General features: G+C 34.7%; 47 protein-coding genes and 1 other annotated feature. Of the genes, 4 read left to right on the forward strand and 43 right to left on the reverse strand.

Features of this window, described 5'->3' with window-relative positions; genetic code table 11:
- The first annotated feature begins 138 nt into the window (after positions 1 to 138).
- From nadE to C7954_RS09255, 3 genes are all read left to right on the forward strand, one after another.
- The gene (gene nadE / locus C7954_RS09245; protein ID WP_089655737.1) at positions 139 to 921 is read left to right on the forward strand and encodes an NAD(+) synthase; all 783 of its coding nucleotides are present in this window, start codon (positions 139 to 141) and stop codon (positions 919 to 921) included.
- A 110-nt stretch (positions 922 to 1031) separates the two neighbouring features.
- Positions 1032 to 2372: an ammonium transporter gene (locus tag C7954_RS09250; RefSeq protein ID WP_073159100.1), complete on the forward strand. Its 1341-nt coding sequence runs from the start codon at positions 1032 to 1034 to the stop codon at positions 2370 to 2372.
- 14 nt (positions 2373 to 2386) lie between these two features.
- Positions 2387 to 2725 (forward strand): P-II family nitrogen regulator, encoded by a 339-nt coding sequence (locus tag C7954_RS09255; protein WP_073159098.1) that lies wholly within the window; start codon positions 2387 to 2389, stop codon positions 2723 to 2725.
- Between the two features lie 80 nt (positions 2726 to 2805).
- Here the strand turns inward: C7954_RS09255 and C7954_RS09260 are convergent, their stop codons facing one another.
- The 29 genes from C7954_RS09260 to C7954_RS09400 form a co-directional block, all read right to left on the reverse strand.
- A complete protein-coding gene (locus C7954_RS09260; protein WP_110300808.1) occupies positions 2806 to 4704 on the reverse strand; it encodes an HD domain-containing phosphohydrolase in 1899 nt (632 codons plus the stop codon).
- 53 nt (positions 4705 to 4757) lie between these two features.
- Positions 4758 to 6695 carry a ribosomal protection-like ABC-F family protein gene (abc-f, locus tag C7954_RS09265; protein WP_073159094.1) on the reverse strand — a complete coding sequence of 646 codons (1938 nt, stop codon included), beginning with the start codon at positions 6693 to 6695 and terminating at the stop codon, positions 4758 to 4760.
- Positions 6696 to 6812: 117 nt separating this feature from the next.
- On the reverse strand, positions 6813 to 7100 hold the full coding sequence (yhbY, locus tag C7954_RS09270) for a ribosome assembly RNA-binding protein YhbY (protein ID WP_073159092.1): 288 nt from the start codon (positions 7098 to 7100) through the stop codon (positions 6813 to 6815).
- A gap of 77 nt (positions 7101 to 7177) precedes the next feature.
- Entirely contained in the window at positions 7178 to 8449 is a 1272-nt protein-coding gene (gene obgE / locus C7954_RS09275) for a GTPase ObgE (protein ID WP_089655739.1), read from the reverse strand.
- Positions 8450 to 8597: 148 nt separating this feature from the next.
- The gene (rpmA, locus tag C7954_RS09280; protein ID WP_073159088.1) at positions 8598 to 8876 is read right to left on the reverse strand and encodes a 50S ribosomal protein L27; all 279 of its coding nucleotides are present in this window, start codon (positions 8874 to 8876) and stop codon (positions 8598 to 8600) included.
- Between the two features lie 97 nt (positions 8877 to 8973).
- On the reverse strand, positions 8974 to 9285 hold the full coding sequence (gene rplU / locus C7954_RS09285) for a 50S ribosomal protein L21 (protein ID WP_073159086.1): 312 nt from the start codon (positions 9283 to 9285) through the stop codon (positions 8974 to 8976).
- Between the two features lie 14 nt (positions 9286 to 9299).
- Positions 9300 to 9378: a sequence feature (ribosomal protein L21 leader region), on the reverse strand.
- Between the two features lie 130 nt (positions 9379 to 9508).
- Positions 9509 to 11191 (reverse strand): Rne/Rng family ribonuclease, encoded by a 1683-nt coding sequence (locus C7954_RS09290; protein ID WP_073159084.1) that lies wholly within the window; start codon positions 11189 to 11191, stop codon positions 9509 to 9511.
- Between the two features lie 5 nt (positions 11192 to 11196).
- Entirely contained in the window at positions 11197 to 11898 is a 702-nt protein-coding gene (locus C7954_RS09295; protein ID WP_134059687.1) for a TIGR03936 family radical SAM-associated protein, read from the reverse strand.
- On the reverse strand, positions 11882 to 13759 hold the full coding sequence (locus tag C7954_RS09300) for a TIGR03960 family B12-binding radical SAM protein (protein WP_134059690.1): 1878 nt from the start codon (positions 13757 to 13759) through the stop codon (positions 11882 to 11884). Before C7954_RS09300 ends, C7954_RS09295 begins: the two co-directional genes overlap by 17 nt.
- Before the next feature lie 14 nt (positions 13760 to 13773).
- A complete protein-coding gene (rodA, locus tag C7954_RS09305; RefSeq protein ID WP_134059694.1) occupies positions 13774 to 14913 on the reverse strand; it encodes a rod shape-determining protein RodA in 1140 nt (379 codons plus the stop codon).
- A gap of 14 nt (positions 14914 to 14927) precedes the next feature.
- On the reverse strand, positions 14928 to 15191 hold the full coding sequence (gene minE, locus C7954_RS09310; RefSeq protein WP_134059697.1) for a cell division topological specificity factor MinE: 264 nt from the start codon (positions 15189 to 15191) through the stop codon (positions 14928 to 14930).
- A gap of 18 nt (positions 15192 to 15209) precedes the next feature.
- Positions 15210 to 16004 carry a septum site-determining protein MinD gene (minD, locus tag C7954_RS09315; RefSeq protein ID WP_134059700.1) on the reverse strand — a complete coding sequence of 265 codons (795 nt, stop codon included), beginning with the start codon at positions 16002 to 16004 and terminating at the stop codon, positions 15210 to 15212.
- A gap of 24 nt (positions 16005 to 16028) precedes the next feature.
- Positions 16029 to 16634: a septum site-determining protein MinC gene (gene minC, locus C7954_RS09320; RefSeq protein ID WP_134059703.1), complete on the reverse strand. Its 606-nt coding sequence runs from the start codon at positions 16632 to 16634 to the stop codon at positions 16029 to 16031.
- A gap of 47 nt (positions 16635 to 16681) precedes the next feature.
- Positions 16682 to 18559 carry a penicillin-binding protein 2 gene (mrdA, locus tag C7954_RS09325; RefSeq protein WP_134059706.1) on the reverse strand — a complete coding sequence of 626 codons (1878 nt, stop codon included), beginning with the start codon at positions 18557 to 18559 and terminating at the stop codon, positions 16682 to 16684.
- Positions 18546 to 19043: a rod shape-determining protein MreD gene (gene mreD, locus C7954_RS09330; RefSeq protein ID WP_134059708.1), complete on the reverse strand. Its 498-nt coding sequence runs from the start codon at positions 19041 to 19043 to the stop codon at positions 18546 to 18548. The genes mrdA and mreD overlap by 14 nt, the downstream gene beginning before the upstream one ends.
- A gap of 30 nt (positions 19044 to 19073) precedes the next feature.
- Complete coding sequence (gene mreC / locus C7954_RS09335; protein WP_134059711.1) at positions 19074 to 20024, reverse strand: rod shape-determining protein MreC; 951 nt, start codon at positions 20022 to 20024, stop codon at positions 19074 to 19076.
- Between the two features lie 12 nt (positions 20025 to 20036).
- Positions 20037 to 21077 (reverse strand): rod shape-determining protein, encoded by a 1041-nt coding sequence (locus C7954_RS09340; RefSeq protein ID WP_134059714.1) that lies wholly within the window; start codon positions 21075 to 21077, stop codon positions 20037 to 20039.
- A 78-nt stretch (positions 21078 to 21155) separates the two neighbouring features.
- Positions 21156 to 21851: a RadC family protein gene (radC, locus tag C7954_RS09345; protein WP_134059717.1), complete on the reverse strand. Its 696-nt coding sequence runs from the start codon at positions 21849 to 21851 to the stop codon at positions 21156 to 21158.
- A 19-nt stretch (positions 21852 to 21870) separates the two neighbouring features.
- Positions 21871 to 22476: a Maf family protein gene (locus tag C7954_RS09350; RefSeq protein ID WP_134059720.1), complete on the reverse strand. Its 606-nt coding sequence runs from the start codon at positions 22474 to 22476 to the stop codon at positions 21871 to 21873.
- Positions 22476 to 22997, reverse strand: a complete 522-nt coding sequence (locus tag C7954_RS09355; RefSeq protein WP_134059723.1) for a Gx transporter family protein — start codon at positions 22995 to 22997, stop codon at positions 22476 to 22478. The genes C7954_RS09350 and C7954_RS09355 overlap by 1 nt, the downstream gene beginning before the upstream one ends.
- A 1-nt stretch (position 22998) precedes the next feature.
- Complete coding sequence (locus C7954_RS09360; protein WP_134059728.1) at positions 22999 to 23406, reverse strand: NusG domain II-containing protein; 408 nt, start codon at positions 23404 to 23406, stop codon at positions 22999 to 23001.
- Between the two features lie 158 nt (positions 23407 to 23564).
- Positions 23565 to 24557, reverse strand: coding sequence for an RnfABCDGE type electron transport complex subunit B (locus C7954_RS09365; RefSeq protein WP_134059731.1), 993 nt, complete (start codon positions 24555 to 24557; stop codon positions 23565 to 23567).
- A 20-nt stretch (positions 24558 to 24577) separates the two neighbouring features.
- Complete coding sequence (gene rsxA / locus C7954_RS09370; RefSeq protein ID WP_134059734.1) at positions 24578 to 25168, reverse strand: electron transport complex subunit RsxA; 591 nt, start codon at positions 25166 to 25168, stop codon at positions 24578 to 24580.
- Positions 25168 to 25776 (reverse strand): electron transport complex subunit RsxE, encoded by a 609-nt coding sequence (gene rsxE / locus C7954_RS09375; RefSeq protein WP_134059737.1) that lies wholly within the window; start codon positions 25774 to 25776, stop codon positions 25168 to 25170. Before rsxE ends, rsxA begins: the two co-directional genes overlap by 1 nt.
- Positions 25776 to 26336 carry an RnfABCDGE type electron transport complex subunit G gene (locus C7954_RS09380; RefSeq protein WP_134059740.1) on the reverse strand — a complete coding sequence of 187 codons (561 nt, stop codon included), beginning with the start codon at positions 26334 to 26336 and terminating at the stop codon, positions 25776 to 25778. Before C7954_RS09380 ends, rsxE begins: the two co-directional genes overlap by 1 nt.
- Positions 26337 to 27245: an RnfABCDGE type electron transport complex subunit D gene (locus C7954_RS09385; protein WP_134059743.1), complete on the reverse strand. Its 909-nt coding sequence runs from the start codon at positions 27243 to 27245 to the stop codon at positions 26337 to 26339. It abuts the gene before it with no gap.
- A 15-nt stretch (positions 27246 to 27260) separates the two neighbouring features.
- A complete protein-coding gene (gene rsxC, locus C7954_RS09390; RefSeq protein WP_134059745.1) occupies positions 27261 to 28586 on the reverse strand; it encodes an electron transport complex subunit RsxC in 1326 nt (441 codons plus the stop codon).
- 144 nt (positions 28587 to 28730) lie between these two features.
- A complete protein-coding gene (locus tag C7954_RS09395; protein WP_134059748.1) occupies positions 28731 to 29318 on the reverse strand; it encodes an SPOR domain-containing protein in 588 nt (195 codons plus the stop codon).
- A complete protein-coding gene (locus tag C7954_RS09400) occupies positions 29311 to 30636 on the reverse strand; it encodes a bifunctional folylpolyglutamate synthase/dihydrofolate synthase (RefSeq protein ID WP_134059751.1) in 1326 nt (441 codons plus the stop codon). The genes C7954_RS09395 and C7954_RS09400 overlap by 8 nt, the downstream gene beginning before the upstream one ends.
- A 129-nt stretch (positions 30637 to 30765) precedes the next feature.
- Here C7954_RS09400 and C7954_RS09405 point away from each other — a divergent pair, with 129 nt between their 5' ends.
- The gene (locus C7954_RS09405) at positions 30766 to 31197 is read left to right on the forward strand and encodes a divergent PAP2 family protein (RefSeq protein WP_134059754.1); all 432 of its coding nucleotides are present in this window, start codon (positions 30766 to 30768) and stop codon (positions 31195 to 31197) included.
- A 169-nt stretch (positions 31198 to 31366) separates the two neighbouring features.
- On the opposite strand, the gene tkt is transcribed toward C7954_RS09405, so the two are convergent.
- The 14 genes from tkt to C7954_RS09475 form a co-directional block, all read right to left on the reverse strand.
- Entirely contained in the window at positions 31367 to 33334 is a 1968-nt protein-coding gene (gene tkt, locus C7954_RS09410) for a transketolase (protein ID WP_134059757.1), read from the reverse strand.
- Between the two features lie 100 nt (positions 33335 to 33434).
- Positions 33435 to 34322 carry a DMT family transporter gene (locus C7954_RS09415; protein WP_134059760.1) on the reverse strand — a complete coding sequence of 296 codons (888 nt, stop codon included), beginning with the start codon at positions 34320 to 34322 and terminating at the stop codon, positions 33435 to 33437.
- 59 nt (positions 34323 to 34381) lie between these two features.
- The gene (locus tag C7954_RS09420; protein ID WP_089723214.1) at positions 34382 to 36715 is read right to left on the reverse strand and encodes a glycoside hydrolase family 65 protein; all 2334 of its coding nucleotides are present in this window, start codon (positions 36713 to 36715) and stop codon (positions 34382 to 34384) included.
- A gap of 34 nt (positions 36716 to 36749) precedes the next feature.
- Positions 36750 to 37559 (reverse strand): Asp23/Gls24 family envelope stress response protein, encoded by an 810-nt coding sequence (locus C7954_RS09425; protein WP_089723215.1) that lies wholly within the window; start codon positions 37557 to 37559, stop codon positions 36750 to 36752.
- Between the two features lie 304 nt (positions 37560 to 37863).
- Positions 37864 to 39105, reverse strand: coding sequence for a beta-ketoacyl-ACP synthase II (gene fabF / locus C7954_RS09430; protein WP_089723216.1), 1242 nt, complete (start codon positions 39103 to 39105; stop codon positions 37864 to 37866).
- 31 nt (positions 39106 to 39136) lie between these two features.
- Positions 39137 to 40066, reverse strand: a complete 930-nt coding sequence (fabD, locus tag C7954_RS09435) for an ACP S-malonyltransferase (protein WP_089723217.1) — start codon at positions 40064 to 40066, stop codon at positions 39137 to 39139.
- Between the two features lie 150 nt (positions 40067 to 40216).
- A complete protein-coding gene (locus tag C7954_RS09440) occupies positions 40217 to 41206 on the reverse strand; it encodes a beta-ketoacyl-ACP synthase III (RefSeq protein WP_089723218.1) in 990 nt (329 codons plus the stop codon).
- 159 nt (positions 41207 to 41365) lie between these two features.
- Positions 41366 to 41971 (reverse strand): P-loop NTPase family protein, encoded by a 606-nt coding sequence (locus tag C7954_RS09445; protein WP_089723219.1) that lies wholly within the window; start codon positions 41969 to 41971, stop codon positions 41366 to 41368.
- A 111-nt stretch (positions 41972 to 42082) separates the two neighbouring features.
- Positions 42083 to 42520: an MOSC domain-containing protein gene (locus C7954_RS09450; protein WP_089723220.1), complete on the reverse strand. Its 438-nt coding sequence runs from the start codon at positions 42518 to 42520 to the stop codon at positions 42083 to 42085.
- A gap of 88 nt (positions 42521 to 42608) precedes the next feature.
- Positions 42609 to 43157: a MogA/MoaB family molybdenum cofactor biosynthesis protein gene (locus tag C7954_RS09455; protein ID WP_089723221.1), complete on the reverse strand. Its 549-nt coding sequence runs from the start codon at positions 43155 to 43157 to the stop codon at positions 42609 to 42611.
- Positions 43138 to 43620 (reverse strand): cyclic pyranopterin monophosphate synthase MoaC, encoded by a 483-nt coding sequence (gene moaC, locus C7954_RS09460; protein WP_089723222.1) that lies wholly within the window; start codon positions 43618 to 43620, stop codon positions 43138 to 43140. Before moaC ends, C7954_RS09455 begins: the two co-directional genes overlap by 20 nt.
- 2 nt (positions 43621 to 43622) lie before the next feature.
- A complete protein-coding gene (gene moaA, locus C7954_RS09465; protein WP_089723223.1) occupies positions 43623 to 44582 on the reverse strand; it encodes a GTP 3',8-cyclase MoaA in 960 nt (319 codons plus the stop codon).
- Positions 44583 to 44597: 15 nt separating this feature from the next.
- Positions 44598 to 46511, reverse strand: coding sequence for a molybdopterin biosynthesis protein (locus tag C7954_RS09470; protein WP_089723224.1), 1914 nt, complete (start codon positions 46509 to 46511; stop codon positions 44598 to 44600).
- 28 nt (positions 46512 to 46539) lie between these two features.
- Positions 46540 to 47793, reverse strand: coding sequence for a molybdopterin-binding protein (locus C7954_RS09475; protein ID WP_089723225.1), 1254 nt, complete (start codon positions 47791 to 47793; stop codon positions 46540 to 46542).
- Positions 47794 to 47913 lie beyond the last annotated feature (120 nt).

Raw genomic sequence — 47913 nt, forward strand, 5'->3', positions numbered from 1 at the left:
CAACTCAAAAAGTTATTATTTAGTTCTTAAATTAGATAATTTTAGAGTTAAACCAGAGGAAAATTATATTTCGTGGTTGCTATGAATAATTCAGGTTAAAATAATAATTTAGTTACTTTATAAGATGAGGTGTTAATAATGTTAGACAGAAATTATAAAAAAATTGAAAGTAATTTAATAAATTGGATCAGAGAAAAAGTTCATGATGCTGGATGTCAGGGAGCAGTAATTGGTTTATCAGGTGGGATTGATTCTTCTGTTACCTCTCTCCTCTGCCAAAAAGCTTTTCCAGAAAACACTTTGGGAATTATTATGCCCTGTTTTAGTAATCCAGAAGATAAAGTTGATGCTGTTAAACATGCAGAAAAGTTTAGTATTAAATATAAGGAAATTGATCTAAGTGCTCCTTATCAAAAATTACTCCAAACAATTAATAAATATGATTCGGAAGCTGTTTTAGAAGAAGTGATAAATAATAAAAATTTAGCTGCTGCTCAGGGCAGTCTTAAATTAGCTCTTGCTAATATGAAGCCCCGATTGAGAATGACACTGCTCTATTATTACGCAAATTTAAATAATTATTTGGTAGTTGGAACTGATAATCGCAGCGAATTAAAATTAGGTTATTTTACTAAATATGGAGATGGTGGTATAGACATTGCACCTCTAGGTAATTTAGTTAAACTCGAAGTAAGAGGTCTGGCCCGGAAAATGGGGATTGATCAAAAAATAATTACCAAAAAGCCTTCTGCTGGACTCTGGAATGGACAAAGTGATCAGGATGAGATTGGATTAAGTTATCGAGAAATAGATTACTACATTGTAGACGGTAAAGCTGATGTTAAAACTTCAGACAAAATAGAAAAGATTGCTGCAGCCAATCAACATAAATTAGAGCTACCTGCAATTCCTGATTTTTAATTGAATTACTGTATACTGTTATATAAACTGCAGAATCCTTGCTTTTTATGTGAGCTATCTATATAATTTACTCATAGTTAACATATACCTAACACAAGGAGGAAATTATTATGAGTAGTAGAGAAGTAAGTAGTGGTTTTTTTAAGAAAGTATTTATGACATTAATGCTGGTGATTTTATTCAGCAGTCTGGCTTTAGCACAAGAAGATCAGGCGGCAGCAAATGCGGTTGCAATTGACACAATTTGGACTTTAATCGCGGCTTTTTTAGTTTTCTTTATGCAGGCTGGATTTGCAATGGTTGAGGCTGGATTTACCAGAGCAAAAAATGCAGGTAACATTATCATGAAAAATATAATGGACTTTGCATCTGGTTCTTTAGTTTTCTGGGCTGTTGGTTTTGCTTTTATGTTTGGTTCCGGCAACAGTTTTATCGGAACTACAGGTTATTTTCTGCAGGATACATTCGCAAATCTTGGCCTTGAGATTCCAATTGCAGCTTTCTTTATCTTTCAGACAGTTTTTGCAGCAACAGCAGCAACAATTGTTTCTGGTGCAATGGCTGAAAGAACTAATTTTTCCGGTTACTTAGCTTACAGTGTTGTAATTACAGCCTTTATTTATCCCGTAGTTGGACACTGGATCTGGGGTGGTGGCTGGTTAGCAGAAATGGGAATTATAGACTTTGCTGGATCAACGGTTGTTCACTCTGTTGGTGGCTGGGCTGCTTTAGCCGGTGCCATTGTTTTAGGTCCTAGAATTGGTAAATATAATGAAGACGGCAGTGCTAACGCTCTACCGGGTCACAACCTTTTAATGGCAGCCCTTGGTGTCTTTATTCTCTGGTTTGGCTGGTTTGGATTTAACCCCGGTTCTACTGTTGCCGGTACTGATTTATCAATTGCCTCAATAGCAGTAACAACTAATCTAGCTGCAGCAGCCGGTGCTGTAATGGCCATGAGTGTCAGCTGGATTAAATATGGAAAGGCAGATGTAAGTATGACTTTAAATGGTGCTTTAGCAGGTTTAGTTAGTATAACAGCCGGTACAGCAAATGTTGGTAACCTTTCAGCTATAATTATCGGTGCTATTGCTGGTATGATAGTTATTTATTCTGTTGAATTCTTTGATAAATTACAAATTGACGATCCTGTTGGTGCAGTATCTGTCCATGGAGTTTGCGGTGCTTTTGGAACTCTAGCAGTTGGAATTTTTGCAGCAGAAGGTGGACTTCTTTTTGGTGGTGGAATTAGTCTTTTAATCACTCAGTTCATTGGTGTAATAACTGTCTTCTTCTGGGCATTTGGACTTGGTTTTGTACTCTTTAAAACAATTGATGTAGTGATTGGACTTAGAGTTTCTGAAGCAGATGAGATTGAAGGTCTTGATTACTCTGAACACGGTGCTCAATCTTATCCAGATTTTATGATCAATATTAACGCTCAAAATTAAAGGAGGAGAATGCAATGAAAAGAATTGAAGCAATTATTCGCCCTGACAAAACAGATAAATTAATTGACAGGTTAGAAGCCATAGGTATCAACGGTTTAAATATTACAGAAATTAAGGGCTATGGTTCTCAAAAGGGTCATTCTGAAACTTACAGAGGTGTGACTTATAGAATTAGACTCCGAAAAAAAATAAAGGTTGAAATAATTGTTGAATACACAGAAGTAGACAAAATTGTTGAAGCTATTAAAGAAGCTGTACAAACTGGTGAAGTTGGTGACGGAAAAATATTTATCTCTGATATTGAAAATGCAATCAGAATCAGAACTGGTGAGGAAGGAACAGCAGCTTTATAAAAGTTTGAAATCAGAAATAAAAATTATATTCAAAAAATCAAAAACCCCCTGCTTAAGAAATTATAACAGGGGGCTTTAAATTAATCAGAAAATATTTTAACAAAAACATCTGCTAATTCGGGATCAAATTGTGTCCCAACACAGGAATTGATTTCTTTTAATGCTTCTTCTTTTGTAACAGCTTTTTTATAGACTTGATCATGGGTCATTACATCATAAGCATCTATAATTGCAATTATTCTGGCTAATAAAGGAATTTTTTCTCCTTTTAAACCTCTGGGGTAACCACTGCCATCCCAATGTTCATGGTGTGATAAAACATCCTCAGATATATGAGAATAATCTTCAGTAGTATTTAATATTCTATGGCCGACAGCTGAATGAGTTTTAACTTCCTGCCACTCTTTATCTGAAAGTTTTCCTTTTTTGTTTAAAATTCTCTCTGGTATGACAGTTTTTCCAATATCATGTAACTCTGCAGCTAAGATCAGTTTTTCTATTTCAGCTTGACTTAAATTTAAAGCCTCTGCAAATTTTTCAGCTGTAGCGATCATTCTTTTTGCATGATCAGCTGTTTCCTGGCTTTTTTTATCTAAACTTTTCAATAATGTACTTACAATCCTGTTTTTAATATTTCTACTTTCAGTAAGTTTATTTTTATACATTCTCGATTCTGCTTCATTTAAAATATCAAAAAAATCTTGATAATTATATTTTTTTACAGCATATCCCAAGGCTGTAGAAAGAGGTAATTTATTACCATTTTCAAAATTTAAATATTCATCTGCAATTTTTCTATCAATTCTTTGGACTATTTTTTTAACTGCCTTTAGGTCAGTTTGAGGAAGTATGATTACAAATTCATCTCCACCCCAGCGGGCTATTAAATCTTCTCCACGGCAGCTGCTTTTTAATATTTTAGCAGTTTTAATAATTAACTTATCACCCTGATGATGGCCATAAGAATCATTTATTAGTTTGAGCGCATTTAAGTCAGCCATTATCACTGCTAACGGTAATTTCTCTTCTCTATTAATTTTTTGAATCTGCTTTTCAATATATGATCGATTATATAAATCAGTTAGACTATCATGATAACTTGCATATTTTATTTTGTTTTCACTTTCAACTTTATCAGTCACATCACTTTGAATAGAGATGATTCCACTTTCACCATTTGGCAGCTTAATTCTTTTTTCATGCATGCGAGAATAACTTGTTTCCCCATTCTTTTTTGAAGTTATAACTTCATGAGTTAAAGTTTTTCCACTGATAATTTTTTGGATATCCTTTTTTGCTTTTTCTATATTTTCTGCCAGGACTACTGTTTCAAAAATACTGTTACCGACAAGTTCATCTTTACTATAGCCGGTCATTGATTCAATAGCATCATTCACCTTAAGTATTTGACCCTTTTGATTAATTATCATTATTCCTGCCGGCAGACTATCTACCATCTTTGAATAGTATTGATTCAAATTATAATTTATTTGACTTTGATAAAGGCTTTTAAGATTATTTTCCACTAAATCTTTGACAAATTTGAGCTGTTTCTTTAATTGAGAACTAAAATCTCTTTTTTGATTATCATGAAGACAAATAGTACCATAAACTTCACCATTTGGCCATAAAATAGGATAACCTAAATAAGCAACCAGGCCATTTTCCATATAAATAGAATTTTTCCATTTTTTAATTTCAGCTGCGTTTTTAACCTCTAAACTTGATTTGCTTTCAATTACATCTTCACAATAAAGACCCTCAAGTTTAAACTTCTCTCCTTCAAAAAATAAATTATCTGGATTTGAGCTAGCTTTTTTTACTTCTAAATATGGTGCCTGATAATTATTAATGAGAATATCTTGGACACCATAAAATTGAACAAACATATCTAATAGTTCCTGCCACTGATCAACAGTTTTCTCAGGAATCTTAATATCTTCTGTTTTTACATCCATTTTTTTAAATAGATCATTCATAATTTTACCTCACATCTTTTAGTCCGTTACGTCAAATCTAACATAAGGCTCACTTAAACTATTTTTTCCCACTCCTGATATAAAGTTTCCAACCTACTATTTTGTTGTTCATATTTATCTTTTAACTCCTGCAGCAGTTCAAAATCATTAATATTTTCTTCAGCTGTCATTTGACTTTCTAAATCACTTAAATTCTTTTCTAAAGCTTCTATTTCAACTTCAATTTCTTCTAGCCGCTTTTGTCTTTTTTGCTCACGACTGCGTGCCTCTTTCTGAGCCTCATAATCAAGTTTTCCTTCACTTTTATCTTCCTGCTCATCTAAGTCCTGCTGCTCAGAAATTTCGTTTTTCTTTTTCTGCTTATAATAACTATAATCTCCAAAATACTTATTCAGTTCCTGATTTTCTAACTCATAGATATAATCAATAACTTTATCTAAAAAATAACGGTCATGTGATACAATTAAAACTGTACCTGAATAATCTTTTAAGGCCTCTTCCAGCACCTCACGGGAAGCCAAATCCAAATGATTTGTTGGCTCATCCAAAATTAAAAAGTTATAATTACCGCTCATCAGCTGCAGCAATCTTAAACGACTTTTTTCGCCCCCACTCAGCTGTTTAACTTTTTTAAAAACATCTTCTCCAGTAAAGAGAAAGGAAGCCAGCATATCTCTTGCTTTAGAATTTGTGACAGCAGTTTCACGCTGTAAAGCTGTAATTAAATCATCTTCAGGGTTAAAGCCTTCAAATTCCTGACGGTAATAAGCAGGATAAACATTTGTTCCAATCCTAACCTGTCCCCGATCTGCTGGTATTTCGCCCATTATAATTCTCAAAATTGTTGATTTACCTGTACCATTATCACCTATAATTGCTGCTTTATCAGTTCGATGCAGTTCAAAATTTAGATCCTGGAATAAATTTAAATCTTCAAATCTTTTACTTAAATTTTCTACAAATAGAACATCGTCTCCACCACGAATCTCAGTCTCAAGTTCTAGCTTCATCTTTCTTCCCTTTAGCTGAGGTTTTTCCAGACGATCAATTTTTTCTAAGCGCTTTTCCATGGCCTTTGCCCTTTTAAACATTTTTTCGCTGTCACGAGAGCGGCCCCAGATATAGAGCTGTTCTATTGCATCTTCCAGCTGTTTAATTTTTTTCTGCTGGTTTTTATATTCGCGCAGACGCTGTTCGTACCTTCTTTTTCTTTCTTTTTGATAATAGCTGTAATTACCGCTGTAATCTTCATTTTTACCATTTTTTATTTCTACAATTCTTTCGATAGTATTATCCAGAAAATATCTATCGTGAGAAATAATTAAAAGACTTCCCTGGTAAGAATTAAGATAATTTTCAAGCCATTCAACAGATTTTAAATCAAGATGATTTGTCGGTTCATCTAAAAGTAATAAGTCAGGCTCAATTAAAAGTAATTTGGCCAATCCGACTCTGGTTTTTTCACCACCACTTAGCTGATCTAAGGTTTTTTCATGAATCTCTTCTTCATCAAAACCCATACCAGCAGCTACCTGACGGATCTTACTCTGATATTCATAGCCTACTCCTTTTTCAAACTCTCTCTGTAGAGCACTATATTCCCTCATAGTTGCTTCTAAATTATCAGAATGGCTTGCAGACTTATCAACCCGCTCACCATGATGAGTAATTTTTTCCTCCAGCTTTTTCATTTTCTTGATCTGCTGTTTAACCTCTGCAAAAACTTTTTCTAGTTCCTGATAAATGCTGAGTTCAGATTTGAAATCCGGCAGCTGATCAAGGTAACCAACTTCAATATCATTTCTAACCGAAACCGTACCGTCAGAATAATGTTCCCGGCCAGTTATAATCTGAAAAATTGTTGTTTTACCAGAGCCGTTGGGGCCAATTAAAGCCACCGACTCACCCTCATTTACATTTAGAGAAAAGTCTTTCAAAACAGTCTCAATTCCATATTCTTTTTTTAAGTTATTAATATTTAAAATAGCCATTTATAACCACACTTTTCTTTTAGCTTAATCAGATACTAGTAAAATTCTGGTCAGCAATTTTTTATTGTTTTTAAAAACAACCGCCAGTGAAGCTCTCCCCCCGGATCTGATATTTAGTTAAAGTTTAAAATTAGAGTCTTCATCTCGTTGACGGAATAATACAGCAATTCCTCCGATTACCTGAACCACTTCTGAACCAGTTGCTGTAGCAAGTTCTTCAGCAGCAGAACGAGTTGTTCTACCTGTGCTTTCTAGAATTCTGACCTTTAAAAGTTCATGATCTTCTAAGGCTTCATCAAGCTGTTCGATTACAGATTCTGTTATTCCATCTTTACCAACATGGACTATTGGATTTAGAGAATTTGCTTCTCCTCTAAGATAACTTCTATTTTTTCCTGTTAACATTATAACACCTTCTTTCTTTACTAATATTCTTGTTATATTATAATTTAATTATCATTTTATAAATCAATTTTGTCTATTTATTCTACATAATCAAATTCTAAAGGACCAATTACTACGGTGTCCCCTTCTTTGACTCCCTCTTTTTCCATCATTTCATTTAAATCATAATGTTTTAAAACCCTCATTAACCTCTGGACTGCTGCATCATTGTTAAAATCAGTTTTTTCAAGATATGAATCAAGGAGTGTTCCTCTGACTTCATATTTATCTTTATTCAACTTTTCTATATATAGTTCATCTACAAAATCAGGTCTAATTACTACCTCTTCTTCTTTAGCTATCTCTCTTTCTGGTAGTTCCTGCAGCCGCTCTCCTAAATGATAAATTAATGGTTTGCATCCCTCGCCGGTTACTGCAGAAATAGGGAAAACAGTATAACCACGCTCATTTAGTTCTGATTTAACAGTTTCTATATTTTGTCGGCCTTCTTCTAAATCTATCTTATTTAAGGCAACTACCTGTTCTAAAGAAGCTAAATAATCATTATATTTATTGAGCTCATTATTAATTGTCTCAAAATCTTCTACGGGATCTCTCCCTTCAATTCCTGAAACATCAATTACATGAACCAGTAATCTTGTTCTATCTAGATGTTTTAAAAATTCATCTCCTAAACCAGTTCCCTGATGTGCACCTTCAATGATTCCTGGAATATCCGCCATCACAAAAGATTGATATTCACCATATTGAACAACACCTAAATTCGGATGTAAGGTTGTAAAATGATAAAAATCAATTTTGGGTTTGGCATGTGAAACCTGAGAAATTAGAGTTGATTTACCTACATTTGGATAACCAACTAAACCTACATCTGCCAGCACCTTTAATTCTAGTCTAATTTTTTTTAGTTCACCTTTAGCTCCATTTTCTGAAAAACGTGGGGCTTTACGGGTAGATTTTTTGAATCTAGCATTACCTTTTCCACCTTTTCCACCTTCAGCAATTACATATTGATCTCCTGCTTCTTTTAAATCTGCTAAAAACTGGTCTGTATCTGCATCATAAACCATAGTTCCTGGTGGAACATCCAGTACAGTGTCTTCACCATTTTTTCCGTGCATCTTTTTTCCCTGACCGTTCTGTCCGCGGTCAGCTTTATAAATATTATTATAGCGGTAATCAGCTAGGGTATTCATCCCCTCATTAACTTTAAGAATAATACTGCCACCATCTCCACCATCTCCACCATCAGGTCCTCCCTGATCGATGTATTTTTCACGGCGAAAACTGACAACTCCATTACCACCATCTCCTGCTTTTACCTTAAATTCCACTTCATCTATAAACATATTATTCACCTCCGTTTTAAACTTTCGTTACGTCAAATCTAATTTAAATAATTATATATATTCTTATCCACAGGAAAACATTTGAAATGATCTCTAATATGAAAAAACCCTCAGCACCTAAAGCACTGAGGGACATTATACAATAATATTAGTTAGCAATAGCTGCTACTTGATCTTCTGTATAAACACTGATCTGACGATTCTTTTTACCTTTTCTTTCAAATTTAACATAACCGTCAACCTTGGAGAATAAAGTATCATCATTACCACGGCCAACATTTAAACCTGGCTTAAACTTAGTACCTCTCTGACGTACTAAAATACTACCAGCTGTTACGAATTCGCCGTCGAATTCCTTAACACCAAGTCGTTTCGATTCACTGTCACGACCATTCCGGGAACTACCAACACCCTTCTTCTGGGACATTTAACTCCACCCCCTTAGAAAATAAATTTTTTAAAATATTTATAAGTTAAATACTAGACTAAAATCTAGTATTGCTGCTAATTTATAATTTATAAAATTAAGCATTAATGTCTTCGATTAAAACTTTAGTGTAAGGCTGTCTGTGACCAGTTTTCTTGCGATATCTAATCTTTGGCTTATATTTGAAAACAACAATCTTTTTATTCTTGCCCTGCTCAATTACCTTTCCCTTAACAGAAGCTCCTTCAATCATTGGAGAACCTGCTTTAAAACCATTTTCATCAGATAAAGCTAAAATCTGATCAAATTCAACACTATCGCCTTCCTCAGCAGAAAGCTTTTCAATTTTTAAGATTTGACCTTCTTCAACGCGGTACTGTTTACCGCCAGTTTTAATAATAGCATACATTATATGTTACACCTCCCTTACCTCAGACTCGCCGGATGAGGCACTCTTCTTAGAAGAGATTTTACGGCCTATACCGTGCGGTTTTGGCACCTTCAAAATGAAGGCTGGATAAATAACTCCAGATATAAATTCTAGCATAAATCAGCTCTATAGTCAAGGAAATGACTAAAATGATTGGCTTTATTTTATCAGCTATCTAAAAAAATCAAATTTTTGATAATCACTAAGCAAGATGGGCTCTAGCGTAAGTTCGATGCATATCATCAATAATTATCTCTACTTCATTTTCCACCATATTCCCAGCCCCGTTGACGATTATTATATAACCATCAATTCTTGCAATTCCTGCATTTTCATTGCTGGCATGCTGATCTTCAATTTTAACAGTAATTCGATCACCGGCATCTAAATCTAAAATCTCAGGCTGCAGATCTTCTTTTGATCCTTTTTCAATAACCATGTCTTCATATTTAAGCTCTGCATTACCGCTGATAAAAATATCGATTCCAAATTTATCTTCCAGTTCCTGCAGCTTTTCTCCTCCAGCCCCAATTAAAACTGCTGCCACTTCTGGATGCAGTTCTAAGGATACAGCTGGATATTTTTTTCGGCTGGTTATCTCATCAATCTTGCGGATTACTTTCATAGCCACTGTTGATTCAGATAAAACCTTACCAGTTCCTCCACAGACAGGACAATCCTTCTGCATCAAAGAGCCAAAACCTTCTCTAACCTTTTTTCTGGTCATCTCAAGCAGTCCCAGCTGGGTAAAACCTAAGATAGAAGTTTTAGTTCTATCTTTTGCCAGCTCATTTGCTAAAAGATCAGTTACAGACTGCTGATCTGATTGATTATTCATATCTATAAAGTCAATGATAATGATTCCACCAATATCTCTCAGTTTAATCTGACGGGCAATTTCGGCAACAGCTTCTTTGTTTGTTTTAACAATTGTATCCTGCAAATTTTTCTTACCGGTAAATTTACCTGTGTTAATGTCAATTGAAACCAGGGCTTCAGTTTGATCTATAACCAGATATCCTCCCGATTTAAGCCAGACTTTACGCTGCAGTAAACTCTCAATTTCTTTTTCAATATTATAAGCAGCCAGAATTGGTATATTGCGCTGATAAAGTGCAATTCTATTTTTTAAATCTGGTGCAAAAATTGAGGTTAAATCAATTAACCGCTGATAATCTTCTTTATCATCTACAACTACTCGATCTATATTTTCATCTAAATAATCTCTAATTAAATTTTTAAGCAAATCTTCTTCCTGATATAAAATATCTATATCATTTTTCTGGAAAAAATCATTACGAATTCTTTTCCAGGTTCCTGATAAAAAATTATAATCATTCTGTAGCTTGGTATAACTCTCATCTCTGGCATTTGTTCGAATGATTAAACCTTCTTTGCCATCTTTTAAATCCTGAGCTATTGATTTTAAACGACCCCGCTCACCATCATCATTGATTCTGCGAGAAATACCAATTTTGTTGTCAGATGGGATATAAACAAAAAATCTACCTGGTATAGAAATTTTACAGGTTACTTTTGCTCCTTTGCTGCCCATTGGCTCTTTGACAACCTGAACCATCAGCCACTGTCCCGGCTGTAATACATGCTTTACATTTAATTCCTTTTTACTCAACTTCTTTTTCTGCTCACTATTTAAAATTGGGTATAAATCATTTAAGTGAATAAAAGCATTGCGTGCTATTCCAATATCAACAAAAGCTGCCTGCATCCCCGGCAGCACATCCTGTACTCTGCCGCGGTAGACGTTACCAGCTATTTTATGATAGGTGTCTCTTTCAAAAAAAAGGTCTTCCAAAGAATTATTATTTAATAAAGCTGCTCTTCTTTCTCTATATTCCGAATTTATTATTATTTGTCTGCTCATCTATTTCAACTCCCGATGAATTTTTCTGCATAGGGAGGGTAAAAGTCTGCTTCATCTCTAACAAAAACTCCCTCTCTTATAACCTGTAGAGGTGAAAAACCCTTAACTTCTGAAAACTTTTCTCTTAAAGCTCTGTTTAGTTCTTCAGGTCTCACATTACCTCTACTCCCTGTTACAACTGCAAATTTCCATTTGTTTTTATCTATAATTTCTGCAGAAAATATTCTTTTCTTTAAATCAATTTTTCTGTCGGATTTTTTTCTCCGATGTCTGATAATCATAATCTCCGATTGTGCCATAAATTCCTCTAACATTTTCTTTTCTTCTTCTAAACTTTTGGCTGAGGTGTATTCAAAATTTATTGTATAAATAGCAGTATCTAAAAGAGATGAAAGTGATCGAATATCATCCGGTATTTTTACTGCCTTTTTAAATCTTAAATCAGCCGGCGAAACAGCATTCAAATCTTCGATCAGTTTTTCAGGATCTATTTCAGAATCCAGTTCAAGGTCAAAATATTCTCCCTGACTGATTAAACCAACTGCAAGAGGTGGTCCAATCGCTAGATTAATTCTAGGATTATATCCTTGAGAAAAAGCTGCCGGCAGTTCTGCCCTTCTAATTATTCTTCTTAAAGTTTTAATAACTTCTAAATGAGAAATATACATTAAGTCTTCTAATTTAGCAAATTTAATCCTGTAATTCATTTGTTCTACCACCTACTAACTCTAGATCAACTTCAAAATTACCACAGATTGCACAACCATGACAGTCGGCAAATCTACAGTCATCTATTAATACTTCATTATATGCATTTTTGTATTCTTTAATTAAGAAAGATTTGGGAATTCCAATATCTAATTTCTCCCAGGAAAAAATTTCATTTTCTCCTCTTTCTCTTAAATATTCTTCTGGCTGAATGTCGTTTTCTCTAAAAGCCTCTCCCCAAATTCTGGGCTCAAAACATTCATGCCAGCCTTCAAAGCGGCTGCCTTTTTCCCAGGCAGAAGCAATTACTTGAGAAAGTCTTCTGTCTCCTCTGGCAAGTACTCCTTCCAAACGCGAAAGTTCTGGGTCATTCCAGCTAAAGGAAAAACTTCTCCCTTTAATATTATCTCTTAAATAATCGTGTTTTTTAATAATCGTCTCTACATCATCCATCTTGTGCCACTGAAATGGTGTAAAAACTTTGGGAACAAAGGTTGAGACACTGACAGAAACTTCTATTCGCCTCATTCTTTTCTTAGTATTTCGGCGGACTTCCTGACCGATATTTCTTATTTTTTGGGCCATCTCTGCTATACCTTTAACATCTTCCATTGTTTCAGTCGGCAGACCAATCATAAAATAAAGTTTGATCTTGGACCAGCCGTTTTCAAAAGCTGAGCGGGCTGCGCTGTAGATATCATCTTCACTAATATTTTTATTAATTACATCTCTTAAACGCTGTGTCCCTGCCTCTGGGGCAAAGGTTAAACCTGTTTTTCTGACCTTATTAACCTCTTCTGCCAGTTCAACTGAAAATTTATCAACTCTCAATGAAGATAAAGAAACACTAATTTTTTTCTCACTAAATTTTTTAGTCATGGCCTGCACTAATTTTTTGGCTTCGGTATAATCGACAGTACTTAATGATGTTAAGGAAATCTCATCATAACCTGTCGACTTTAAAGCCTTTTCGGCAAGTTCCATTAACCGCCCAACACTTCTTTCTCTAACCGGTCGGTAAGCTATTCCAGCAGCGCAAAATCTGCAGCTTCTGGTACAGCCGCGTGAAATCTCTAAAACAACTCTTTCATGAACCGTATCCCGGTAGGGTACAATAAAATCTGTTGGAAAAAAAGCCTGATCTAAGTTCTGAACCACCTGTTTTTTGACTCTATCTTTTTGGCCAGGGGCTGAATTTAAAGCTAAAATCTCACCCTGCTCACCATATTCTTCACTATAGAGTGAAGGAACATAAACTCCGGGCATTTTATTTAGCTTTTTTAAAATTTCAGCTTTTTTTAATCCCTGAGCCTTCAAATCCTGATATTTATTTAAGAGTGTGATAATAAAAGCTTCTGCCTCACCCACAAAAAACAAATCTATAAATTCGGCTATTGGTTCAGAATTAAATACAGTTGAACCGCCGGCAATAACCAGTGGATCCTCTTCCTTTCTTTCGGAAGCATAAATTGAAAGCCCACTTAAATCCAGCATATTTAAAATATTTGTATAACTCATCTCATACTGAAGTGTAAATCCTAAAATATCAAAATCTTTAATTTCATGGTAAGATTCTAAGCTATAAAGAGGAATCTCTTCTTCCTTCATCAGATCTTCCATGTCCTGCCAGGGAGCATAAACTCTTTCTGCCAGCATATTATCTTCTCTATTAATTAAATGATATAAAATTTTAAGCCCTAAATGAGACATACCAATTTCATAAACATCTGGAAAGGCCAGGGCCACCTTCAGCCTTTCTGGATCCCAGTCTTTAGTAATAGAGTTCCACTCATTACCGGTATATCTTTCCGGACTGGAGATCTTATATAAATTTTCTATAATTTTTTCTTTATACTGCAAAAAACCACCTCATATTAAAACATCAATTTATTTTTCCTCAAGTTTATATTAATTGCTATTGCAACTGCAGTCAGCGAGGTCAACATAAATGTACCTCCATAACTAATAAAGGGTAGAGGAATACCAGTGATTGGCATAATACCCATTGTCATTCCGACATTCTCCAGCACGTGAAATAAAAACATAGCTATAATTCCTATCATAACTAAATAACCATATCTATCCCTTGCATTTTCGGCAATGCTTAAAAATTGCCAGAGTAAAAATAAAAATAATAAAATTACGACTGCTGTTCCTAAAAAGCCAAATTCTTCTCCAATTACTGAAAAAATGAAATCAGTATGTTTTTCAGGTAAGAAATTCAGCTGATTTTGAGTCCCTGCAAAAAGTCCTTTTCCAAATGATCTTCCAGATCCCAGAGCAATAATTGATTGAATAATATTATAGCCGCTGCCGTGAGGATCTATATTCGGGTTTATAAAAACTATCAATCTATTTAGCTGATATTCTTTCAAAAAAGGAAGCGGTGTATTAAAAAATACATGGGCTGTGATAGTGGAAACAATTACTAAGAAACCGCCTCCAAAAACTGAAGCCATATATTTGAAATTACCACCACCCGCAAAAAGCATCAGCAAGTAAATAAAAAACAAGACTAAAGCAGTACCCAAATCATTTTGTAAAATAACCAGTGAAAAAGGAATAAAAGCTACTATTGAAGGCAGAAACATTCCTTTTAGATAACCCATATCATCTGAATTATTATCAATCACTGCTGCTAAAACTAAAATTAACATTATTTTAGATAATTCTGAAGTCTGAAGGTTAAAAGCACCAATACTAATCCAGTGAGCCCCTCCGGAAACACCCTGACCTAAAAATAAGGTTGCAGTTAACATCAGAAGCATTGAAATATAAATCAAAATAGCATACTGTTTAAATATTTTATAATCAAAGGCCTGCATGATAAAAACTACCAGCAGCCCCAGCACAACTGAGACTGCCTGTTTTTGAAGAAATCTTAATGCACCACTACCCGCCTGATTAATTTCAACAGCAGAACTAATACTGATAAAGCCAATTAAAATTAATAAAATAACAGCAAATGGTACATTGAAATTTAAGTAACGCAGAAATTTTTTGTTCCAGTTCATTTGGAGCAACCCCTCTACTTAGAGCCTTTTAGGGGGAAATTCGCAACTAAGGCTGTCATGTCATCTTCACGTTTAACATCCATTTCAATTTTCTGAGAATCGACATCTATATATTTACTTAAAACACCTATTAATTCATCACGCATTGCATCCATTTCATCTGGAGTTAATTTTACTCTATCTTGAACAAGTACAAATTGTAATCTTTCCTTTGCTACACTTTTACTTTTTTTATCTTTATCATCACTTTTTAAACCGAGCCACTTTAATATATCGATTTTACTCCCCCCCTTGTATTAAGATAAACCAACTAACTTTTTAAATCTAGTTAAAAAACTATCTTTTTCTAAAGGCATCATTGGTAGATCCTCACCCATGATTCTGCGAGCAATATTACGATAAGCCTGTCCTGCTTTAGCATTATCATTTAAGGCAATAGGTTCACCTTTATTAGTCGAAACAACAATACCTTCGTCTTCTGGTACTATACCAATTAAGTCAATAGCTAAAATTTCTATCATATCATCAATTCCCATCATATCACCACGGTCAACCATATCTGCTCTAATCCTATTGATTATCACTTCTGGATCACGTAGACCTTCAGCCTCTAATAAACCAATAATTCTATCGGCATCACGAACAGCTGAGATTTCAGGAGTTGTTACAATAATAGCCCTATCTGCACCGGCTATTGCGTTTTTAAATCCCTGTTCAATTCCAGCTGGTGAATCAACAACAATATAATCCATATCTTCTTTTAACTTTTCAATAAGCTCCTTCATTTGAAAAGGAGTAACAGAAGTTTTGTCTCTTGTTTGAGCTGCTGGTAAAAGATATAAACCGTCATAACGCTTATCTCTAATCATGGCCTGTTCAAGTCTGCAGTTATTTTCAACTACATCAACAATATCGTAAACAATTCTATTTTCAAGTCCCATAACAACATCCAAATTTCTAAGTCCAATATCAGCATCAATCAAACAAACTTTGTTGCCCTGCATTGCAAGAGCAGTACCAATATTAGCTGAAGAAGTAGTTTTGCCTACCCCACCTTTACCTGATGTAATAACAATTGTCTTGCCTGCCAAATTTCATCCCCCCTGAATTTATAACTAAATTTTTTCTACAATAATTTGATCTTCTTCTATAAATGCTCTTTCTGCCTGTAATTTAGAACTATCACTGTCATCTGGTGATCTGGCAATTAATGAAGCTATTCTCAGCTGGGTTGGATCCAGCATTAAAGCTGCTACCTGAGCTTCTTTACTGCCACCAGCACCCGCATGGACAACTCCTCTTAACCTACCAAAAACAATAATATCACCACCAGCAATTACTTCTGCACCGGGATTAACATCACCAACAATTACTACATTAGCCTGATGTTTAACTCGCTGACCTGATCTGAGGGTTCTATTTATTATTACTGCCTCAGAAGTGCTTTCTTTATTTTTTTCTTCTGTTTCAATTTTTTTTGCTGTAAAATAAATTTTATTAACCTGATTATAATTTTTAACTAAATTCATCAGTTCTTCTAGCTGTTCAAAAGCTAATTCTAATCCACTCAAATTCAAATATAAATTAACACCTGTAAAAAAATCAGAAGCCTCAGCAGCGTGAAGGCCAACAGCTTTTTTGATATTGCCGAAGGTACTGCCTTCACGAAAATTCATTACTATTCCATCTGAAACTGCCTGAAAAGAAAACACAGAAGCCATAAAATCTCTCCTCATTATAAACACTTTTTAATATATTCTTTAATAAATTATTCTTCCCTACTGTTATAATAAATCTTTTTTCTACCATTCTCATAATTTTTAAAGCCAAAATAATATTCCATTATTTCTCTGGCAATTGGAACAGAATAGGCGCTTGAACCACCATTTTCTATAAAAACAACAATCGCTATTTGAGGATCTTCATAGGGAGCAAAGCCTCCAAACCAACCATGATTTGCACCTCCAGTTTGGGCAGTACCCGTTTTACCGGCTGCTTTAACTGGAAAATCACTAAAATGTCTAGAAGCAGTACCATAACTTTTATTTACAACATCGTGCATTCCTTCTTTTAGAGCCTCAAAAACTTCTGGCTCTACTTCATCTCTTAAATCAATTCTAATTTCTGGTTTAAAAGTTTCAACAATGTCACCATCTGCTCCCCTTATTTCTTTAACCAGCTGTGGTTTATAGGAAACTCCCTCTGCAGCTACTGTTGAAATTAAGGAGGCAATCTGTACCGGTGTTGTCAATAAACTTCCCTGACCTATTGATAAATTAACTGAATCACCTGGATACCATCCCTGATTTAAATTGCTTCTTTTCCAGCTGTCGTCTGGGACTAAACCGCTTTTTTCAGATGGTAAATCGATATCAGTTTTAGTTCCCAGGCCATATTTATGAGCATATTCAGCCAGTTTTTCTCCTTTATATTCTTTATAAAGCTCATAACCCAGTTCATAAAAAACAACATTATTTGAGCGGGCTATTGCTTTTACAAAATCAAGTTTACCCTCTCCAACTGGATTCCAGTTTTTAAAGGGTCTGGACCAATTTGGAATTGAAAAAGTTCCATTTGAGTCGTAAAAACTGGTATTTGCTCGAACTCCTAACTCTTCCATAGCTGCTGTTCCGGTAACGAGTTTAAAAATCGAGGCTGGTGGAACCGCTGTCATTGTTGTCCGATTAATCATTGGCCGCAAGGGATCATTGATCAATTCTTGATAATCACTGCTGCTGATTCCCTTAGCAAATAAATTTAGATTATAATCAGGAAGACTGGCAGAAGCAAGAATACCTCCTGTATCAATATCCATCACTACGGCAGCAATACCAGTAGGGGTTGATCTGTCTTCATCTTCAGCTGCCAGTTCTCTAAGTTGATTATAATTTTTCTCTAATAAATCTTCTAGAACTGACTGTAGTGAAAAGTTAATATTTAAAATTAAATCATTTCCAGCCTCTGGATTTTTAATACCAATGGTTTTAATTTTTTTACCACGGCTGTTGACCTCAATCTGTTCAGCGCCTCGTTCTCCATTTAAATAAAACTCGTATTCCTTTTCCAGCCCACCTTTACCTACAAAGTCACCACCGCGGTAATTGTAGCCCTGTTCATTAAATGAAATCAATTCCTGTTCATTAATCTCACCAATATAGCCGGTGGCATGAACCAGTTTCTCAGGATAAATATAATCTCTCATGGATGATTCGTTAACTATCAAGCCGGGTAAAATATCCTTGTTTTCAGCTATTATAACCATATCTTCTTTATCCAGATGTCTGGCCAGTAATATTGGTTCTACAGCAGTATCAACCTCAGAATTTTTATAATTCTGGAGCAGTCGCGATTCTGCTAAACTGCTAATTTGAGAAAGCTTATTTAGAATTTCTGCAGCTGAGCTTTCTGGCGGTATTTCATTCTGCATCAAATATAGATTATAGCTTAATCTGTTAGATACAATGATTTCGCCCCGCTTATCATATATTCTGCCTCGTGGTGCATTTATTGGCCTAACAGAAATTCTATTACCTTCGGAAAGTTCATAATAATAGTCACCCTGTACAATTTGTAAATAAGCAGCTCTGGACAGCAAAATAGTAAAAATTAAAAGTATAACAATCCTGATAATTTTATGTCTGTCCACTCAGATCACGCCTTCCCCAGAAAAAATAAATTAAATAAACAAAGAAGGTGATTAGAGAATTTAATGCTGCCATTGGTAAAATCATATCTTTAATCAAGGTTAAATAATTTGCGGCAAATAAATAATTTTCTTTTAACAGCAGGTATAAAAGTTCATGCACAATTGTTGCTAAAAAGACACCAAGAGGCGGAATTAATAAATTTTCAGGAAAAAATCTTCCCGACAGCAGAGCCGATAAAAAAGCAACCGCTGTTTTTACTGGTGTAAAAAGTCCAATAAAAGATGTTATAAAAACATCCTGCAGCAAGCCACCTACCGCTCCATAAATCATCGCATCTTGGGCCCCAAAAATAATAGCTCTAATTACAATGTAAATTAATATAAAATCTGGTATTAAATTTAAAGATGGAAAAAATATAGGTAGGGTCAGCTGAAAAATCAACAGGAAGATTATGATTGAAATATTAAATATATATTTTTTCAATTTAAACTCCCCATCATTAAGATTTTTCCTTTAATTTGCTTCACTTTCTGAGTCTCCATCATTTTCTTCACTTTCCTCATCTGAATTAATTTCAGCTTCATTTTCTAATTGAAGATTTTCACTACTTTGAATTGATTCTCGATTAATTGAATTAAAATTTTTGATAATCATTACTTCCTCTAATGTTATCTGATGTATAAAAAGATTTATATCCGCTTTTTGAGAAAGACCGTAGTTATCTGTTTCAACTGCTTCCACTTCGCCAATTTTTAGGCCTGAGGGGAAATTGTTTGATAGACCAGAAGTTAAAACAACATCTCCTTTTTCTAGATCAGCATCCCAGGCGATACTATCCATAATATTTGGTCTGTCATCCCTACCACTTCCTTTAACTAAGCCGATCTCTCTAGAATCAGTTCGGGCAATTATTCCACCCACAACAAAATTATGATCGGTAATTAGTCTTACCTGAGCTGAGCTGCTGCCGACATTTTCTACTCTGCCAACTAAATAGCCCTGGTAACTAATAACAGGCATCCTTGCCTTTAAACCATCCTTGCTGCCTCGATTAATCGTAATTGTTTTTTCCCAGATCGAAGGAGAGTTTGCAATCACTTCTGCCCCAAGCATCTGATAATTAACTTTTTCTTTAAAATCTAGCAGTTCTCGCAAGCGTTGGTTTTCTCTATTTATATTTTCCAAAAATAGTATCTGTCTTTCTAAAACACTATTTCTCTGTCGAAGTTCTTTTATTTCCTGATTGATTTCATCAATAGAAAATAGAGTTATAAAAAAGTTTTTAACACTTTCAACTAGCTGATTTAATAAGTTAATGATCGGACTAATTAGATTATATATTAGATCACTCAACCAATTAAATATGGGTAAATCTATTTCTGTAAAATAAATAAAACTAAAGACTAGTATAATAGAAATTAAAATTACTGCTGTGATTAAAGTATTCCTGTTAAAGTTAAACAACAGGTACACCCCCTATGAAAGTTTTTTGGGTGTAATTAAAATCTTTTTTAAAGAGTCAATTTCTTCTAAAGCCATTCCTGTTCCCTTAGCTACACAGTCTAAAGGTTCATCTGCAATATGAACGGGCATCTGTGTCTGATCAATTAGTAGTTTATCTAAACCCTGTAGTAAAGCTCCACCACCGGTTAATATTATACCTCTATCCATAACATCAGATGCTAGTTCAGGAGGTGTTTTTTCTAATGTCATTTTCACTGCGTCAATAATGTTAACCACCGGTTCTTCTAAAGCTTTTTGTATTTCGGCTGCTGTAATTTCTATAGTTTTTGGTAAGCCGCTGACAAGGTCACGTCCTCTAATTTCTTTGCGGCCATCAGGATTATCACTGTAAGCTGCTCCAATATCTATTTTAATTTCCTCAGCAGTTCTTTCTCCAATCATTAAATTATACTTTCTTTTAACATACTGCACAATAGCAGCATCCATATCATCTCCACCAATTCTAATCGAGCGACTGGTTACAATCCCACCTAAAGAAATAACTGCAACTTCAGTAGTTCCACCACCAATATCAACAATCATATTTCCAGTTGGTTCATGAACAGGCAAACCAGCACCAATAGCTGCTGCCATCGGTTCTTCTATCAAATATGCTTCTCTGGCGCCAGCATGAACAGCTGCATCAATAACAGCTCTTTTTTCAACTTCTGTCACCCCAGAAGGAACACAGATTATTATTCTAGGCCTAACCATTCGGCTCCTTTTATGAGCTTTAGTTATGAAATAACGGAGCATTGATTCTGTAACATCAAAATCGGCGATTACCCCATCCTTCATTGGTCTAACAGCAACAATATTTCCGGGTGTTCTACCTATCATTCTTTTTGCTTCATCACCGACAGCAAGTACTTCCTGTTTATCCTTTTTAAGGGCTACAACTGAGGGCTCTCTAATTAAAATCCCCTTACCCTTAATATAAACTAGTGTGTTTGCTGTCCCAAGGTCAACACCCATATCCCTTGAGAATGGTGCACTTAAAAATTTAAAAACCATTTATTTAAACCCCTTTCAAATTATATAAACTTAGATTAAAAACTTAAATTAAATTTAATTAAAATAAAATATCAAAAATCAAAATAAAGATTTTTCCTTAAAACTTAAATATTTATCACCGGCAATTATAATATGATCGATAACTTCAATTCCAATTATTTTTCCTGTTTTAACCAATTTTTTGGTAATGCTTAGATCGTCAGCACTTGGTGTCGGGTCACCACTTGGATGATTATGAACAAGAATCACAGCTGCACTGCTGCGTCTAATTGCCTCTTTAAAAACTTCTCTTGGATGGACAATTGAACTTGACAGCCCTCCCCGAGAAATTTCCGGAACCGCAATCACCTTATTTTTGACATCTAAGAGTATTACTCGTAAAACTTCCTGTTTTAAAAATCTCATTTCACCAGCCAGTAATTCTGCAGCTTGAATTGGATTACTTACTAAATCTTTTTGCTGGTTTTTTAAAGTTCTAATTCTACAGCTTAATTCTACTACTGCTTTAATTTGAGCAGCTTTAGCAGTTCCTATTCCATTAATCTGCTGCAGTTCTTCACAGCTTAAATCCTGAAGACCTGTTAACCCTCCATAAAAACTTAATAAATCTTGTGCCAGTTCTACAGCAGTTCGGTCCTTATTTCCTGTCCTGATTATTAAGGCCAAAAGTTCTGCTGTTGATAAATATTTACTACCTTTTTTTAAAAGCTTTTCTCTTGGTCTTTCCTCTGCTGGTAATTCTTTGATGGTAAAATTGGTCTGAAGACCATCCATCAAAATTAGCCCCTTTCTTTTATAGGATTCCATAGTTGAATTTATCTAATAGTCTTGCCAGTTGATGGATCGGCAAGCCCATTACTGAATGATATGAGCCTTTTATTTCTTCCACAAAAAGACCCCCAAAACCCTGAATAGCATATGAACCAGCTTTATCCATTGGTTCTCCTGTTTCTACGTAACTGTTTATTTCTTTTTGGCTCATCTTGGTCATTGTTACATCGGTTAAATTATAATCAACATGACTTTCTTTGTTTTGCGAATTTAAAACTGCAACTCCTGTAATTACCTGGTGATCGCTGCCACTTAAAGTCTGCAGCATTTTCTTGGCTGCTGCTTCATCTTCTGGTTTGCCAAGTATTTTTTGATCATAAACAACTATTGTATCTGCTGCAATAACTATCGCATCTTCTACTAGATTTGAGACAGATTTAGCCTTTTCTAAAGCCAGTGTTTTTACCAGTTCAATCGGATCATCACTGGTGAAATTTTCTTCATCTATTTTTGAAGGAACGATTGTAAATTTCAAATTCAATTTTTTTAATATCTCTTCTCTACGAGGAGAAGCAGATGCTAAAACTAATTTTAAATCATTTGTAACATTATTTGCTTTTTTAATCATTAAAAATTACCTCCAGTAATCGAAAATGGTAAATGTTTAAGAGTAAAATAGCTAACAAGTCCAACCCCAAATCCAGTTGGCAGAGCCAGTAAAATCAAAAATGGTAAATAATAAAATATGCCGAGATTAGAAATAATCAAATAAGCTGCTGTGATTTGGGCAGTGTTATGAGCTACAGCTCCGATAATACTAATCCCTATCAAAGAAAGGTAGTCTTTGAGAAAATAATAAGCTAAATACATCAAGAGAAAACTTAAAATACCGCCACTAAAACTTAAATAAAAATTTATTGTCATAAATGTCCCTGCCAGCAGTGAGCCCAATATAACCCTAAAAATAACTACTTGAAAAGCAGCAGGAAATCCAAATAACGAAATTGCAATTAAAGAAACAATATTGGCCAGCCCCAGCTTTGCTCCCGGAACAACTGCAGTTAGCGGAAAAAAACTTTCTACTAAATGCAGAACAAGTCCTAAAGAAATTAAAAGTGAAATAACTACAATTTTTCTAGTTTTTTTCATCTTACCAGCTCATCCCATCTATATCTGAATCAGTACTTTCCAGCCAGAGGCTTAAAGAGTTTGGTACACAGACTATAATTGGTCCTTCACGGTCTATCCAACCGGTCTTTTCGCAAATCTTAAGTGGATCATCTGCTGGTGCTTCTAAAACACGCACTCTGCCCTGATTAACCTCAATAATATGAGTTCCAATTAGCCCTTCTACTTCAAAAACTATTGGTTTTTCATAACTATCTGCTACAGGAACTGTTTTGATCAACTCATTATCCAGTTGAACCTTTAACAGCAATTCAGCATCCGATTCAGAGGCAAAATAATAGAAAGGAATAACCAAAAGTGCTAAAGCCAAAAGAACTACAAAGATAATTAAAATTTTATCATAAAATGTCAAAATATCTGTTATTTTCAATTATATTCACCACTAATTTCTTTTTTACTACCATTACTATATATTTTAACATCTTTAGACGCTGATGTCCACAGTTTAACGCTTAGTTTAAAGCTTAAGAAAAAACCCGTCCTTATAGAAGAACGGGTTCTTTAGTTATTTAGATTTTAATTTAAATTCTATTCTTCATCTTTATAAAAAAGATCTACTGCATCTACATTACAAGCTTCAAAACAAAGACCACATTGAATACATATTTCTTGATCAATCTCATGCAGTTTTTTTACTTCTCCTTCAATTGCATCAACCGGACAAGCTTTTGCACAGAGAGTACAGCCAACACAGTTATCATTAATTTCAACTTTTTCAATCATTCTTCCCTGAAATTCAATTGTGCCAGTTGGACAAACTTCTGCACACTTACCACAGTTAACACATTTTTCATAATCTATTACAGCTAAATTATCTTTCATCTCAATTGCATCAACCGGACAGGTTTTTGCACAGAGGCTGCAGCCGATACAGCCAACCTCACAAGTTTTACGTACTATTTTACCTGTATTGTGGGATGAACATCTGATATGAGTTTTAGCTGAAAGAGGTGCCAGTAAAAGAATATTACGTGGACATTCTTCCACACATTTACCACAGCCGGTACATTTTTCTGGATCAATTTGTGGTAAGCCATTTTCGCTCATAATAATCGCATCAAAAGGACAAACTACCTCACAATCTCCAAAACCAAGGCAGCTGTACTGGCATTCTTTTTCGCCACCATTAACAGCATTTGCCGCTTTACAGGTTTTAATACCCTGGTATTTACCGGATTTGGTAGTTTCTTTAATTCCACCACCACATAATAATTCGGCAACTACCTTATCTGAACTATCAGCATCAGCACCCATAATATCTGCAATATTAGAAGAAACTTTGTCTCCTCCAACAGGACAACCGCCAACAGGTGCTTCTCCATTAACTACTGCTTCTGCAAAAGCACTACAACCTGCATAACCACAGGCACCACAGTTAGCACCAGGTAAAGCATCATTTACTTTTCCAACTCGTGGATCCTGTTCTACCTTAAAGTGTACTGAGGCAAAACCTAAACCTGCAGCTAAAAATGCTGCAATTCCTCCCATACTAATCAAAGAATATAAATATGTTGGATTCATTTAATTTACTGCCACCTCCACTACATTGAGATGAGACCGGAGAAGCCCATAAAAGCCATAGCCATAATTCCCGCAATAATCAGGGTAACTGGCACACCTTTTAGTACTCCCGGTACATCGCCAAATTCTAATTTTTCTCTCAAACCTGCCATTAACACAATTGCTAGAGTAAAACCAACACCAGCTCCAAATCCAAAAACTACACTGGCAATAAAACTGTAGCCATTAAGTGGAATCAGTAAAGCCAATCCCATGATAGCACAGTTAGTTGTGATTAACGGAAGGAAAATACCTAATGCTTTATATAAAACCGGACTTGTTTTCTTAATAAACATTTCTACAAACTGTACCAGAGATGCAATAACAATAATAAATGAAACATACTGCAAAAATGGTAAGTTAAAAGCTTCTAAGATGAAAGTATTAATCATCCAGGTTGCTGCAGCAGTTAGAGTCATAACAAAAGTTGTAGCAAGACCCATACTGAAAGCTGTTTCAACCTGTTTGGATACACCTAAGAAAGGGCAGATCCCTAAAAATCTAATTAAAACAAAGTTATTTATTAAAACAGTACTAATAAATAATAATAATATTTGTGTGAATTCTTCCATTATTTACCCTCCCTGCTGATTTGATTCATAATACCAACCAGAATTCCTAAAGTAATAAAAGCTCCAGCAGGTAGTACCATAATAACCATTGGACGATACCATTCACCTAATACTTGAAATCCAAAAATTGATCCCATACCGAAAACTTCTCTGATTATACCTAAGAGAGTTAAAACCCAGGTAAAACCAATTCCCATCCCCAGCCCATCTGCGATAGCTCTGTGAGTAGGATTTTTAGAAGCAAAAGCTTCCTGACGTCCTAAGATCAAACAGTTAACAACAATTAGAGGAATAAAGATACTTAGTGATGCTGCAATTCCAGGGAAAAATGCCTTTAGAAAATAATCTGTAAAGGTTACGAATGTAGCAATAATTAATATGTAACTTGGAATCCTTACATTTGCTGGAATCAACTTTTTAATAATTGAAATTACGATTTCAGACATAATCAAAACAAATGATGTTGCTAATCCCATTGCCAGACCATTTGAAGCTGTGTTAGTTACAGCTAATGTTGGACACATACCAATTACTAAACGAATAATTGGGTTTTCTGCCCAGAGTCCATTTGTAAAGTCTTTAACTAGTTCTTTAAAATTCATAGACATTAATTTCCACCTCCATAAACATCGGTAATTGTACTAACTGCTTCTTCAATAATTCTGGTAACACTTACGGAAGATATTGTTGCACCAGCGATTGCCTGCACTTCTGTTTCTTTAGAAGGCGGAGTTTTTATTACATTATATTCACCAAAAACTTTATTTTCGAAATTAGACTTAAATTCAGCTTCTGTTATTCTTGCTCCTAAACCAGGAGTTTCTTCGTGGTTTAAAACACTGAATTTATAAATCTCTTGGTTATCAAGGTTAACACCAACCATAACATCGATCATACCATTATAGCCACCACCACTGTTCTGATAAGCTACTCCTATTCGATTGCCATCAGCATCAAAACCTTCAAAGAAAATTTGGCCATTTTTTTCTACTTCCTCAACTTCTTCAGCTCCAGGAAGAACTTCGCTAATTGCCAATCTTTGAGTTTCAGCCTGATTAGCCTGAATATAGGGAGTAGTCCATTCATAAACAAAGGTTAAAATTAAAGCAGATACTATACCAATTGTAGCTAGAGTAAGAATTAAATTTTTTGTGCTATTCTTTTCCATTTATTTCACCTCTCCCAAACTACGAGGTCTTGTATAACGATCAATTAGTGGTACTGCAGTGTTCATTAATAAAATACTATACATAACTCCTTCTGGATATCCACCCCAGAGTCTGATTACAACAACAAGTAATCCAGCTCCAAGTCCAAAAATCCAGCGTCCATTTTTAGTTGTCGGACTGGAAACCATATCAGTTGCCATAAATAAAGCTCCGAGCATTAAACCTCCACCAAAAAGATGGAAAATAGGATCTGCACCAAAAGCAAAGGTTCCAACAAATACAGTTCCAACCATTGCCAGTGGAATTCTCCAGTTTACATAACCCTTATATAAAAGATAAGCAAAACCTAATAATAATGCCAGGGCTGAAGTTTCTCCGAGTGATCCACCAATTTGGCCGACAAAAAGATTCCAGGTATCAGTTGCTATACCATCCATCTTCATCTTACTTAAAGGAGTAGCAGTGGAAACTCCATCTACTGTCCAGGTTGTCATTAATACCGGATAAGCAGCTGTTAAAAAAGCTCTACCAACTAAAGCCGGGTTAAATGGATTTTGACCTATACCACCAAAAACCTGTTTACCAAGTCCAATAGCAACAACTGAACCAAAAAAAGCTGTCCAAAGTGGAATAGATGGTGGAAGTGTTAGTGCTAAAAGTAGACCTGTTACTACTGCACTTCCGTCATCAATAGCAATTTTCTTATTTCTAACTTTTTGAAATATGTACTCAGTTAAAACCGCACCAACTACAGCTGTCAGAACCACAGATATTGCTCTTGCTTTAAAGAAATATACTGCAGCAAATACTGCTGGCAGAAGGGCAAGAACAACTGACCACATTATTTTTTTTACAGAGTCCTGTGATCTGACATGTGGTGAGGATGTTACAATTAATTCATTATTCATTATTGGTTATCCTCCTTAATTCTCTTCTCTTTTTTTCGCCATTACCTGTGCCTTACCAAGACGCAGATGATGTACCAGAGGTATTTTAGCCGGACAGACAAAAGAACATGATCCACATTCAATACAGCTTAATACCTGCCATTCTTCTAATTCTTCTACCATATCATGTTTTGCATAATTAACCAGCTGAGTCGGCATTAAAAACATAGGACAGGCATCAACACATCTTGCACAGTTAATACAAGGAGAAGGTTCAAAATCTTCTACCTCATCTTTAACTAAAACAAGAATTCCTGATGTACCTTTTACAGTAGGAATATTAAGATGTTTTTGGGCAGCTCCCATCATTGGTCCACCTGTTATTACCTTAGCTGCACTATCCTTAAGTCCTCCAGCCTGTTCAACAAGTTCAGCAATACTTGTACCAATTCGATAAATTAAGTTCTGAGGAGAGTTAATTCCTCTACCCGTGATAGAAATTGACCTTTCATAAAGCGGCTTTCCATCTCTAATTGCATCTGCAACAGCTGCTGCTGTAGAAGTATTGTTTACTACAACCCCTACATCAAGCGGCAGACCTCCAGCCGGTACTTCTCGACTGATTAAAGCCTCAATCAACATTTTTTCTCCACCCTGTGGGTATTTAGTTTCTAAAGCCTGAACTTCGATATTATCATCATTTTTGGCAGCATCCTGCATACTTTCTATGGCCTCAGGTTTATTTTCTTCAATACCAATAATTCCTTTGGGTGCACCTGATGCTTTCATTAACGCTTTTAAACCAAAAATAATACTTTTCGGTCTTTCTACCATCACCCGATGGTCAACAGTTAAATAAGGTTCGCATTCTGCACCATTTAAGATTACATAATCAACATTTTTGTCATCTGGAACAGATACTTTTACATGGGTCGGAAACATCGCTCCACCCATACCAACTATTCCTGCTTCTCTAATGATATTTCTAATTTCTCCTGCTTCCAGTTCATCTAAGCTCTCATGTTTATCTAAACCAGAATTTAGAGTATCTTCGTCTGCCGCTTCAATTACTACAGCATCAACAGTGTTACCACCTGGATCAGTTACCTTTCTAATGTCTTTTACAGTACCTGACACAGAAGCATGAATAGGAGCACAGACAAAACTATCACCATCAGCAATTTTTTGTCCTAAATCAACCTGATCACCTTTTTTGACAAGAGCCTTTAAAGGCGCACCAATATGTTGCTTGATTGGGATTATAACTTCTTCAGGTCTTTTAGCATTTTTTAAGGGTTTATCCTTTGTTAATTCCTTATTATACTCAGGATGTATCCCCTGTTTAAAAGTCAACGCTTTCACTATAAAATTTCACCCCTTATATATTTTTTTCTAAGAAAAATTTATAAATTGAAAATTTTGCTATAAATTTAGATATTAGAATGCAAACCATAATTATTATATACTAATTGTTAAACAAGAACAACAGTAAATTAAAAAAAGATTTTATTCACGAGCCACTATGAATCCATTATATCCTTCTGACTTTAATTCTTCAAGCACTGATTCTGCTTCATCTCTCGTGGAAAAACCAACTACCTGAACTTGATGGGGATTTGAATCAGTAATAAAAATTTGATATCCCAATTCTTCAACTTTATTTTTTTCGGCCAGTGCATTATTATAATTTGAGAAAGCTCCAATTTGAACTGCATATTTTCCTTCAATTTCTTCTGCCTCAGATACAGAACTTTGATTAGCAGGCTGGTTGTTCTGAGCTGTGTTAGCGCTTGAATTATTGACAGCTGCTGAATTATTAGTTTCTGCAGCTTGTGAGGCAATATTTTTTTCTTCTGGAGTGGGTGCAGTTAAATTATTTTCTTGATTATTAACTTCTTCCGATTTTTTTTGATCTTCTGAAGCAATTTGCTGATTAACATTTTGATTATTCATCTGTTCTCCAGCCATTTCAGTGTCATCCTCTACTAAAAATGAAATTAACCAGCTGCCCATTAAGTAACCGACAAACAAAGCTGCAATTGACATAAAAATAACTACTACTATTAAAGAAAAGCCTTTTTCATTTTTATTCATTATTTTCACCCCTCACTTTTGTCATGATCTCTATCCCAGCTTCAAAAATTGTATTAAAAGAACCAGCTGCAACTATCAGATCATTTGAAGCTGCATTTTGCAAAGCTAGACTGCTGGCTTCAGCTAAATTATTAAAACTTTTAAATTTAAAATCATATCCTTTAAATTTGCTGCTGAGATCATCTATTTTTATAGTTCTAAATGAATGATTTTCGGCAAGATAGACTACTGTCTTTAATTTCAATTGCGAAAGTTCAGCTAAAACAGAATCTAAATCCTTATCTTTTAAAATTGAAAAAATCAGATGTAATTGCTTAAATTCTGTACTTGAATTATTAATATTTTTGACAAGTTCTCTAAAAGCAGCCTGATTATGAGCAGCATCTAAAATCACAAGTGGTTTTTCTGATATTTTTTCCATTCTGCCCGGCCAGTATATGTTTTTTAAAGCCTGTCTGATCTCAGATTTCCTAACAGGAAAATCTGAATTTAGTTCTTCAACTGCTCTTAAAGCTAAAGCAGAGTTTAAAGCTTGATGTTCTCCTAAAAGTGACAGCTGATAACTTTCTTCTTTTTTTTCTGTCCTTTTTAGACAAATTAAGTTTTTTCTTAAATTACAATCACTTTTAATTAAATCGTATTCCTCATTGATATCAATAAATTTTGCCTTAACTTTTGCAGCTTTATCTTTTATTACTTTTAAAGCATCTTCCTGGTCAACTCCAGTAATTACTTTCGAGTTTTCTTTAATAATCCCAGCTTTTTCGAAAGCAATTTGGGCTGCATTATCTCCTAAAATATTTTGATGTTCTAAAGTTATATTAGTTATTATCGAAAGTAATGGCTTTTCAATTATGTTTGTAGCATCCAGCCGACCTCCAAGCCCGGTTTCTAGAATAACTATCTCGGCTTCATGTCTTTGAAAAAATTTAAAAGCTGCTGCAGTTACAATTTCAAAAAAACTCGGCTCTAAGTGGTTCCTGGATTTTAATGAAGCCGCTGCACTTTTAAGCTCTGCTAGAATTTCAGCTAATTCTATGGTTGGACAAGCCTGACCGTTAATTTTGATTCTTTCGTTGAAATGATAATAATGAGGTGAGCTGTAGAGAGCTGTTTTATAACCTGCCTCTCGGTAAATTCTTTCTAAAATAGCAGCAGTTGACCCCTTACCATTAGTCCCAGCAAGGTGGATTACATTTAATTTTTGCTGTGGATTTCCTAATTGATCAACTAAATTTTTAATTCTATCTAAGCCTGGATTGTAACCTGATTTGTTTCCAAAAAGTGATAAAGAATTAATATAACTAAAAGGATCCATTTTCTCCTCCAATTCTAATTTGCAATCAAGAGTATAAATAAGTTAAAATGTATTATGGCACTAATAATATTATACACAACTTTTAAGAAAAGAACAAAATTAATAAACTGAATTTTCGGGGGAGATTATATGACATTACTGCAAATTTCAATATTTTCACTTTTTGCAGCACAATTTTTGAAAATATTTTTTATAAGGCCAATTAATTTTTATACTGTTTTTACCTCTGGTGGAATGCCCAGCTCACATTCATCTTTTGTCTCTTCGCTGGCAGTGACGGTTGGTCTCAAATATGGCTTTAGCTCTGATCTTTTTGCTATAGTGACAGTATTTGCTTTGATTGTTACTTACGATGCCAGTGGAGTAAGAAGAGCTGTTGGTCTTCAGGCTAATGTCTTAAATAATCTGATAAAACACCTTGAAGATAAAAGTTTTGCTAATGATAAACAGTTAATCAAAGAAGATTTAAAAGAATTGATCGGCCACACTCCTTTTGAGGTCTTTGCAGGTGTGCTCTTGGGTGCATTAATTGCAGTAATTAACTGGTATTTACTTATTTAATAAATTGGCTAAAAACTAAAAAAAGTTAAAGTTTAACAAATCATGATATAAAAATCCGTCCACCGGGCAGAACTATGTCCGCAAGTGGACGGATTTTTTTATTTTTTTAATGCTTTACTTTATTTTAATTAAATAATCCACTTCTGCTTCTTTAGGATTTTTTGATAGCCTAGTTATTTAAAGCAGATTCAATTTTTGCAGCTACTTTTTCTGCTTTAAACCCTAGTTCTTCTCCAACTTCTTGTCCTTTACCACTTAAACCAAAACGGTCAAGTCCAATTACTAAACCATCACTACCAACTAGTTTATACCAGCCACTTGTCACTCCAGCTTCGATAGCTACTTTTAATTTTGCATCAGGTAGAGGATGTTCAGCAGCATACTGCTCCAGTTTTTCTCTTTCCGGTACTGACATTACTGCAGCTTTGATTCCCTTAGCTGTTAAAAGCTCTGCACTTTCTTCAGCTAAATTAACTTCACTACCACTGGCAAAAATAATTGTATCAGCATCTTTGGGATCACTAACAAAATAACCACCATTTTTAAAGTTATTAAGCCCCTGATATTTTTTAATGTGCTTTAAATTCTGTCTGGTTAAGATTAAAGCAGTTGGCTGATCTGTAGTTTCTAATGCTTCAACCCAGGCAGCTTTTGCTTCTTCTTCATCACCGGGTCTTAAAACTTTAAGTCCGGGGATAATTCTTAATGCTTCAACATGTTCTATTGGCTGATGGGTAGGACCATCTTCACCAACGAAAACAGAATCATGAGTAAAGACATAGGTTACCGGCAGCTTCATTAAAGCAGCCAGTCTAACTGCTGGACGCATATAATCTGAGAAAACTAAGAAGGTTGCAGCAAATGGACGTAAGCCTGCATGTAGTGCTATACCATTTGTAATTGCTCCCATTGCATGTTCTCTAACTCCAAAACGGAAGTTTCTGCCGCTGTAATCACCTTTTTGTACTTCACCGTATTCTGCATTATAGGTTTTATTTGATGGTGCTAAATCTGCTGAGCCACCAACTAAATAAGGAATTAATTCAAATGCTTTTGTTAAAGCTGCTCCAGCTGATTTTCTGGTTGCAATTGGAGCTTCTATCTCGAGATTCATAATTTCTTCTTTTAAATCAACAGGGAGTTTTAGCTCTAATGCTTGATCCCATTCGTTTTTAAGCTCAGGATTGGCTGCTGCCCATTCGTCAAATTCTTTTTCCCAAGCTAATCTTTGATCCTGCATCTTGGCAGCATGAGCTCGGAAAAATTCCTTTACCTCATCTGAGACATAGAACTTTTTATCTACCGGCAGACCAAACTCTTCTTTTAGACCTTTAATTTCTTCTTCTCCTAATGGTGCTCCGTGAGCATCAGCTGTATCCTGCTTATTTGGTGCACCTAAGGCAATATGTGTTTTAGCCATAATTACTGTTGGTCTTTCTTTATCAGACTTAGCCTGGTTAATTGCTTCCCGAAGCTGATCAAGATTGTGACCGTCAACATTTTCTATTACCTGCCAGCCAAAAGCTTTAAAACGATCAGCTACAGATTCTGTAAAAGCTAAATTGGTACTTCCAGCAATTGAAATATCATTATCATCATAAATAGCAATTAACTTATCAAGTCCTAAATGACCTGCAAGTGATGCTGCTTCAGAAGTGATACCTTCCATCATACAGCCATCTCCCATAATTGTATAGGTATAGTGGTCTACAATTGTATGGCTGTCTGTATTATATTTTGTGGCCAACATTTTTTCTGCTAAAGCCATTCCTACTGCATTAGAGAAACCCTGCCCTAATGGTCCTGTTGTTGTTTCTACTCCATCAGTTTCTCCATATTCTGGATGGCCTGGTGTTTTAGAATGAAGCTGTCTAAATTCTTTTAAATCGTCCATTGAAATATCATAACCTGTCAGGTGCAAAAATGAATATAAAAATGCTGATCCATGTCCAGCTGAGAGCACAAAACGATCTCTATCTGCCCAATCTGATTTAGAAGCATCGATGTTCATTACCTCTCCAAATAATAATGCCCCAATGTCAGCACAGCCGATCGGCATTCCTGGATGTCCTGAATTTGCTTTTTCTACAATGTCTGCTGATAAACCTCTTACTATATTAGCAACTTCTTTTAACAAAATTTATCCCTCCCGAAATTAAATGAAATCTTTCAATTATTATTTTATACTTTAAGGCTCTAAATGTCCAGTCAGCTCATGAATAATTTTAGCTTTCATTCTACTGCAGACGCTCTTTTTTTCTGTTTTGATGATTATTATAGACAGATGCTAGATAAATACCACCTAAAATAAAGGCACCTCCAAACATTGTTGTCATTCTTACTTCTTCGTTCAACAGCAGCCAGGCTAAAAATGTTGTTAGTATTGGCTCTCCCAAAATTGACAGAGAAACTATTGATGTTGGTAGATAACGAACTGCTAGATTAAGTATTGAATGGCCGACAATTGTTGGTCCTAGGGCCAAAGCTAAAAATATTAAATAATTAGTGGAGCCATAGCCAGCAAATGGTATCTCAAAAATATAGACTCCGGCAGCTAAAAAGATAGCAGCATATGTATAAAGAATATATAGGTAGGGAAAATAGTTGAGTTTTTTTCTAACCCCTCTTCCTATAAAAAGATAAGATGATGCAAATAAAGCTGCTGATAAGGCTAGAAAATTACCAAATAATTTATCTCCCAGCTGATAAAAATCTCCAATGCTAATAATTGAACTCCCAATTACCGCCATTACAATTCCAATAACAGCACCTTCTTTTAAATCTTCTCTGGCAAACAAATATTCTAGAATTATTGTGAATAGAGGCTGAAGTGCCACAAAAATAACTGAATTAGAAATATCTGTATACTGGATAGAACTGATCCATAAAATAAAATGTACAGCCAAGAGAAAACCGACCAATAATGGCCGGTAATCTAAAAAATAACGCGCATCTTTTCTATGTTTAATTAGAAAATATGGAGTTAAAATTAAAACCGTAAAAAACATTCTATAAAAGGCAGTAATTAATGGTGGTGCAGTAGCTACTTTTATTAAAACACCTGAGGTAGACAAAAAGAAAATACCTACCGCAAGTAATATATATATTTTTTTCTTATAATCCATTTTTACACCTGCTTTGATTATTTTTGATCTTCTGTCTTTCTTTTTTTATTGTACTTTTTTTATAATTTTACTTTTTCTGCTAAATTACTTTCTTCTAATGAAATTAACTGCTCAAAATGTTTAAATTCTACCTTATCACCTGAAATCAGCATGTATTTAACAGTGTTTTCTTTAACTGTCACCTCTATTTGACTACCTTTAAAACGCAGTCTAAACTGATAACTATTCCAACCATCAGGTAAATGGGGATGGAAATATAGCTTTCCATTAAACATTCTCATGCCGGCAAAGCCCTGTACTAGTGAAAGCCAGGTTCCGCCCATACAGGCTGTATGTATCCCCTGATAGGCATTTTCGTTATAATCATCAAGGTCAAGTCGGGCAGTCTGCATAAAATAATTATAGGCCTGATTTTTATAACCTATTTCCGAGGCAATTATACTGTAAATTGCCGGTGATAGTGAAGAATCATGGGTTGTTTTAGGTTCATAGTAATCATAGTTTCTAAGCTTCAAGTCCTGGCTAAACTGGTCTCCAAGCTGCAGCATCAGCAGCATTACATCTGCCTGCTTAATTACTTGATAACGCCAGATGATTAATGGATGCCAATTTTTAACCAGCGGCAATTCTTCTTCTGGAATATTATCCACTTCTATTGGGTTTTTATAAAGAAAGGAATCATCCTGAGGGGTGATTTCTAAATCTTTATTGTACGGAAGATAGATATCTTCTTTTATTTTTTTCATCTCAGATATTTCTTTTTCAGTCAGGCCGATTCTTTCCGCCAGACGCTTATATTTCTCAGGTGCTTCTTTTTTGATAATCGCTGCCATTTTAACTGCAGTATCCAGGTTAAACTTAGCCATATAATTTGTATAAGCATTATTATTGACACCAGGCTTATACTCATCAGGTCCACAGACTGTATTAAAACAAAACTTATTATCTTTCATTGGAATATAGCTACCCAGGCTGATCCACATTCTAGCTGTTTCAACTAAAATTTCAAGACCAAAGTTTTCCATAAACTCCTGGTCATTGCTAACCTGATAATATAAATTTAAGGCATAAGCAATATCAGCATTGATATGATACTGGACTGTAGACCCCATAAAAAATCCTGAGGCCTCTTCCCCATTAATTGTCCTCCAGGGAAATAAGGCTCCATCCAGTTTTATTCTTTCAGCATTCTTTCTTGCCTGATCAAGTGTATTATATCTAAAAAGCAGCAGATTGCGTGCTACTTCTGGACGCTGAAAAGCATAAAAAGGAAGAACATAGCTTTCTGTATCCCAAAAATAATGGCCTTCATAATATTCTCCACTGATTCCTTTGGCAGCAACACTAGTCTGACCATCTTTTCCAGCAGCCTGTAGTATATGAAAGGCATTAAATCTAAATGCCTGCTGTAAAGCATCGTCTCCATCTATTTTAACATCTACATCCTGCCAGTAACCTGTCATAAATTCTGCCTGTTCTTCGAGAAGATTTTCAAAACCAGAAATTGAAGCTCTTGCCGCTGAGGCTCTGGCATCACTAAGGGGGTTTTCTCCAGCTTCCTGACTGTGGTTGACACCTACAATTTTGTCAATTGTATATTCTTCACCCTGGCTGGCGCTGATTTCAAAAATCCAATCAATTCTATTATCTGAAGATCTCTTTTTTACTTTACAATTATCTTGAGTATGACCTTTGATCGAATGTTCCACAACATATGCTATTTTAAAATTAGTACTTTTAACATCGTGCAGTAGATGGCCGCTTTTACTGTCAACTTCGCTTTCTATTACCTCTAAAGCTTTTTTATCTCTTAAGTGATGATGATTGCTTACATCACCATTAATGGCTGAGTTAAGACTAATTTTACCGGAAAAATTGATTGCTTTAAATTGATACCTAATTGCACCAATATGTTCTCTGCTTAATGAAATCAAGCGGGTAATTTTAATTTCAATTTTTCTTCCCTGGCGATCTTCCCAGATAATATATCTTTTAAGTACTCCCTGTTTTAAATCTAGTTCCCGATTATAATCTAAAACCTTGCCTTTAAGTAAATTTAGTTTTTCCTCGTTAATATATAAATTAATTTCACTCCAGTCAGCTAAGTTAATCATTGTCTGACCTTTTTTGGGTAAATTAGGTGCTTCTTCCCCATAAATAATTTCTTCTGAAGCATAGACTCCGTTAATATAAAAACCAGGAGTTGTTGTTTCTTCACTACCTGGATAATCTTCTTCTAAAGTTCCTCTTAAACCAAGATAGCCATTACCAAGAGAAAAAATAGCTTCATTGTGATGATTATTTTCTAATAAAAATTCCTCTTCGGTGATTTTCCAGTCTTGATATGGATATATTGAATCTTTATCCATTTTTTTGGCATGATAATTTCTCAATTTATTTACCCCCTCAATAACTTAATGAAATATCTTAATCAACACTTAAAGAATAAATTTCAATATCAATTTCTTTAACATTGATTCCTGTATTATTTTCTAAATGTACTTTTAGTGCTGACCTGAATTCATTAACAAAATTTGTGATAATTAAACCATATCTAATTTCTAAAGATAGATCAACAATAAGCTGGCTGTTTATTTCTTCAACTTTTACTTTTTTGAAAGCAGTAATCTCCTCAAAATCCTTAATCAAATACTCTATAAAACTTACCAGTACTCGATTACTGATGCTCAAGTTTCCATAAAAGCTAAAACGCGGCCGAACTATACTTTTTTCATGGCGGACTGTCTCATCATCTTTTTTGAAAAATAGTTCTAGTGAATGCAGCAGATAACCTGAGAAATCTTGCTCTACTTCAATAGTTGGCACCGGAATGACATGTTTGCCTTCATTATTTCTGACTGAAAGTGCTTTTTCTATCTCCTCTGCTGAAGAAATTTCTTCAATATTAATATACTGGTCAATTCCATGAAGTTCCAATCGCTCATCAATTCGCTCAACCATTCCCGTAGAAGTGCCTAAAATCAATATTTTATCTTCATCTATTTCTTTAAGACATTTTTTTACTTCTTCTGTTTGTTTTTCATCATAAAAAAGAGCCCTTCGAATTGCTCCCATTTTACTTTCTTCTCTTTTAGCAGAGCTGCCTGCCATTATTTTACCGGCATAGATCAGCAGACCATCGTCAACTATCAGGGGTATCTGATATTTATTTGCTAAAAGTACCGCACGGTGGCTTTTACCTGTTCCACTGGGCCCAACAAGAGCATATACTTTCATATTAAAAAATACCTTCTTTCCTAAAATATAATAGAATCTTAGAACTGTGATCAACTTGTAATAATCATTTTCTAGTGCTTATTTTTAACTTATTATTTCTAAAATATTTTTTTGAAATTATCACTTAACAGCTTGATTATATATTTTTTCCAGCCTTATTTCAATTATTTAGGACAATAAAATAAAAGACCTGCCCGATTTTTTCTTGAGCAGATCTTTATCTCTATTTTTAATAGCAAATTTATCCAAAGTTAATTTTAACTAGTTAAACAGCTATTAAAGTATTTTATTTTAGTTTTAGTTATTAATTTTGATATTTTTTAACAATGATACAGGCGTTTTGACCACCAAAACCGAAGGAGTTACTTAAAGCTGCATTTAATTCTGCTTCTCCAGCTTGATTTGGTTGATAGTCTAGGTCACAGCCTTCTCCACCTTCTTCAAAATTCATTGTTGGAGGCACGATATTTTCTTTGACTGCCATAGCAGAAATTATTGCTTCAACCCCACCAGCAGCACCTAATAAATGGCCTGTCATTGATTTGGAAGAAGATACCTTTAGCTTATAAGCATGGTCTCCAAATAATTTTTTAATTGCTGTTGATTCATATTGGTCATTTAATGGTGTTGAGGTACCATGAGCATTAATATAATTAATTTCCTCTGGCTGCATTCCAGCTCTTTCTATAGCAGCTTTCATAGCTCTAACTGCACCTTCTCCTTCTGGAGCTGGAGAGGTAATATGATAAGCATCTCCAGATGCACCATAGCCAACTACCTCAGCTATAATATCAGCACCTCTTTTTTTAGCGCTTTCCAGAGTTTCTAAAATTACTATTCCTGCACCCTCTCCAATTACAAAACCATCTCTATCTTTATCAAAAGGACGACTTGCTTTTTCCGGTTCATCATTTCTACTTGATAAAGCTTTCATATTACCGAATCCGGCCACTGCAGATGGTGTAATCGAAGCCTCTGTACCTCCAGCAATCATAATGTCAGCAGCACCTCTTTTTATTGTTTCAAAAGCTTCTCCAATCGCTGTTGTAGCAGATGCACAAGCAGTTACTGGGTTAACATTAGGTCCTTTTGCACCAGTATAAATTGCTACATTACCAGCTGCCATATTAGAAATCATCATCGGAATAAAGAAAGGACTTACTCTTCTAGGTCCTCTTTTATTAAGCTTTGCTACCTGTTCTTCGAAAACTTCTATTCCACCAATACCTGAACCAACCATTACTCCAGCACGATCAGCATTTTCTTCATTGATTTCTAAACCGGAATTTTTTACTGCTTTCATTGCTGCTACGATAGCGTACTGACTGTATAAGGCTAAACGCTTAGCTTCCTTACGATCTATGTATTCTCCTGGATCGAAATCCTTTAGCTCTGCTCCAATTTGACTCGGATAATCTGAAGCGTCAAAATTTTCGATTTTAGATATACCTGATTTACCTGCTTTAATATTTTCCCAAAATTCGTCTAATTCTAAGCCCAGTGAATGTACAACACCTGCACCTGTAATTACAACTCTTTTATCCATTAAATATTCTCCTCCTAAGTCGAAATAAGTTCTATTTTAATTTTTTTAATGTTTTCTTTAAGCTTTTTTCATCTTCAACATTATATGCATTAAGTGAACGGTCAATTCTTCTCATTAAACCTTTTAGCACTCGGCCTGGGCCAACTTCAACATAATCTTCATAACCATCTTCTTTAAATCTCTCAATTGTCTCTACCCAGCGGACACTATTATTTAACTGTTTAATTAAAGCCGACTTGATTTCACTGCTTTCCTTAACATAATCAGCTGTGACATTAGCGATTAAAGGAATCTGAGCATCTTTAAATTCCACAGATTCTATAGTGTTTTTTAGTTCTTCTTTAGCTGGCTCCATAAGTGGTGAGTGAAAAGCTCCACTTACAGTTAAGGGGATTACTCTTTTGGCTCCTTTTTCTGACAGCAATTCACCTGCAGCTTCAACTGCTGTAACTTCTCCGGAAATAACTACCTGACCAGGAGAATTATAATTAGCCACAGTAACAATACCATCTATTTCTTTTAAAACTGATTCTACTTCTTTATCAGCCAGGCCAATTATAGCTGCCATTGTTCCTTTCCCTTCGGGATCAGCCTGGTCCATTAGTTCACCACGGCGGCGCACTAATTTCAGACCATCTGCAAAAGAAAGAACACCGGCTGCATAAAGAGCGGAATATTCTCCTAAACTGTGTCCGGCTGCTGCTGCTGCGTCTAATCCATGTTCAGCTAGAACTGCTTTGATCATTGCACTTACAGTGTAAATAGCAGGTTGTGTATTTTTTGTATTATTTAAATCTGCTTCTGGACCATTAAAAATCATATCTTTTAAGTCAAAATCTACTATTTCTTCTGCTTTATCTAAAATACTTTTTGCAGCTTCATAATTCTCATATAATTCTTTTCCCATTCCAACATACTGTGAACCCTGTCCTGAGAACATAAAAACTAAATTACTGCTCATTTGAAAGCCTCCAGTTTAATATTTTTTTCACTTATCTTTCAATTCATCTTTTATTATATATTTTTTTACTGTGATTTTTCAATTAATTTAAGCCAATTTTATTTTAAAATCATTTTTACAGTTTTATTTCTTTAAAGTTTTATTTCAATATTATTTAAGATCATTCCATTCAATTACTGCCGAAGCCCAGGTCAAACCTGCTCCAAAAGCAACCAAGACAATCTTATCACCATTATTGACTAATCCTTTTTCTTTGGCCTCTGCTAAAGCAATCGGAACTGAAGCTGCAGATGTATTCCCATACTCGGGTAGATTAACATAAACCTGATCATCATTTAATTTTAACCTTTTAGCTGCTGCATCAATAATTCTGGTATTTGCCTGATGAGGAACTAATAGATTGACATCTTCTTTTTTTACTCCAGCTTTTTTAAGTACTTTAAGTGAAGCTTTACCCATTGTTTTAACTGCAAATTTAAAGACTGGAGTACCTTCCATTTTCAGAAAATGGCCCCGGTTATCAATACTCTCATGTGAGGCAGGAGTTCTTGATCCACCAGCTGGTTGATAAAGGGTATCTGCACCAGTACCATCTGCTCCTAAATCAGTTGCTAGGAATCCACCTTTGTCAGCAGCAGAAACTACAGCTGCACCAGCTCCATCACCAAATAAAACACAGGTTCCTCGATCTTCCCAATCTAAAATTTTTGATAAGACCTCGGCTCCAATAACTAAAACATTATCATACATTCCAGACTCAATGTAATTTACTGCTGTACTTAAGCCATAAACAAAACCGGAACAACCAGCACCTAAATCAAAAGCTGCTGCATTTTTTGCTCCCAATTTTTCCTGAACAATACAGGAAGTTGCTGGAAACATCATATCCGGTGTGATAGTTGCTACAATAATTAGATCAAGATCTTCAGCTGCAAGTTCTGCATCTGCTAAAGCTTCTTTGGCAGCTTCAAATGCTAAATCTGATGTTGCCTGATCTTCAGCTGCAATTCTTCTTTTTTCTATACCTGTTCTTGTTTTTATCCATTCATCGCTAGTATCCACAATTTTTTCTAAATCATGATTTGTCATTATTCTATCTGGAAGATATTTACCCAGACCTGTAATTGTTGCTTTTCGCAAAATATTCACCTTCCTTAGTTGGTCTATATAAATTTATATCACTTTTTCGACTCTTAGTCAAGTTTAGCAAAAAAATAATGGCAGGAAGCTGATAAATTTTGCAAATTACTTAAAGTTAAGCTTAATTTGCTAATATTTACCAGGCTGCTGCCAATACAACTAAAAGAGTCCAAGCTGACATTTTACTATTTTAACCTTCTGTTCTTTTACTACCTTACCAACTCTAGGAACTGACATTTTTAAAAGTTCAGCCAAAAGATGTGACTGATAACATGTCATTTTGTCTGACTGGATTGTAAATGGTAAATCACCCAATTTACCAGCTGATAATAATGTGTTTGTATTAATCTTGACATTAGCTCTATTTTTTACCATCTTTGCTGATTCTTTTTCAGCTTTATCTTGATTTTCTAAATAAAATAACAAATCAGGGTTTAAAAAATTAATTATTGTATTACCTTCGATAAATAATCTTTCTATATCATCATCTAAAAGATTGCGAGCTAGCTGATAAGCTGTTGGAAGTTCTGAAGCAGGGCTTTCTAAAAGCAGCACCTTATCTGCTCCGTGTTCTACAACCCTGGCGGTATCTGTACCTGTTTGATTAATTATTCTAGGATCATTAATCACCTTATATTGGTCAAGATCATTATTAACTGATGTTTTAATAACTGCAGTTTTAGCACAGCTATCCTTTAACATTAAGGAAATTAAAGTAGTCTTGCCAGCCTTACTTGAAGAAGCGCTGACCCCTATCATTTCCATTGTTATTCCTCCTTAAAAAAGAAATTATTTTTGATAATTATGTAATTTCTTTAAATTTTAAATATCTACAATTAAATATTAAAACATCTGCTCTTAAAAATCAAATTATATTCAAATAAGTTCTAATTTAGCTCCAGCTTTTATTAAGCCACCTTTAATTACTTTGGCAAAGATTCCTTCTTTCGGCATTACACAATCACCTATTTTTTGCATAATTTCACAATCATGATGACATTTTTTTCCGATTTGAGTGACTTCTATAATAACTTTTTCGTCAATTTTTATTTTTTGTCCAACTGGAAGTTCATAGAGTTTATCTAAGCCTTCTGTTGTAATATTTTCAGCAAAATCTCCAAATTTTAATTCATAACCCTGGTTTCGCATTTTGTCAATACTACTTTCATCTAAAAGGCTCAACTGACGGTGCCATTTGCCGGCATGAGCATCCCCTTTTAAACCAAAATTTTCAATTAAAATCCCTTCCTCTATTACTTTTTTGGTTGTTCCTTTTTCTTCACTCAAGCAAACTGCTTTGATTTTAGCTTCCATCTATTCCACCTCTGTAATTTTTATTTCTTAAATAATCTTTATTTATTTAATTCTTAAGAAAAAAATAGCCGAATCTCTAAAAAACTAGTTAATGATTATGATCATGTTGATGACTGTTGTCATTGCTGTGACGGTGTTCTGTAATTTCCCCTTTTAAAATCTTTACTCCATGGGGAATAATTTCTATTACTGCATCCAAGCATTCTCTAACTGCTTTGGGACTTCCTGGAAAATTGATAATTAAGCTTTCTTTTCTAATACCAGCTCTGGCTCTTGATAATGCAGCCTGAGGTGTTCTGGCAAGGGTATCAGCTCTTATTTTTTCTGGAATTCCCGGCACTTCTTTTTCTATTACTTCTAATGTTGCTTCAGGAGTAATATCACGTTTGGCAAAACCTGTGCCACCTGTGGTTAAAATCAAATCCGCTTGCTTCTGATCTGAAATCTCAATTAAAGCTTTTTTTATTTCGGCCTTTTCATCAGCAATGATATCTTCATACACAATTACGGCTCCAATTTTTTCCATCATTTCTTTAATAATTGGGCCACTCAGATCTTTTCTTTCTCCACGTGAGCCTTTATCGCTAATTGTTAAAACTGCTGTTCTTATTTTAAATTTATTTTTCTTCTCGCTCATAAATCCCACTCTTTCCTCCTGCTTTGTACATTAATTTGATTGATCCGATCTCCATTGATTTATCAACTGCTTTAATCATATCGTAAATTGTAAGGGCAGCTAGATTAACAGCAGTCAGAGCTTCCATTTCGACTCCAGTTTGACCGCTATTTTTAACTTCTGAAAATATTTTTATTTTATTTTCAAAGTTTAGGTCAAAATCAACTTTGATACTGCTTAAAAGTAAAGGGTGACACATAGGTATTAAATCCGAGGTTTTTTTAGCACCTGTGATTCCTGCAATTCTTGCAGTCTCAATTACAGCTCCCTTTTTTATATTACCTGCTTTTATTTTTTTTAAAGTTTCAGGCTGCATTTTAATTTCTCCTACAGCTCTGGCGGTTCTTTTGGTTGTTTTCTTTTCTGAAACATCTACCATCTGTACTTTCCCGTTCTGGTCAACATGTGACAATTCTTTATTCATTTTCAGCCTCCAATTTGTGACATATTTCGATTATAAGCCTGTTCTGCAAAATCAAGATGGTGACAGGCCGGTTTTAATTTTAGTGCTTCTATAAATGCTGATTCAATTTCTGAACTATTTATTTCTTTAATCTTAACTTCTTGATTACCTGCCAGGCAGGGCTTTATTTTGGCATCAGCAGTTAAACGCAGTCGATTACAACTGCTGCAGAAATGTTCGCTAAGGGCAGAAATAAAGCCAATTGTACCTGAAGCACCTTCGACTTTAAAATAATTGGCAGGCCCACTGCCCTTAGTTACTGCAGGCAGCAATTTATATTTGTCTGCAATTATTTTTTTAATTTCTTTACTGCTGATAAATTTCTCAGCTTCTGCTTCGCCTCCCAGAGGCATATATTCTATAAATCTAATATTTAGTTCTTTATTTCGACTTAATTCCACAAAATCTAATATCTCGTTATCATTAATCCCTTTCATCACTACCATATTAATTTTAACAGGTTTGAGATCTGCTTCAAGTGCAGCTTCAATTCCAGCTAAAACATAGCTTAAAGCCCGACGCCGTGTGATCTTCTCAAATTTTTCGGAACTCAAACTGTCTAAGCTGATATTAATCCTATCTAAACCAGCTTTTTTTAATGAAGATGCTTTATCTGCCAGAGCCACAGCATTAGAGGTCATTGAAATATCCTCTAAATCCAATTTGTTAAGTTCTTTAATTAAAGCTTCCACATTTTTTCTAACTAATGGTTCACCACCAGTTAGACGAATCTTTTTAATGCCCATTTTAACAGCAGTTTTGGCTATTTTTATTATTTCTTCATAGCTTAAAATCTCCGAGTGATCTTTTTCTCTGACTCCTTCTGCAGGCATGCAGTAACGGCAGCGAAGATTGCAGCGGTCAGTTATTGAGATTCTTAAATAATCTATTTTTCTTCCAAATTGATCAATTAATTTCTGCATTTAATTGCCTCCATTTTAAAGTTCTAAGCTTTTAATTTTTCCACTTTCCTGGCAGTTATAGCCCCCAAGTTTTTCTATTTTAGCTTTTATTTTATCTTGATTTAAGAGTTCTATTAATTTTTTGACCCGGGGATCATCTATATATTTCTCTCGTATTATTAAATCATATTTTTCTTCAGCTAAAGCCAAGAAATCAACATCCATAACTTCAGCTGCTGCTCTAATACCTAAAGCTGCATCTGCTGAACCCCGTCCTACAGCGGCTGCAGCTGCAATGTGTGTAAACTCTTCTTTTTCATAACCAGAAATTTCTGCCGGCTGAATCTTATTCTGTTTTAAAAGATAATCAAATAAGACCCTAGTACCTGCACCACGCTGTCTGTTAATATAATTAATATTTTCTCCTTTTAAATCATTAATGTCTTCTATATTTTTAGGGTTTCCCTTTTTAAGATATAAACCCTGTTCTCTCTGAACTAAATTGACTAAAAATATTTTTTCTCCTTTAAAAAATCTTTTTAAGTAAGAAATATTGTACTCACCTGTTACAGGATCTAAAAGATGGGCACCCGCTAAATGAGATTCTTCTCTTTTTAGAGCTGTTAGACCTGCCATTGATCCTACAGTCTGCAGTTTTAAGTCAAAATTATAGTTTCTTTCTCTGATTTCATTTCTAATTAAATCTAAACTTAAATCATGGCTTCCAATTAAAAGCAGATCATTTTCTATTTTACTTTTTTCTTTTAAAAGAATAACTGGAGCTTGATCTCCAGGATGAAGGCCTTCTTTGTTTTCACCTATTTTCATAATTCCATCTGCTTTCAGCATTGATTCCATAGCTGAAGATCCCCTTTTTAAAGGAACTGCAGTGAACTCATTTTCACTATTACTAATTAAATTAACTCTTAAAAACTCTTCTAAACCTATTTCCGATGGAACTTTACGGTTTACAACTGCTTTGATCTGATTAAATTTTGGAGCCTGGTCTCCCTGAAGTAAATAAACTATTTCTCTAATAAAAAGCTGATTATCCAGCCAGGCAGAAAGTGGATAACCTGGTAAGCCAAATACAGGTGTATCTTTTACTTGAGCTGCAATCAGAGGTTTCCCAGGCATAATATTTACACCATGAAATAAGATTTCTCCTTCATTTTGTAAAATATCTATTGTAAAGTCACCTCTGCCGGCAGAAGATCCGGATAAAACAATTACAAGATCACTTGCCTCAACTGCCTGCAGCATTTTGCTTTTAATAATTTCTTTTTGATCTGCTAAAATTTCTGTTATTTTAACTTTGGCTCCCCACTTGTTTAAAGCTGCTTTAACCATTTTTGAATTAAATTCTACTAATTCACCAACTTTAGGCTTTTTTTCGGCGCTGACTAGTTCATCACCGGTTGGAATTATTGATACTAATGGTTTTTTATAGACTTCAACTTCAGTGACTCCCGCTTCTAAAAGAGCTGCTAGATCATAATCACTAAGCTTATGATTTGTAGTAACCAATAAATTACCTTTGACAGTACTCTCGCCAATAGAACGGATATGATTCCAGGGTGGAACTCCTTTTTCAATCACATAATATTTTTTTTCAACTTGGTTTACTTCTTCGATTTTTATAACTGCATTAAATCTTTCTGGTATGGGATCACCAGTATCTACAGGCTGAGCTTCTTTACCAATTTTCAGTTTAATTGGCGATCTTTCACTGGCTCCAGCAGTTTTTTGAGCTTGAACTGCAATTCCATCCATTGCAGATGCATAAAAATCGGGAGCTGAACGTTCTGCATAAAAAGGTCTAGCAGTAATTCTTCCTTCTGCATCTACGGTTTGAATTTTTTCGGTCTCAGTTCTTAAATTTTTAAATCTATTTTCTAATTTAGCTAGGGCATCTGCTAATGAGATTTTATTTAAATATTTTTTAACCATTTTAAATTAAATACCTCTTTTCTATTTATTATTCAATTAATTTTAATCTAACTAATTCCCCTTTATCAATTCCCTCTTTATTTTGAGGGATTTTTAGCACTGCATCACCATAGGCTAAATTGGTGATCAGGCTGGATTTTGCAAGTAATGGCTCTGCAAATAATTTTTCATTTTTCTCAATTATTTTTACCGGAATATATTCTTCACGGCCTTTATCTGAGACTAAATTTCTTGTCAATTCTGCTTCAATAAAATACTTATTATTTTCACTGCCCATTTCTGAAGGCTTTTTTTCGCCATTTAAAACCCGTACAATTTCAGCTGATAGGACAGTATTTACAGTCCAGGCTGAAGCAGGATGACCGGGCAGACCGACAACAATAGTCCCCTCAATATCAGCTAAAATAGTTGGTTTCCCTGGTTTAATGGCCAGACCGTGTAACAATACACCTGGCTCTCCTAGAGAATTAAGTAAATCGATTGTCATATCTTTGATTCCAACCGAACTACCACCTGAAATTAAAACCAAATCTTGTCCTAATTCTTTTTGTAAAGCACTTTTTAAGTTATCAAATTTATCTTTAATAATACCAACTTTTTTTGTTTCTGCACCTATTTTATCTAAATAAGCAGCAATAGAATAACTATTGATATCTCGAATCTGTCCTGCTTTGGCTTTTGCTTCTGCGGGAATTAGTTCATCACCAGTTGAAATTATAGAAACAGCTGCTTTTTGAAAAACATCAAATTCTGTTATTCCTAGACCAGCTAAGGCTCCAATATCTCGGGCCATAATTTTATGACCTTTTTTAAATAACAATTCTCCTGCACCAATATCTTCAGCTTTTTGGACAATGTTTTCTCCAACAGCAAGTGCTTTAAAACTTTCAATCATCTTAGATTCTATTTTTTCAGTGTCTTCAATCATTAAAACTGCATCTGCATTTTGGGGAATCATTCCCCCAGTTGGAACAGCTGCTACCTGACCACTTTTTAATTCAATTTCTGTCTTTTGGCCCATCTGAACACTGCCAATTATATCTAAATAGGTCGGCATTGATGCTGAAGCCCCTGCTGTATCAGCAGCTTTAACAGCATAACCATCAACTGTTGAACGACTAAAAGGCGGTAAATCAACTGGAGATAAAATATCTTCAGCCAAAATTCTACCTGCAGCATTATTTAGTTTAATTTTTTCAACCTGCAGCTTCTTTTTTTCTAAGCAAGATTCTAATTGCTGCCAAAATTTTTCTAATGGATTCAATTCTAAAAATTCTCTCATATATAAATTTCATTCCTTCCAATAAGGTAACGTCAAGTATTTTGTGTAAATAAATTAATATCTTTCTTCAAATAGTTGAATTAGCTTATCTCTAGCAGCTAAAAATCCTTTTAATCTTCG

Origin of the sequence: Halanaerobium congolense, from assembly GCF_004366375.1 — a bacterium.
Classification (GTDB): Bacteria; Bacillota; Halanaerobiia; order Halanaerobiales; family Halanaerobiaceae; genus Halanaerobium; species Halanaerobium congolense.

Coding starts and splice junctions, on each gene's coding strand:
- nadE (WP_089655737.1), top strand. CDS start 139: ATGTTAGACAGAAATTATAAAAAAATTGAAAGTAATTTAATAAATTGG.
- C7954_RS09250 (WP_073159100.1), top strand. CDS start 1,032: ATGAGTAGTAGAGAAGTAAGTAGTGGTTTTTTTAAGAAAGTATTTATG.
- C7954_RS09255 (WP_073159098.1), top strand. CDS start 2,387: ATGAAAAGAATTGAAGCAATTATTCGCCCTGACAAAACAGATAAATTA.
- C7954_RS09260 (WP_110300808.1), bottom strand. CDS start 4,704: ATGAATGATCTATTTAAAAAAATGGATGTAAAAACAGAAGATATTAAG.
- abc-f (WP_073159094.1), bottom strand. CDS start 6,695: ATGGCTATTTTAAATATTAATAACTTAAAAAAAGAATATGGAATTGAG.
- yhbY (WP_073159092.1), bottom strand. CDS start 7,100: ATGTTAACAGGAAAAAATAGAAGTTATCTTAGAGGAGAAGCAAATTCT.
- obgE (WP_089655739.1), bottom strand. CDS start 8,449: ATGTTTATAGATGAAGTGGAATTTAAGGTAAAAGCAGGAGATGGTGGT.
- rpmA (WP_073159088.1), bottom strand. CDS start 8,876: ATGTCCCAGAAGAAGGGTGTTGGTAGTTCCCGGAATGGTCGTGACAGT.
- rplU (WP_073159086.1), bottom strand. CDS start 9,285: ATGTATGCTATTATTAAAACTGGCGGTAAACAGTACCGCGTTGAAGAA.
- C7954_RS09290 (WP_073159084.1), bottom strand. CDS start 11,191: ATGAGCAGACAAATAATAATAAATTCGGAATATAGAGAAAGAAGAGCA.
- C7954_RS09295 (WP_134059687.1), bottom strand. CDS start 11,898: ATGAATTACAGGATTAAATTTGCTAAATTAGAAGACTTAATGTATATT.
- rodA (WP_134059694.1), bottom strand. CDS start 14,913: ATGAACTGGAACAAAAAATTTCTGCGTTACTTAAATTTCAATGTACCA.
- minC (WP_134059703.1), bottom strand. CDS start 16,634: ATGGCTTCTGTGTTTTCTTTTCAGGCAGTTTCAGATGGAATAGTAATG.
- C7954_RS09340 (WP_134059714.1), bottom strand. CDS start 21,077: ATGGTTTTTAAATTTTTAAGTGCACCATTCTCAAGGGATATGGGTGTT.
- radC (WP_134059717.1), bottom strand. CDS start 21,851: ATGGATGGTCTTCAGACCAATTTTACCATCAAAGAATTACCAGCAGAG.
- C7954_RS09350 (WP_134059720.1), bottom strand. CDS start 22,476: ATGATTAAAAAAGCAAATAATGTTACAAATGATTTAAAATTAGTTTTA.
- C7954_RS09355 (WP_134059723.1), bottom strand. CDS start 22,997: ATGAAAAAAACTAGAAAAATTGTAGTTATTTCACTTTTAATTTCTTTA.
- C7954_RS09365 (WP_134059731.1), bottom strand. CDS start 24,557: ATGAATCCAACATATTTATATTCTTTGATTAGTATGGGAGGAATTGCA.
- rsxA (WP_134059734.1), bottom strand. CDS start 25,168: ATGGAAGAATTCACACAAATATTATTATTATTTATTAGTACTGTTTTA.
- rsxE (WP_134059737.1), bottom strand. CDS start 25,776: ATGTCTATGAATTTTAAAGAACTAGTTAAAGACTTTACAAATGGACTC.
- C7954_RS09380 (WP_134059740.1), bottom strand. CDS start 26,336: ATGGAAAAGAATAGCACAAAAAATTTAATTCTTACTCTAGCTACAATT.
- C7954_RS09385 (WP_134059743.1), bottom strand. CDS start 27,245: ATGAATAATGAATTAATTGTAACATCCTCACCACATGTCAGATCACAG.
- C7954_RS09395 (WP_134059748.1), bottom strand. CDS start 29,318: ATGAATAAAAATGAAAAAGGCTTTTCTTTAATAGTAGTAGTTATTTTT.
- C7954_RS09400 (WP_134059751.1), bottom strand. CDS start 30,636: ATGGATCCTTTTAGTTATATTAATTCTTTATCACTTTTTGGAAACAAA.
- C7954_RS09405 (WP_134059754.1), top strand. CDS start 30,766: ATGACATTACTGCAAATTTCAATATTTTCACTTTTTGCAGCACAATTT.
- C7954_RS09415 (WP_134059760.1), bottom strand. CDS start 34,322: ATGGATTATAAGAAAAAAATATATATATTACTTGCGGTAGGTATTTTC.
- C7954_RS09425 (WP_089723215.1), bottom strand. CDS start 37,559: ATGAAAGTATATGCTCTTGTTGGGCCCAGTGGAACAGGTAAAAGCCAC.
- fabF (WP_089723216.1), bottom strand. CDS start 39,105: ATGGATAAAAGAGTTGTAATTACAGGTGCAGGTGTTGTACATTCACTG.
- fabD (WP_089723217.1), bottom strand. CDS start 40,066: ATGAGCAGTAATTTAGTTTTTATGTTCTCAGGACAGGGTTCACAGTAT.
- C7954_RS09445 (WP_089723219.1), bottom strand. CDS start 41,971: ATGGAAATGATAGGGGTCAGCGCTTCTTCAAGTAAGGCTGGCAAGACT.
- C7954_RS09450 (WP_089723220.1), bottom strand. CDS start 42,520: ATGGAAGCTAAAATCAAAGCAGTTTGCTTGAGTGAAGAAAAAGGAACA.
- C7954_RS09455 (WP_089723221.1), bottom strand. CDS start 43,157: ATGAGCGAGAAGAAAAATAAATTTAAAATAAGAACAGCAGTTTTAACA.
- moaC (WP_089723222.1), bottom strand. CDS start 43,620: ATGAATAAAGAATTGTCACATGTTGACCAGAACGGGAAAGTACAGATG.
- moaA (WP_089723223.1), bottom strand. CDS start 44,582: ATGCAGAAATTAATTGATCAATTTGGAAGAAAAATAGATTATTTAAGA.
- C7954_RS09470 (WP_089723224.1), bottom strand. CDS start 46,511: ATGGTTAAAAAATATTTAAATAAAATCTCATTAGCAGATGCCCTAGCT.
- C7954_RS09475 (WP_089723225.1), bottom strand. CDS start 47,793: ATGAGAGAATTTTTAGAATTGAATCCATTAGAAAAATTTTGGCAGCAA.